The organism is Pseudomonas viridiflava (assembly GCF_001642795.1).
Classification (GTDB): domain Bacteria; phylum Pseudomonadota; class Gammaproteobacteria; order Pseudomonadales; family Pseudomonadaceae; genus Aquipseudomonas; species Aquipseudomonas viridiflava.
The window spans coordinates 33817-90321 of sequence record NZ_LKEH01000035.1 but is presented as its reverse complement, the minus strand read 5'-3'; the positions used below and the strand labels follow the sequence as shown (position 1 = coordinate 90321).

General features: G+C 61.0%; 57 protein-coding genes (1 of these 57 only partly in view). 31 read left to right on the top strand and 26 right to left on the bottom strand.

Features of this window, described 5'->3' with window-relative positions; all coding sequences use genetic code 11:
• The 19 genes from AO065_RS19895 to AO065_RS19805 form a co-directional block, all read left to right on the top strand.
• Positions 1–371, top strand: the final stretch of a protein-coding gene (locus AO065_RS19895; RefSeq protein WP_004885732.1) for a type II and III secretion system protein family protein. It extends 889 nt beyond the left edge of the window; only the last 371 of its 1260 coding nucleotides appear in the window; its start codon lies off the left edge, out of view; it ends in the stop codon at positions 369–371.
• Positions 368–1558 (top strand): CpaE/TadZ family protein, encoded by a 1191-nt coding sequence (locus tag AO065_RS19890; protein ID WP_004885734.1) that lies wholly within the window; start codon positions 368–370, stop codon positions 1556–1558. Before AO065_RS19895 ends, AO065_RS19890 begins: the two co-directional genes overlap by 4 nt.
• The gene (locus AO065_RS19885; RefSeq protein WP_004885736.1) at positions 1558–2814 is read left to right on the top strand and encodes a TadA family conjugal transfer-associated ATPase; all 1257 of its coding nucleotides are present in this window, start codon (positions 1558–1560) and stop codon (positions 2812–2814) included. The genes AO065_RS19890 and AO065_RS19885 overlap by 1 nt, the downstream gene beginning before the upstream one ends.
• Positions 2815–2832: 18 nt before the next feature.
• On the top strand, positions 2833–3717 hold the full coding sequence (locus AO065_RS19880) for a type II secretion system F family protein (RefSeq protein ID WP_004885738.1): 885 nt from the start codon (positions 2833–2835) through the stop codon (positions 3715–3717).
• A 2-nt stretch (positions 3718–3719) separates the two neighbouring features.
• A complete protein-coding gene (locus AO065_RS19875) occupies positions 3720–4604 on the top strand; it encodes a type II secretion system F family protein (RefSeq protein WP_004885742.1) in 885 nt (294 codons plus the stop codon).
• A gap of 28 nt (positions 4605–4632) precedes the next feature.
• On the top strand, positions 4633–5361 hold the full coding sequence (locus AO065_RS19870) for a tetratricopeptide repeat protein (protein ID WP_004885745.1): 729 nt from the start codon (positions 4633–4635) through the stop codon (positions 5359–5361).
• Positions 5358–5651: a DUF3613 domain-containing protein gene (locus tag AO065_RS19865; RefSeq protein ID WP_004885747.1), complete on the top strand. Its 294-nt coding sequence runs from the start codon at positions 5358–5360 to the stop codon at positions 5649–5651. The genes AO065_RS19870 and AO065_RS19865 overlap by 4 nt, the downstream gene beginning before the upstream one ends.
• Positions 5652–5763: 112 nt before the next feature.
• Complete coding sequence (locus AO065_RS19860) at positions 5764–7548, top strand: protein-disulfide reductase DsbD (protein WP_004885750.1); 1785 nt, start codon at positions 5764–5766, stop codon at positions 7546–7548.
• Between the two features lie 128 nt (positions 7549–7676).
• Complete coding sequence (gene aroQ / locus AO065_RS19855) at positions 7677–8129, top strand: type II 3-dehydroquinate dehydratase (RefSeq protein ID WP_004885752.1); 453 nt, start codon at positions 7677–7679, stop codon at positions 8127–8129.
• A gap of 79 nt (positions 8130–8208) precedes the next feature.
• The gene (gene accB, locus AO065_RS19850) at positions 8209–8667 is read left to right on the top strand and encodes an acetyl-CoA carboxylase biotin carboxyl carrier protein (protein ID WP_004885755.1); all 459 of its coding nucleotides are present in this window, start codon (positions 8209–8211) and stop codon (positions 8665–8667) included.
• A 17-nt stretch (positions 8668–8684) separates the two neighbouring features.
• Positions 8685–10028, top strand: a complete 1344-nt coding sequence (gene accC / locus AO065_RS19845) for an acetyl-CoA carboxylase biotin carboxylase subunit (RefSeq protein WP_004885758.1) — start codon at positions 8685–8687, stop codon at positions 10026–10028.
• 125 nt (positions 10029–10153) lie between these two features.
• On the top strand, positions 10154–11032 hold the full coding sequence (prmA, locus tag AO065_RS19840; protein ID WP_004885768.1) for a 50S ribosomal protein L11 methyltransferase: 879 nt from the start codon (positions 10154–10156) through the stop codon (positions 11030–11032).
• A gap of 24 nt (positions 11033–11056) precedes the next feature.
• Positions 11057–12418, top strand: coding sequence for a DUF3426 domain-containing protein (locus AO065_RS19835; RefSeq protein ID WP_004885770.1), 1362 nt, complete (start codon positions 11057–11059; stop codon positions 12416–12418).
• Positions 12419–12735: 317 nt separating this feature from the next.
• Positions 12736–13749, top strand: a complete 1014-nt coding sequence (gene dusB, locus AO065_RS19830) for a tRNA dihydrouridine synthase DusB (RefSeq protein WP_004885772.1) — start codon at positions 12736–12738, stop codon at positions 13747–13749.
• Positions 13746–14066: a DNA-binding transcriptional regulator Fis gene (fis, locus tag AO065_RS19825; RefSeq protein ID WP_002555375.1), complete on the top strand. Its 321-nt coding sequence runs from the start codon at positions 13746–13748 to the stop codon at positions 14064–14066. Before dusB ends, fis begins: the two co-directional genes overlap by 4 nt.
• An 81-nt stretch (positions 14067–14147) precedes the next feature.
• Positions 14148–15752, top strand: a complete 1605-nt coding sequence (gene purH, locus AO065_RS19820) for a bifunctional phosphoribosylaminoimidazolecarboxamide formyltransferase/IMP cyclohydrolase (protein ID WP_004885774.1) — start codon at positions 14148–14150, stop codon at positions 15750–15752.
• Between the two features lie 201 nt (positions 15753–15953).
• Positions 15954–17249: a phosphoribosylamine--glycine ligase gene (gene purD, locus AO065_RS19815; RefSeq protein ID WP_004885777.1), complete on the top strand. Its 1296-nt coding sequence runs from the start codon at positions 15954–15956 to the stop codon at positions 17247–17249.
• Between the two features lie 88 nt (positions 17250–17337).
• Complete coding sequence (gene retS, locus AO065_RS19810) at positions 17338–20127, top strand: hybrid sensor histidine kinase/response regulator RetS (RefSeq protein WP_032651962.1); 2790 nt, start codon at positions 17338–17340, stop codon at positions 20125–20127.
• A 72-nt stretch (positions 20128–20199) separates the two neighbouring features.
• Positions 20200–20796, top strand: a complete 597-nt coding sequence (locus AO065_RS19805) for a MarC family protein (protein WP_004885780.1) — start codon at positions 20200–20202, stop codon at positions 20794–20796.
• 6 nt (positions 20797–20802) lie between these two features.
• On the opposite strand, the gene AO065_RS19800 is transcribed toward AO065_RS19805, so the two are convergent.
• The 8 genes from AO065_RS19800 to cobG all read right to left on the bottom strand — a co-directional run bounded on the left by AO065_RS19800 (position 20803) and on the right by cobG (position 28450).
• The gene (locus tag AO065_RS19800) at positions 20803–21438 is read right to left on the bottom strand and encodes a hypothetical protein (RefSeq protein ID WP_004885782.1); all 636 of its coding nucleotides are present in this window, start codon (positions 21436–21438) and stop codon (positions 20803–20805) included.
• Positions 21439–21471: 33 nt separating this feature from the next.
• The gene (locus AO065_RS19795; RefSeq protein ID WP_004885785.1) at positions 21472–22107 is read right to left on the bottom strand and encodes a hypothetical protein; all 636 of its coding nucleotides are present in this window, start codon (positions 22105–22107) and stop codon (positions 21472–21474) included.
• Positions 22091–22726, bottom strand: a complete 636-nt coding sequence (locus AO065_RS19790) for a hypothetical protein (protein ID WP_134701581.1) — start codon at positions 22724–22726, stop codon at positions 22091–22093. Before AO065_RS19790 ends, AO065_RS19795 begins: the two co-directional genes overlap by 17 nt.
• A gap of 152 nt (positions 22727–22878) precedes the next feature.
• A complete protein-coding gene (locus AO065_RS19785; protein WP_004885790.1) occupies positions 22879–23709 on the bottom strand; it encodes a hypothetical protein in 831 nt (276 codons plus the stop codon).
• A gap of 344 nt (positions 23710–24053) precedes the next feature.
• Complete coding sequence (cobJ, locus tag AO065_RS19780) at positions 24054–25757, bottom strand: precorrin-3B C(17)-methyltransferase (RefSeq protein WP_004885794.1); 1704 nt, start codon at positions 25755–25757, stop codon at positions 24054–24056.
• The gene (locus AO065_RS19775) at positions 25757–26488 is read right to left on the bottom strand and encodes a precorrin-2 C(20)-methyltransferase (RefSeq protein WP_004885798.1); all 732 of its coding nucleotides are present in this window, start codon (positions 26486–26488) and stop codon (positions 25757–25759) included. Before AO065_RS19775 ends, cobJ begins: the two co-directional genes overlap by 1 nt.
• The gene (locus AO065_RS19770; RefSeq protein WP_004885801.1) at positions 26488–27114 is read right to left on the bottom strand and encodes a precorrin-8X methylmutase; all 627 of its coding nucleotides are present in this window, start codon (positions 27112–27114) and stop codon (positions 26488–26490) included. The genes AO065_RS19775 and AO065_RS19770 overlap by 1 nt, the downstream gene beginning before the upstream one ends.
• Complete coding sequence (gene cobG / locus AO065_RS19765; protein WP_004885808.1) at positions 27107–28450, bottom strand: precorrin-3B synthase; 1344 nt, start codon at positions 28448–28450, stop codon at positions 27107–27109. The genes AO065_RS19770 and cobG overlap by 8 nt, the downstream gene beginning before the upstream one ends.
• A gap of 135 nt (positions 28451–28585) precedes the next feature.
• On the opposite strand from cobG, the gene AO065_RS19760 reads away from it, so the two are divergent.
• The 5 genes from AO065_RS19760 to AO065_RS19740 all read left to right on the top strand — a co-directional run bounded on the left by AO065_RS19760 (position 28586) and on the right by AO065_RS19740 (position 33288).
• Positions 28586–29788 carry a bifunctional cobalt-precorrin-7 (C(5))-methyltransferase/cobalt-precorrin-6B (C(15))-methyltransferase gene (locus AO065_RS19760; RefSeq protein WP_004885812.1) on the top strand — a complete coding sequence of 401 codons (1203 nt, stop codon included), beginning with the start codon at positions 28586–28588 and terminating at the stop codon, positions 29786–29788.
• Positions 29788–30900 (top strand): cobalt-precorrin-5B (C(1))-methyltransferase, encoded by a 1113-nt coding sequence (locus tag AO065_RS19755; RefSeq protein ID WP_004885815.1) that lies wholly within the window; start codon positions 29788–29790, stop codon positions 30898–30900. The genes AO065_RS19760 and AO065_RS19755 overlap by 1 nt, the downstream gene beginning before the upstream one ends.
• Positions 30897–31610, top strand: coding sequence for a cobalt-precorrin-6A reductase (locus AO065_RS19750; RefSeq protein ID WP_004885821.1), 714 nt, complete (start codon positions 30897–30899; stop codon positions 31608–31610). Before AO065_RS19755 ends, AO065_RS19750 begins: the two co-directional genes overlap by 4 nt.
• A 110-nt stretch (positions 31611–31720) precedes the next feature.
• Positions 31721–31876 carry an alternative ribosome rescue factor ArfA gene (gene arfA / locus AO065_RS19745; RefSeq protein ID WP_004885826.1) on the top strand — a complete coding sequence of 52 codons (156 nt, stop codon included), beginning with the start codon at positions 31721–31723 and terminating at the stop codon, positions 31874–31876.
• 83 nt (positions 31877–31959) lie between these two features.
• Positions 31960–33288 (top strand): lytic murein transglycosylase, encoded by a 1329-nt coding sequence (locus AO065_RS19740; protein WP_004885829.1) that lies wholly within the window; start codon positions 31960–31962, stop codon positions 33286–33288.
• Between the two features lie 174 nt (positions 33289–33462).
• Here the strand turns inward: AO065_RS19740 and lipA are convergent, their stop codons facing one another.
• From lipA to AO065_RS19720, 4 genes are all read right to left on the bottom strand, one after another.
• The gene (gene lipA / locus AO065_RS19735) at positions 33463–34470 is read right to left on the bottom strand and encodes a lipoyl synthase (RefSeq protein WP_004885832.1); all 1008 of its coding nucleotides are present in this window, start codon (positions 34468–34470) and stop codon (positions 33463–33465) included.
• A complete protein-coding gene (gene lipB / locus AO065_RS19730; protein ID WP_004885835.1) occupies positions 34463–35119 on the bottom strand; it encodes a lipoyl(octanoyl) transferase LipB in 657 nt (218 codons plus the stop codon). The genes lipA and lipB overlap by 8 nt, the downstream gene beginning before the upstream one ends.
• Entirely contained in the window at positions 35119–35394 is a 276-nt protein-coding gene (locus tag AO065_RS19725) for a DUF493 domain-containing protein (RefSeq protein ID WP_004885838.1), read from the bottom strand. The genes lipB and AO065_RS19725 overlap by 1 nt, the downstream gene beginning before the upstream one ends.
• 94 nt (positions 35395–35488) lie before the next feature.
• Complete coding sequence (locus AO065_RS19720) at positions 35489–36649, bottom strand: D-alanyl-D-alanine carboxypeptidase family protein (protein WP_004885841.1); 1161 nt, start codon at positions 36647–36649, stop codon at positions 35489–35491.
• On the opposite strand from AO065_RS19720, the gene AO065_RS27485 reads away from it, so the two are divergent.
• On the top strand, positions 36642–36923 hold the full coding sequence (locus AO065_RS27485; protein WP_232916418.1) for a hypothetical protein: 282 nt from the start codon (positions 36642–36644) through the stop codon (positions 36921–36923). The genes AO065_RS19720 and AO065_RS27485 overlap by 8 nt on opposite strands.
• On the opposite strand, the gene AO065_RS19710 is transcribed toward AO065_RS27485, so the two are convergent.
• The 8 genes from AO065_RS19710 to AO065_RS19675 form a co-directional block, all read right to left on the bottom strand.
• Positions 36893–37918: a septal ring lytic transglycosylase RlpA family protein gene (locus tag AO065_RS19710; protein ID WP_004885844.1), complete on the bottom strand. Its 1026-nt coding sequence runs from the start codon at positions 37916–37918 to the stop codon at positions 36893–36895. The genes AO065_RS27485 and AO065_RS19710 overlap by 31 nt on opposite strands.
• Positions 37918–38937 carry a lytic murein transglycosylase B gene (gene mltB / locus AO065_RS19705; protein WP_371306678.1) on the bottom strand — a complete coding sequence of 340 codons (1020 nt, stop codon included), beginning with the start codon at positions 38935–38937 and terminating at the stop codon, positions 37918–37920. Before mltB ends, AO065_RS19710 begins: the two co-directional genes overlap by 1 nt.
• A 5-nt stretch (positions 38938–38942) precedes the next feature.
• Positions 38943–40046 (bottom strand): rod shape-determining protein RodA, encoded by a 1104-nt coding sequence (rodA, locus tag AO065_RS19700; RefSeq protein WP_050562194.1) that lies wholly within the window; start codon positions 40044–40046, stop codon positions 38943–38945.
• Positions 40047–40077: 31 nt separating this feature from the next.
• Positions 40078–41973, bottom strand: coding sequence for a penicillin-binding protein 2 (gene mrdA, locus AO065_RS19695; protein WP_004885854.1), 1896 nt, complete (start codon positions 41971–41973; stop codon positions 40078–40080).
• A 28-nt stretch (positions 41974–42001) separates the two neighbouring features.
• Positions 42002–42469 carry a 23S rRNA (pseudouridine(1915)-N(3))-methyltransferase RlmH gene (gene rlmH / locus AO065_RS19690; protein ID WP_003313894.1) on the bottom strand — a complete coding sequence of 156 codons (468 nt, stop codon included), beginning with the start codon at positions 42467–42469 and terminating at the stop codon, positions 42002–42004.
• 9 nt (positions 42470–42478) lie between these two features.
• A complete protein-coding gene (gene rsfS, locus AO065_RS19685) occupies positions 42479–42865 on the bottom strand; it encodes a ribosome silencing factor (RefSeq protein ID WP_004885856.1) in 387 nt (128 codons plus the stop codon).
• A 63-nt stretch (positions 42866–42928) separates the two neighbouring features.
• Positions 42929–43588: a nicotinate-nucleotide adenylyltransferase gene (gene nadD / locus AO065_RS19680; protein WP_161627631.1), complete on the bottom strand. Its 660-nt coding sequence runs from the start codon at positions 43586–43588 to the stop codon at positions 42929–42931.
• Between the two features lie 22 nt (positions 43589–43610).
• Complete coding sequence (locus AO065_RS19675) at positions 43611–44876, bottom strand: glutamate-5-semialdehyde dehydrogenase (RefSeq protein WP_004885860.1); 1266 nt, start codon at positions 44874–44876, stop codon at positions 43611–43613.
• A 271-nt stretch (positions 44877–45147) separates the two neighbouring features.
• Here AO065_RS19675 and AO065_RS19670 point away from each other — a divergent pair, with 271 nt between their 5' ends.
• On the top strand, positions 45148–45819 hold the full coding sequence (locus AO065_RS19670; RefSeq protein WP_004885865.1) for a DNA-3-methyladenine glycosylase: 672 nt from the start codon (positions 45148–45150) through the stop codon (positions 45817–45819).
• Between the two features lie 3 nt (positions 45820–45822).
• Positions 45823–47139 (top strand): bifunctional DedA family/phosphatase PAP2 family protein, encoded by a 1317-nt coding sequence (locus AO065_RS19665; RefSeq protein ID WP_004885867.1) that lies wholly within the window; start codon positions 45823–45825, stop codon positions 47137–47139.
• Between the two features lie 196 nt (positions 47140–47335).
• On the opposite strand, the gene AO065_RS19660 is transcribed toward AO065_RS19665, so the two are convergent.
• Genes AO065_RS19660 through AO065_RS19650 form a run of 3 tightly spaced genes read right to left on the bottom strand, consistent with a single transcriptional unit; the run spans position 47336 to position 49013 of the window.
• Positions 47336–47926 carry an LON peptidase substrate-binding domain-containing protein gene (locus AO065_RS19660; protein WP_004885870.1) on the bottom strand — a complete coding sequence of 197 codons (591 nt, stop codon included), beginning with the start codon at positions 47924–47926 and terminating at the stop codon, positions 47336–47338.
• Between the two features lie 11 nt (positions 47927–47937).
• Complete coding sequence (locus AO065_RS19655; protein ID WP_170968973.1) at positions 47938–48648, bottom strand: LrgB family protein; 711 nt, start codon at positions 48646–48648, stop codon at positions 47938–47940.
• A gap of 2 nt (positions 48649–48650) precedes the next feature.
• The gene (locus AO065_RS19650) at positions 48651–49013 is read right to left on the bottom strand and encodes a CidA/LrgA family protein (protein ID WP_004885874.1); all 363 of its coding nucleotides are present in this window, start codon (positions 49011–49013) and stop codon (positions 48651–48653) included.
• A gap of 204 nt (positions 49014–49217) precedes the next feature.
• Between AO065_RS19650 and AO065_RS19645 the strand changes: the two genes are divergently transcribed.
• The 3 genes from AO065_RS19645 to AO065_RS19635 all read left to right on the top strand — a co-directional run bounded on the left by AO065_RS19645 (position 49218) and on the right by AO065_RS19635 (position 52208).
• A complete protein-coding gene (locus AO065_RS19645; RefSeq protein WP_004885877.1) occupies positions 49218–49673 on the top strand; it encodes a MaoC family dehydratase in 456 nt (151 codons plus the stop codon).
• Positions 49674–49811: 138 nt separating this feature from the next.
• Positions 49812–51539: a C13 family peptidase gene (locus AO065_RS19640; protein ID WP_004885878.1), complete on the top strand. Its 1728-nt coding sequence runs from the start codon at positions 49812–49814 to the stop codon at positions 51537–51539.
• A 27-nt stretch (positions 51540–51566) separates the two neighbouring features.
• Positions 51567–52208 (top strand): oxidoreductase, encoded by a 642-nt coding sequence (locus tag AO065_RS19635; protein ID WP_004885879.1) that lies wholly within the window; start codon positions 51567–51569, stop codon positions 52206–52208.
• 158 nt (positions 52209–52366) lie between these two features.
• On the opposite strand, the gene AO065_RS19630 is transcribed toward AO065_RS19635, so the two are convergent.
• The 3 genes from AO065_RS19630 to mpl are packed head-to-tail and all read right to left on the bottom strand — an operon-like array spanning position 52367 to position 54619.
• Entirely contained in the window at positions 52367–52651 is a 285-nt protein-coding gene (locus AO065_RS19630; protein ID WP_004885881.1) for a YceK/YidQ family lipoprotein, read from the bottom strand.
• Positions 52644–53273, bottom strand: coding sequence for a flavin prenyltransferase UbiX (ubiX, locus tag AO065_RS19625; RefSeq protein WP_004885884.1), 630 nt, complete (start codon positions 53271–53273; stop codon positions 52644–52646). The genes AO065_RS19630 and ubiX overlap by 8 nt, the downstream gene beginning before the upstream one ends.
• Positions 53270–54619, bottom strand: a complete 1350-nt coding sequence (mpl, locus tag AO065_RS19620; protein ID WP_004885887.1) for a UDP-N-acetylmuramate:L-alanyl-gamma-D-glutamyl-meso-diaminopimelate ligase — start codon at positions 54617–54619, stop codon at positions 53270–53272. The genes ubiX and mpl overlap by 4 nt, the downstream gene beginning before the upstream one ends.
• A 226-nt stretch (positions 54620–54845) precedes the next feature.
• Between mpl and exaC the strand changes: the two genes are divergently transcribed.
• Entirely contained in the window at positions 54846–56366 is a 1521-nt protein-coding gene (gene exaC / locus AO065_RS19615; RefSeq protein ID WP_004885889.1) for an acetaldehyde dehydrogenase ExaC, read from the top strand.
• Positions 56367–56505: the final 139 nt, after the last annotated feature.

Here is a 56505-nt window from a genome sequence, read left to right as displayed (position 1 = left end):
GCATCACCATCGCAGGCACCACGGTTCCGGCCCTGAATATCCGGCGTACCGACACCAGCATCTCGCTGGCCGACGGCGAAAGCTTCGTGATCAGTGGGCTGATCAGCTCCAGCAACGTCTCGTCGGTGGACAAGTTTCCCGGCCTCGGCGACATCCCGATTCTGGGCGCGTTCTTTCGCAGCTCACAGATACAGCGCGATGAGCGCGAACTGCTGATGATCGTCACCCCGCACCTCGTCCAGCCCCTGGCCGCCAACGCGCAGCTGCCGTCGCTGCCTGGCGAAAGCCTGCGCAACTACGACCCCAGCTTTCTGCGCATGTACTTTCTGGAAAACGGCGACTTCGATCGTCAGGGCGGTTTGTCCCAATGAGTCAGAGCCTGAGCCAGACGTTTCTGGCAATCACCCGCAACACCACGGACCTTGAGTGGCTGCAAGGCGCGCTGGGCTCGCTGGGCCAAGTGGTCAGCGCGGGCACCGGAAGCCTGGATGACCTGTTGGCACTGGTGGATGTCACCTTCGCCAGCGTGGTGTTCGTGGGCCTGGACCGGGAACATCTGGTGAACCAGAGCGCGCTGATCGAGGGCGCACTGGAAGCCAAACCGATGCTGGCGATTGTTGCGCTGGGCGACGGCATGGATAACCAGTTGGTGCTCAACGCGATGCGGGCCGGGGCACGGGATTTCGTGGCCTACGGGTCACGCTCCAGTGAAGTGGCGGGGCTGGTCCGGCGCCTGAGCAAACGCCTGCCTGCCGTAGCGCCCAGCCTCAACATGAGCGGGCTGTCGATGCTGTATGGCGCGCAAAGCGATGGCGACGGTGCCTTGATCGCCTCGCATCTGGCCATGACGGTACAGAAAGCCGGACAGCGAACCCTGCTGTTGGACCTGGGTCTGCCGCGCGGTGACAGCCTGGCCATGCTCGGCCTGGAATCCTCGTTCAGCTTTGGCGATGCCCTGCGCCACTTGCGCAGGCTCGATGCGACACTGATCGACAGCGCTTTCACGACCCACCAAAGCGGCTTGCGGATCCTCGCCTACACCGAAGCCGACGACCACCTCGAGCAATCCAGCGCCGCGGAGCTGTACATGCTGCTCAGCGCCCTGCGCCAGCACTTTCAGCACGTGATCGTGAATCTGGTCGGCCAGCCGGACAGTGAGGCGTTGCGCACGCTGGTCAGTCACTGCGACCAGTTGCTCTGGTACACAGACCAGAGCGTGCTGGGCTGTCGACGCAATCTGAACGTGCTCAACCTGTGGCGCGAAAAAGGCATGAAGCTGCAACACGCAGGGCTGCTGGTCGATCGCTACCTGCGGTCGGTGGCGCCCAATTCGGACACCATCGGCAAGACATTCGGCCTGCCGGTACGCGCCGTGCTGCCCTACGCCCCGGAATTGCGCCTCAACGCCAAGAATCAGGGCGTGACGCTGTTCGAGCTGGCCTCGCGGGATTCGCTGTGTTCCGGGCTGCGCAAACTGGGCGAGCATCTGGCAAGCAACTCCGAAGCCCAGGACAAACCCGGACAAGGCTGGCTGGCCCGGCTATGGGGGAACAGGTAATGCCGGAAAAACTGTTTGGCGTCTCTTCGCGCTCGCAAAACAACGCCGATGACGGACAGGGTCTGAAACTGGTGCTGCACCGCTACATCATCGACGGCATCGAAGAAAGCGGCAAAAACCTGCTGGAAGGTTCACGGCCGGTGCTGGCGCAGTTTGTCATCGACAAGGTTGCCGAGTACGTCGCTCGCCTGCGACTGGCCATTTCACGCTACGAAATGGAGCGTCTGGCAGAAGAACTGGTCGACGAACTGACCGGTTTCGGCCCGTTGGAAGTCCTGCTGCGCGACGACTCGATAACAGAAATCCTCGTCAACGGACCGAGCAAGGTCTTTGTCGAGCGTGACGGAGTGCTGCATCACACCGACCTGCGTTTCATCGACTCGCATCACGTCGAGCGCGTCATGCAACGCATTCTTGCGCCGTTGGGGCGCCGACTCGACGAATCGTCCCCCATGGTTGATGCACGACTTCCCGATGGCAGCCGCGTCAACGCGATCATCCCGCCCATTGCCCTGGACGGGCCGTGCCTGTCGATCCGGAAATTCCGTCGCGAGATGTTCAAAAGCGCGGACCTGGTGGCGATGCAGACCATCGATCAGCCGATCTTCGACTTCTTTGCCGAGGCCGTAGGCAAGCGCTGCAACATACTGGTCAGCGGCGGGACCGGCACGGGCAAGACCACTATGCTCAACGTACTCAGCCAGCTGGTCGACATGCACCAGCGTCTTGTGACCATCGAGGACGTGGCCGAACTTCAGCTCAATCACCCACACGTTGTCCGTCTGGAAACCCGACCGCCCAACGCCGAAGGTCACGGTGAAGTCCGCGCCAGCGACCTGATCCGCAACTCGCTGCGGATGCGCCCGGACCGCATCATTCTCGGCGAGATCCGCGGCGTCGAGGTGCTGGACGTACTGACCGCCATGAACACCGGTCACGATGGTTCGATGAGCACGGTACACGCCAACAATGCCCAGGACGCCCTGCTGCGTCTGGAAACGCTGGTCGGTCTGACCGGGCGGCAGATTCCGGAAAAGACCCTCAGGCAGATGATCTGCGCGGCGCTGGACGTGATCATTCAGCTGACGCGCCTGCCCGACGGACGCCGGGCGGTCAGTGAAGTAGTGGAAGTCGTGGGCATCCGCGATGACATCTATGTCACCAACACCCTGTTCCGTCTGGATCGCCGCACCGGGTTCGGGTTCCAGCGCGAAGCAATGCATGCCGCCGGCGAAAAGCTGCGACCCGGATACTGAGGCGAAGGAGGCCCTGACATGAGCGCATCACTGTGGCTGGCAATTATCGCCGCGCTGTTGCTATGCGCTTCGGCCTGGCTGTTCCTGACGGCGTTGAGTCGGGCCGACAGCGAGCGGATCATGGAGCGCCTGATCGCAGGCCAGGTACAGCCAATCGTCGAAAGACCTGGCTGGGCCTATCTGGACCGGGCCTTCCTGCGCGCAGGTCTGGGCCACCCGACCGAGCGTTTTCGGCTACTACTGATGACATGGGCGGCCATGATCCTGATCGGCTATGCCATGTTCGGCTGGTTTGGCGCCGCAATCGGTCTGATCGGCATGCCATTGATGCTGCGGCTGTTCGTTTCGTGGCGCTATCACAAGCGAGTGCGACGCATGGTCGAGCAGTTGCCGCAGTTGCTCGATCACACAGTTCGCAGCCTCAAGTCCGGCAGAACGCTGGCGGACGCCGTTCTGCATGGCATAGAAGCCGCCGACCAGCCGCTGCGCGACGGCATGAGCCGCATCGAACGTAACGTGCAACTGGGCGTCGGCCTGCCGGATGCTGCACGGGACTTCGCCGAACTGTATGAACGTGACGAGTTTCACCTGTTTGCACTGGGCCTGCGCGTCAACCACCGCTACGGCGGCAACGCCAGCGAGCTGATGGAAAACCTGATCAGGTTGATTCGCGAGCGGGAACAGGCCAGTCGTCAATTGCGCGCCATGACCGGCGAGACGCGCATGACCTCTGTTGTACTGGCGCTGCTGCCAGTGGGCATGGCGGGCTACTTTCTGGCGGTGAACCCGACTTATCTCATCCACATGTGGAACGACAGCGGCGGCCGGATCATGCTGATGGCAGCCTTCATTCTGCAGGTAGTGGGCTGTCTGGCGCTGTGGCGCATGTTGCGGAGTATCTGAAAATGGCCATCGCACTGTGCGCAATGATGCTGGTGGCTGCCGCTCTGCTGGTGCTGTCCAGCATCGCCCGCCAGCGTCGCAGTGAACGATTGGTGACTCAGCGTCTGAAGGGCCAAACCGTGCGCGAAAGCCGCATCGGCAGTTGGCTGCGCCTGTTGGGTGACACGCGCCTGGGCCAGCGCACTGTCAGCCTGGACAGCGAAACGCAATTGCTGCTTAACCGGGTCGGCTGGCGGCGGGCCAGCAAGCGCTCGTTGTACGCGGCCTGCCAGATCGGCGTGCCGCTCGGGCTGGTTACCGTGGTCGTACTGGCTCAGATGCTGTTCTTCAAGGAGGTTTCACAGCCGCTGGTGGCGCCCATGTTCGCGCTGTGCATCGGTTACTTGCTGCCTAAAAGGGTTCTGGCCGCCTACGCCAAGGCGCGTCAGAAACAGGTCGTCGTCGAGATATCCACCTTCATCCCGTTGCTGCGCATTCTGTTCGAATCCGGCATGGCGGTGGAGCAGGCGTTGCGAGTACTCAGCAGTGAAGGCAAGGACCTGCTGCCGGTCCTGTCGGAAGAAATCCGCGTCATTCTTACCCGGGTCGACTCCGGTCTGGAGCTGGGTGAAGAGCTGCGCAAGGCCTCGATCCTGATGGATGTGGATGAATTCAGCGACACCTGCGTGATTCTCAACCAGTTGATCCATCAGGGCGGCGGTGCGTTGAAATCGCTGCTGACCCTCAAACAATTGATCGACGACCGCCGCCTGACGCGCCTGCAGGAGTACATCTCCAAGCTGTCGGCGAAGATGTCGGTGGTCATGATGCTGTTTCTGTTTCCCGCGCTGCTGATCGTGCTGGCAGGCCCCAGTTTTGTCGCCCTGAGCCGTGCTCTGGGCGGCTGAGGTTCAGGTTGTTCAAGGAAGAGATGCAATGAAGGCAATCATCACGTTACTCGGATTATTGATGCTGACCGGCTGCGCCAGCGACGGCAGCACCCTCTGGATCCAGTCATCCACTCAGGCTCAGAGCTGCCCCAAACTGACATCGGATCAGGAACTGGCCCTGAATCTGGCCCAGAACATGGCGGACGAAGGCCGCCTGCACGCCAGCCTCGCCCATCTGGAAGAACTGCCGGACAACCTGGGCGAAGTGCGCCTGCGCAAGGCCCGTGTGTTGCGGCTGCTGGGCAGTAACGAAGCGGAGCCGCTGTACCGCAGCCTGCTCGGCACCTGCCGCGCGGCTCAGGGTGAACATGGCCTGGGGCAACTGGCCGCCGCACGTGGCGACAACGTCCAGGCTCAACAGCATTTGCTCAGGGCCAGCAAACTGGAGCCGACCGATGAAAAAATCCGCAATGACCTGGGTGTGGTCTATCTGAATCAGTTGAAGCTTGAACAGGCGCGCTTTCAGTTTCTGACGGCCATGGAACTCAAGCAGTCCGATCCGCTGGCAGCGGTGAATCTGGTCACGCTGCTGATTTATCAGGACAACTGGAAGCAGGCAGCCGAACTGGCATCACGGGCCAACCTGACGCCCGAGCAGATCACCGACGCGACCGCGCGCGCTGAAAAGCTCAAGGTCACGGCCGCTCAGCCTGCGGCCCTGAAGACCCCGATCACCGCCAGGCTTGATCAGCCAGGCCAAGGAGCACGACCATGACCCGTACAACCCGGACGTTCTGCATCATGTGCGCTGCCGCAATCGTTTTTTCATCTGGCGCTAGGGCCATTGATGGCGGCACCTCGTCAAAAAGTCAGCCTGCAGGCCAGAGCCAGACCGAAACCTGGCTGAATGTGCAGGCCAAAGGGTCTGCCGCTTCTGCGATACCTCAGACCAGCACCTCTGCCGAGCGTGACCTCAGCCTGCAACGATGGCTTGACACCTACAAGCATGAGATACCGGCGTATTACGACCAGAAAGCCGGTGGCAGCGTTTCTTCCGGCAAGTAGGATCGACCCTTCGGAGTCCTCCTGAAACTGGCTCTTACACTCCTTGCCGCAGCACGCGACGAAGCACTCCGTTATCATGCGCCAACTTCGAGTTCCGAGATTCTGGACTGCCATGCGCCGCTTGCTATGCCTGATGCTGTTGATCCTGACCTTGCCCGCTTTCGGCGCAAGCCTGCTGGACGATCGTCCCGCCCCGACTCTGGGTGGCGCGGCCCTCGATAACAGCAAGCAATTCCTGCCGGTTCGTCAGGCCTTTCAACTGAGCCTGATTGAAACCACACCGCAATCGATCAAGCTGCGTTTCGTCGCCACCGAAGGCTACTACCTGTATCGCCATCGCTTTCAGTTCCGCACCGAGCCCGCCGACATTGGCCTGGGCGAAGCGCAACTGCCCAAAGGCGAGCAGAAACACGACGAGTACTTCGGCGATGTCGAGGTCTACCACGGCATTCTGGACATCGATCTACCGCGCAAACCCGGCGAAGAGCGACCTTTTACCCTTGCTGTGACCTATCAGGGCTGTGCCGACAAGGGCTTGTGCTATCCGCCCGAGACCGAGCGGCTGGACATTGGTGACGTGAAGGCCAGTCAGTCTGCTTCCACGTCAGCGTCCGTTGCAAAAACACCGTGGAGCTGGAAAGAGCTGGCACTGTTTTTCCTGGCAGGCGTGGGCCTGACCTTTACACCGTGCGTGCTGCCGATGCTGCCGATTCTGTCCGGCGTGGTACTGCGCGGACAGGTCGGTGGTCTGCGTGGTTTGAGCCTGTCACTGGCCTACGTGCTGCCGATGGCGATCTGTTTTGCATTGCTCGGTGCGCTGATGGGCATGTTCGGCGCGGGTCTCAATCTGCAGGCACGCCTGCAATCGGCCTGGGTGCTGGTGCCCTTCTCGGCCTTCTTCGTCATTTTCGCCATTGCCATGTTCGGCCTCTTCGAACTGCGCCTGCCGCAGGGCCTGAGCAATCGGCTTGATCGCATTGCGGGCAAGACCGAAGGCGGCTCGCTGTGGGGCGCTGCGGTGTTGGGCGTAGTTTCCAGCCTGCTGGTATCGCCCTGCGTTTCAGCACCTCTGGCGGGCGCGCTGCTGTATATCAGTGCCAGCGGCGATGCAGTGGGCGGCGCCTTGAAACTCTTCGCATTGGGCCTGGGCATGGGCGCCCCGCTGTTGCTGGTGGCTACCGGTGGCGCGGCCTGGCTGCCGAAAAGCGGACCATGGCTGGTCACGGTAAAAAACGCTATCGGCGTGTTGCTCCTGGCATTGGCCATCGGCTTGCTCAGTCGCGTTCTGCCCGGCCAGATCACCCTGTTGCTGGTCGGTTTGTTGAGTGCTGGCGTAGCGCTGTTCATGGGTACGCTGCAACTGACCGACAAAACGCCTCGCCAAAAGCTCGCCCAACTCATCGGCCTGCTGCTATTGGTCTACGCTCTGGCATGCTGGTACGGCGCATTGACGGGCCAGACCGATCCCACACGTCCGCTGGGCCGCGCGCAGACGACGGCCAGCAGCGGCGCGGTAGCGTTGGCAACCAACCCATGGCAAACCATCACCACCTCCGCAGAACTGGACCGCGTGCTCGACGAAGCGAAGCGCGACGGCAAACCCCTGATGCTGGACTGGTACGCCGACTGGTGTATCAGCTGCAAGGTCATCGAACATGAAGTGCTGCCCGATCCGGGCGTTGTTGCAGGATTGTCGGGCTATCGGCTGGTGAAGTTCGACATGACGGACAGCAACGCCGAGCAACGCGCACTGCTGGATCGCTACAAGCTGTTCGGCCCACCAGCGTTGCTGTTTTTCAGCAAAAGCGGCGAAGAACTGCAAAACGTTCGGGTCGTCGGCGAAATCGACGCTGCGGGGCTGATCGAGCGTCTGAATGGAGCAAATGACCAAATCTAGCGCCTGAGTCACAAACTTTGCGCGAATATCGCTCATCGTGCTGGCTACTGTTGTTAACTGGACAGTCCTTTGCCCTTCCGGCATAGTCGCCGGGCGTAAACGCTCGCAGACAATAAAAGGACTACACAATGGCGACCATTCTGGTTCTTCACGGACCTAACCTGAATCTGCTGGGCACTCGGGAACCGGGTGTCTACGGCACAGTCACCCTGCCCCAGATCAATCAGGACCTGGAACAGCGCGCCCGCGACGCTGGCCACCATCTGATGTACCTGCAAAGCAACGCCGAATACGAGCTGATCGACCGAATTCACGCCGCTCGCGACGAAGGTGTGGACTTTATTTTGATCAATCCGGCCGCTTTTACGCATACAAGTGTGGCAATACGTGACGCGCTGATGGGAGTGAGCATCCCATTCATCGAAGTGCATTTGTCAAACGTGCACAAACGCGAACCTTTCCGCCATCACTCCTACTTTTCAGATGTCGCTGTAGGAGTGATCTGCGGCCTTGGCGCCAGCGGTTACCGACTGGCCCTGGAGGCCGCCCTGGAACAATTGGCCGTTGGTTCCAGGCCATGAATGGTGCAGCCAGACGCTGACCTCATGGCTTGAACCGGCTGCCGAACTGACTTACAGACCCCTTGGGAGTTGATGATTGATGGATATTCGCAAAGTCAAGAAACTGATCGAATTGCTGGAAGAGTCCGGCATCGACGAACTGGAAATTCGTGAAGGCGAAGAGTCCGTACGAATCAGCCGTCACAGCAAGACCCCGGCGCAACCGTATTACGCACCGGCGCCAGCGCCTGTAGCTGCACCGGTTGCCGCACCTGCGCCAGCCGCCCCGGTTGCTGCTGAAGCGCCATCGGCACCTGCGCTGAACGGCCACGTCGTCAAATCGCCAATGGTCGGTACGTTCTACCGCACCCCTGCGCCGACTTCGCCTGCATTCGTTGAAGTGGGCAAGACCGTCAAGGTCGGCGACACCATCTGCATCGTTGAAGCGATGAAAATGATGAACCACATCACTGCCGAGAAAGCCGGTGTGGTCGAATCCATCCTGGTAGAAAACGGTCAGCCGGTTGAATTTGACCAGCCGCTGTTCACAATCGTTTGAACCGGGGAGAGCCTGCGATGTTGGAAAAAGTTCTGATCGCCAACCGCGGCGAAATTGCCTTGCGCATCTTGCGTGCCTGTAAGGAACTGGGCATCAAGACCGTCGCTGTACACTCCACGGCCGATCGCGAGTTGATGCACCTGGGCCTGGCAGACGAAACTGTCTGTATCGGTCCGGCGCCAGCCAACCTGTCCTATCTGCACATCCCTGCAATCATCGCGGCCGCCGAAGTCACCGGCGCCACGGCGATTCACCCGGGCTATGGCTTTCTCGCGGAAAACGCCGACTTTGCCGAGCAGGTCGAGAAATCGGGTTTTGCCTTCATCGGCCCCAAGGCCGACACCATTCGCCTGATGGGCGACAAGGTATCGGCGAAGGACGCCATGAAACGCGCCAACGTGCCTACCGTTCCAGGTTCCGACGGTCCGCTGCCTGAAGACGAAGCCACTGCGCTGCGTATCGGGCGTGAAGTCGGCTACCCGGTGATCATCAAGGCCGCCGGTGGCGGTGGTGGTCGCGGCATGCGCGTGGTTCACAAGGAAGAAGACCTGATCGAAGCTGCTGCCCAGACCCGCGCCGAAGCGGCTGCCTGGTTCAGCAACCCGATGGTCTATCTGGAAAAATACCTGACCAACCCGCGTCACGTGGAAATCCAGGTCATTTCCGACGGCCAGGGCAACGCGATTCACCTCGGTGATCGTGACTGCTCGCTGCAACGCCGCCACCAGAAAGTACTGGAAGAAGCACCGGCTCCGTTCATCGATGAGCAGGCGCGCAAAGACGTCTTCGCTGCCTGCGTCAAGGCATGCGTCGACATCGGCTACCGCGGCGCGGGCACGTTCGAGTTCCTGTACGAGAACGGCCGCTTCTACTTCATCGAAATGAACACGCGTGTTCAGGTGGAGCACCCGGTTTCGGAGATGGTCACCGGTATCGACATCGTCAAGGAGATGCTCAGCATCGCCGCCGGCAACAAGCTCTCGTTTACTCAGGATGACGTAGTCATCAAGGGTCATTCGCTGGAGTGCCGGATCAACGCTGAAGATCCGAAAACCTTCATCCCGAGCCCAGGCCTAGTCAAGCATTTCCATGCGCCGGGCGGTAACGGCGTTCGTGTCGACTCGCACCTGTACAGCGGTTACAAGGTGCCATCGAACTACGACTCGCTGATCGGCAAACTGATCACCTGGGGCGCGACCCGCGAAGAGGCCATGGCACGCATGCGCAACGCCCTGGACGAAATCGTGGTCGACGGGATCAAGACCAACATCCCGCTGCACCGTGATCTGACCCGTGATGAAGGCTTCTGCGAAGGCGGCGTCAACATTCACTACCTGGAGCACAAACTGGCCAATCAATAAGCCAGTGTGTTTCAAAACGACGAAGCCGCAGTGATGCGGCTTTGTTGTTTGCACCGCTTGGAAGTAAACTTGCCCGCTTCTCGCGGCCAAGCCCGCACTTATTTTTGAATCGAAGGTAATCCGCCATGCCTTGGCTGCAAGTCCGTCTCGCCATCAGCCCAGAACAAGCCGAAACCTACGAAGACGCTCTTCTCGAAGTCGGCGCCGTGTCCGTGACCTTCATGGACGCTGAAGACCAGCCGATTTTCGAACCCGAACTCAACACAACGCCGCTGTGGGCACACACCCACCTGCTGGCGCTGTTCGAAGCCGACACGGACGCCGATATGGCGCTGGCGCACCTGCGCCTGCTGACTGACGCCGAATTGCCCGAGCACACCGCCGAAGTCATTGAAGACCAGGACTGGGAACGCAGCTGGATGGACAACTTCCAACCAATGCGCTTTGGCCAGCGCCTGTGGATCGTCCCGAGCTGGCATGCCGCACCCGAGCCTGAGGCGGTGAATCTGCTGCTCGATCCAGGCCTGGCGTTCGGCACCGGCACGCACCCGACCACCGCACTGTGCCTGGAATGGCTCGACAGTCAGGACCTCAAGGGCTGCAACGTGCTGGATTTCGGCTGCGGATCGGGCATTCTGGCCATCGCCGCACTGTTGCTGGGCGCCGAACAGGCGGTCGGCACCGACATTGACGTGCAGGCCCTTGAAGCCTCCCGTGATAACGCCGGGCGCAACAACATCGCCGAACAACGCTTTGCGCTCTACCTGCCGGAAGACCTGCCCCGTGAACCCGCCGATGTACTGGTCGCCAATATTCTGGCCGGCCCGCTGGTGTCACTGGCCCCGCAACTGGCAGAACTGGTCAGGCCGGGCGGGCGTCTCGCGCTGTCCGGCATTCTGGCCGAACAGGGAGAAGACGTGGCTGCAGCCTATGCTGCTACATTCGATCTGGACCCGATCGCGAACCGTGATGGCTGGGTACGCATCACGGGCCGTCGCCGTTAACCGCCGCCTGAACCGGACCGCCGCATGACCGACAGTTTCGTCACCCAGTGCCCCCACTGCCAGACCAGTTTCCGAGTCAGCCACGCGCAACTGAGCGTGGCACGCGGCGTGGTGCGCTGCGGCGCCTGCCTGCAGGTCTTCAACGCCGCCCGACAATTGCTGGAGCAGCGAGCAAGCGACGAGGCCGGGAAACCGATGCAGACCGACGCGCCATTGATCGTCGAACCGCCGATTGCCGAGCCTCTTCAGCTCACTCTGCCCGTTGCGCAGGTGCCCACTGCAGAGCCTGCTGCGCCAGCCCGTATCGAGCCACCCAGAGTTCAGGACGAAGACGAGGATCTGTGGCAGGTCAGCGAAATGGATCTGGACAACCTGAACCTGGACGAAGAACTGGCGCGCCTCGAAAAGCGCGACAACCCGCGGTCAGACAGCTTTGCGCGCCACAACCGTAACGATGACAGCATGCTGACGGCGCAGCGTGACAACCCCAAAGCGGATGAATCCGCATGGGTCGACACGCTGCACAACGATGACGTCAGTCATCTACCTGAACTGCAGGCCGAAGTGGTCGACGAGCCTGCGCATCATGATGATGACGAGCACGGCCACCCGTCCGACAACGACCGCACCGAACCGTCGCTGTCCGCAGGCAACCACCTGGACGATGACGAGCCTATGGCGCCGCCGGTCAGTCTGCGCAAACAGCCTGCAACCGAAAAAGTCGAACGCTGGTCCGCAGTCGACGACGATGACATCGATGATCATGATGACGAATACGTCAACGACGAGCCGGAACCAGATCCGCGCAGCAAACGCACGCGCAATGAACCCGCCGTACGCGACAAGCCCCTGATCGACCTGACGGACGATCCTCTGCAACTGGACTGGCAGCCACCAAAGCCGCGATCGGGCCGTCGCCTTGCGTGGGCACTGCTGATCCTGCTGGCCCTCGTGGGACTTGCCGGGCAATACATCTGGTATCACTTCGATCAGTTGGCGCGCCAGGATCAATACCGTCCATGGTTCCAGCAATTGTGCCCGCAGATTGGCTGCAAGGTGCCGTCGAAAGTCGACATTTCCCTGCTCAAAAGCAGCAACCTGGTGGTGCGCAGTCATCCCGAGTTTCAGGGTGCCCTGATCGTGGATGCAATCATCTACAACCGCGCCTCGTTCTCCCAGCCGTTTCCGCTGCTGGAGCTGCGGTTTGCCGATACCAGCGGTCAACTCATTGCCAGTCGTCGGTTCAAACCGGGCGAATACCTGAGCGGCGAAATGGCGGGCAAGGAAGAGATGCCGCCGCAGACTCCTATCCATATTGCGCTGGATATCCTCGATCCGGGGGCGAAGGCCGTGAATTACAGCCTGAACTTCCGTTCGCCCGAATAGCGATCCTGCAGGGTGAAACCACCCTGCACAGACCTGCTTTATCTGTTGTTTTCCCCGAACAACCCAGCATTTTCGCCAGGCATTCCCTGACAATCGCTCTGGAATCCCGGCCTTGCCGAGATGGAAAAAGTTGTTCAGATTTTATCCAATTCAGCCTTTATCCAGTCATCGAGAGCGGGTATCATGCCCACCCTTTTTCAAACTCTCGGCTCGGTCTGACGGTTGCACAAGCAGCTGGCTGAACGACCCGTTGCAGACCGTGTGAAACGGTTGTTTACACGGCCTGCGGATGATTCGGCCCCACTATAGGTAAGGCTATGTCGGCGGTACGCATCGGCCCATATACATTGCAGAACGGCTTGATCCTCGCCCCGATGGCGGGCGTCACTGACCAGCCTTTCCGTCAGCTGTGCCGTCAACTCGGCGCAGGGCTGGTGGTCTCGGAAATGGTGACCAGCGACATGAGCCTGTGGAACAGCCGCAAATCGCGTCTGCGCATGATCCACGAAGGTGATCCCGAGCCCCGCTCGGTACAGATCGCCGGTGGCGACCCGCAGATGCTGGCGGACGCGGCACGTGCCAATGTCGAGCTGGGCGCCCAGATCATCGACATCAACATGGGCTGCCCGGCCAAGAAGGTATGCAACAAGGCAGCCGGTTCAGCGCTGTTGAAAGACGAACAACTGGTGACCGAGATCCTGCAGGCCGTGGTGGCTGCGGTCGATGTGCCGGTCACGCTGAAGATACGCACCGGCTGGGACCGGGAGAACAAAAACGGGCTTACCGTCGCAAGAATCGCCGAGCAGGCCGGCATTCAGGCCCTCGCGGTTCACGGGCGAACCCGTGCAGACCTTTACACCGGTGAAGCCGAGTACGACACGATTGCCGCCATCAAGCAGGCCGTGTCGATCCCTGTATTTGCAAACGGCGACATCGATTCACCTGAAAAAGCCCGGTATGTACTGCAGGCCACCGGAGCGGACGGGTTATTGATTGGCAGGGCAGCCCAAGGGCGGCCGTGGATTTTTCGCGAGATAGACCACTACCTGCGTACCGGCGAGAAACTCCCGGCGCTGCAGATCGGTGAGGTGGAGCGGATTCTGCTGGAGCATCTGGCAGCGCTTCATGTTTTCTATGGCGACGTGATGGGCGTGCGAATTGCACGCAAACATGTCGGCTGGTATCTCGCAACCTTGCCGGGCGCCAGGGAGTTTCGCGCCCGATTCAATCGATTGGAAGATACGGAAGCACAGTGCGCCAACGTTCGGGAGTTCTTCAGCCAAGGCTGCAAGGGCCCGGATAACCAGAACGATAAAGAGGTGGCCGCATGACGATGATGACCGAGACTTTAGTGAGTGGAACAACACCCGTGAGCGACAACGTCAATCTGAAACAACACCTGAACACGCCGAGCGAAGAGGGTCAGACCCTGCGCGGCAGTGTCGAGAAGGCGTTGCACAATTATTTCGCCCACCTCGAAGGCGCATCCGTCACTGACGTCTACAACCTGGTGTTGTCGGAAGTCGAGGCTCCGCTTCTGGAAAGCGTGATGAACTACGTCAAGGGCAACCAGACCAAGGCCTCCGAGCTGCTGGGCCTCAATCGCGGCACGCTGCGCAAGAAACTCAAACAGTACGATCTGCTTTAAGCATTCAAAACAGAAAAGGCGACCCACCTGACAGCGGTCGCCTTTTTTTGCTGACTTCTTTTGCTTTTGATGGAAATCGAGATGACCGACCAGACTACCCGCCTGCCGATCCGCCGCGCTTTGATCAGCGTATCCGACAAGACCGGAATCCTCGAATTCGCCCGCGAGCTTGAAGCGCTGGGCGTCGAGATTCTGTCCACTGGCGGCACGTTCAAGCTGCTCAGGGACAATGGCGTTGCGGCAGTGGAAGTGGCCGACTACACAGGCTTCGCCGAAATGATGGATGGCCGGGTCAAGACCCTGCACCCCAAGATCCACGGCGGCATCCTGGGTCGTCGCGGCATCGACGATGCAATCATGAACGAGCACGGTATCAATCCGATCGACCTGGTTGCCGTCAATCTCTATCCGTTCGAAGCCACCGTCTCCAAGCCGGGCTGCGACCTGCCGACCGCGATTGAAAACATCGACATCGGTGGCCCGACCATGGTCCGTTCCGCCGCCAAGAACCACAAGGACGTCGCCATCGTCGTCAACGCGAGCGACTACGGCCAGGTGCTGGAAAGCCTCAAGGCCGGCGGCCTGACCTATGCCCAGCGTTTCGACCTGATGCTCAAGGCGTTCGAACACACCGCCGCCTACGACGGCATGATCGCCAACTACCTGGGCAGCGTCGATCAGACGGCACAGACCCTGAGCACCGAAGGCCGCAGCCAGTTCCCCCGCACCTTCAACACCCAGTTCGTCAAGGCACAGGAAATGCGCTACGGCGAGAACCCGCACCAGAGCGCGGCGTTCTACGTTGAAGCCAAACCTGCCGAAGTCGGCATCGCGACCGCCACCCAGCTGCAAGGCAAGGAGCTATCGTTCAACAACGTGGCCGACACCGATGCCGCGCTGGAATGCGTGAAGAGCTTCGTCAAACCTGCCTGTGTGATCGTCAAGCACGCCAACCCGTGCGGCGTCTCGGTCTGCCCGGACGAGGAAGGCGGTATCCGTCAGGCCTACGAGCTGGCCTACGCGACTGACACCGAGTCGGCCTTTGGCGGCATCATTGCGTTCAACCGTGAGCTGGATGCCGAGACGGCCAAAGCCATCGTCGAGCGTCAGTTCGTCGAAGTGATCATTGCCCCGAGCGTCAGCGCCGAAGCGCAGGCCATCGTGGCCAGCAAAGCCAATGTGCGCCTGCTGACCTGCGGCCAGTGGAGCGAGCGCACCCCTGCGTGGGACTACAAGCGCGTCAACGGCGGTCTGCTGGTGCAGAGCCGTGACATCGGCATGATCACGGCCGACGACCTCAAGGTCGTTACCAAGCGCGCTCCGACCGAGCAGGAAATCCACGACCTGATCTTCGCCTGGAAAGTCGCCAAGTATGTGAAGTCCAACGCCATTGTCTACGCCAAGAACCGCCAGACCATCGGCGTCGGCGCAGGCCAGATGAGCCGCGTGAACTCGGCGCGCATCGCCGCCATCAAGGCCGAGCACGCCGGTTTGCAGGTTCAGGGCGCGGTCATGGCTTCTGACGCATTCTTCCCGTTCCGTGACGGCATCGACAATGCGGCCAAGGTCGGTATCACCGCCGTCATCCAGCCGGGTGGTTCGATGCGCGACAATGAAGTCATCGCCGCGGCAGACGAAGCCGGTATTGCGATGGTTTTCACCGGTATGCGCCACTTCCGCCACTAACTCAGGAAACGGCCGCACTGCCGCAGGCGTCTGCTGCGTTGGATGGGGCTCCGCTGATGCTCATTGCCAGGAGGCAACTCCGCTCAGCGAAGCCCCATCCGCCTTGCATACACCTACGTCATTGCGACCTCGTACCGCGGGGTCATCTGACGATGAACTGCCGCGCTACCTCCCAGAATCAGCGTCATCGAGGTTTTTGACATGAATGTTTTGATTATCGGCAGTGGCGGTCGTGAACACGCCCTGGCATGGAAAGTCGCGCAGGATCCACGCGTAGAAAAAGTGTTCGTTGCACCGGGCAACGCAGGCACGGCCATCGAGGCCAAGTGCGAAAACGTGGCGATCGACGTGCTGGCGCTGGAGCAACTGGCTGACTTCGCCGAGAAGAACGTGTCGCTGACCATCGTCGGTCCAGAAGTGCCGCTGGTGGCTGGTGTCGTGGACCTGTTCCGCAGCCGCGGTCTGGATTGCTTCGGTCCAACCGCCGGTGCAGCCCAGCTTGAAGGTTCCAAGGCATTCACCAAGGATTTCCTGGCACGCCACAAGATCCCGACCGCCGATTACCAGAACTTCACCGAAATCGAGCCGGCGCTGGCCTACCTGCGCGAAAAAGGCGCACCGATCGTCATCAAGGCCGACGGCCTGGCGGCCGGCAAGGGCGTCATCGTTGCAATGACCCTGACCGAAGCCGAAGACGCCGTACGCGACATGCTGGCCGGCAATGCCTTTGGCGACGCAGGCTCGCGCGTCGTAATTGAAGAGTTCCTCGATGGCGAGGAAGCCAGCTTCATCGTCATGGTCGACGGCAAGAACGTTCTGCCCATGGCCACCAGTCAGGATCACAAGCGTGTCGGCGATGGCGACAGCGGCCCGAACACCGGCGGCATGGGTGCCTACTCCCCTGCCCCGGTGGTGACCGCCGAGGTTCATCAGCGGGTCATGGACCTGGTTATCTGGCCGACCGTCCGGGGCATGGCAGAGGAAGGCAACGTTTACACGGGCTTCCTCTATGCTGGTCTGATGATCGACAAGGCTGGCAATCCCAAAGTGATCGAATTCAACTGCCGTTTCGGCGACCCGGAAACCCAGCCGGTCATGCTGCGACTGCAATCGAGTCTGGTCCTGCTGGTCGAGGCCGCCCTGGCACAGGCGCTGGACAAGATCGAAGCGCAATGGGATCCACGTCCGAGCCTGGGGATCGTTCTGGCAGCAGGCGGCTACCCTGCCGACTACGCCAAGGGCGATTTCATCAACGGGCTGGATGAAGCCGCTAAACTCAATGGCAAGGTTTTTCACGCGGGCACGGCTCTGCAGGATGGCCGTGTCGTGACCAGCGGTGGTCGTGTACTGTGTGCGACAGCCCTGGGCGACAGCGTGGGCAACGCTCAGCAGAACGCCTATGCCCTGGCGGCAAAAATTGATTGGGAAGGTTGCTTCTATCGCAAGGACATTGGCTACCGGGCCATTGCCCGTGAGCGTGGTGAGAGCCAGGAATAAAAGACCAGGCCAGCCTTTTTCGGAGGCTGGCCGGTGTTCCCGGCGCTGCGCAGTTTTACCAGATATTCACTCACGAAGGGATTTCATTGTGCGCTGGCTCAGGATTGCCATAGCCTCAACCGTCGGGTTGATGACCTTGCTCTTCATGCTCTCGGCTCAAGCCGAACATGGATCGGGCTGGTCAACGTTGCTCGACGAAAAGGCAAGCCTGGACCTGGAGGAAATCCGTTCGGCGCGCTATCAGAATCAGTTCAGCCCTGTCGAACTCGAACGCGTCACTGCAGCGGGCAGACACAGCGCTGTCTGGCTGCACTATCGACAGCATCCGACCCAGCACGAGCAACTGCTGCGCATCTTCGCACCTGACCTTGCCACCGCCGACATGTACGTCATGGACGGAGATCGTCTGGTCGATTACATGCGCACAGGCAATGAAGTGCCCAGGCAGGATCAGCGACTGCCATCCAACGACTTTCTGCTGACCGTACCGCAGAGCAGCGTCCCGCTGGACATCTACCTCAGGCTGGTTTCAACCCAGCAAATGCGCCCCAGCATCACGCTGGAGCCCGCCATCGAAAGCGCGGCCGACGAAACCGAGCCGTTTCTGTTCGGCCTGCTGTTCGGTGCACTGGCCATGCTCATTGTTCAGAACCTGACCCGCTACGGACACTCCCGCTCGCGCAGCAATCTGTGGCTGGCGGCCTGTGAGGCCTTGCTTGCACTGAGCGCCCTGCTGCTGCTCAACCTGCTCAGCCCGCTCGAGTCCTGGAACATTGCACAGACTCCCGGCGCCCATCTCGCCTTGCTGATGGCCGCCATTGCCGGATTGATCTACACCTACTGCTTCTTTGTGCATCGCAACGTGAAAGTGCTGGATCGTCTGCTGCTGGGCAATGCCGTGCTCATGGGCATCGGTGCGCTGCTTGTGATGCTCGACGACGACCTGCCCATCAACATCCTGACCTTCGTGCTGGTTTCCCTGACCACGCTGAGCATCCTCGCGGTCTCGGTATGGCACTGGCAGAAAGGCTACCGCTCGGCGCGTCTGTTCGTGCTGGGCATGATCACCTTCAACATCGGCTACATGATCGTGCTGCCCGGCCTGCTGTGGCTGAGTCTGGTGCCGCCACAGTGGCTGATCCTCGCCCTGCTGTGCGTGTTCTGCATCAGCGGGCTGTTGATGAGCATCGCCCTCAGCGAGCGCCAGCGCAGCATCACCGAAGACCGATTCAGCATCAGCCGCGATCAGGCCGCCAGCACGGCCGAAATCAACGCCAAGGCCGAATTCCTGGCCAAGATCAGTCATGAGATCCGCACTCCGATGAATGGCGTGCTAGGCATGACCGAACTGCTGCTGGGCACACCGTTGTCGGTCAAGCAACGCGATTACGTGCAGACCATTCACAGCGCAGGCAACGAACTGCTCACGCTGATCAACGAAATTCTCGACATCACCAAGCTTGAATCGGGGCAGATCGAACTGGACGACGTGCAGTTCGACATCAGCGCGCTGGTCGAAGACTGTCTGAACATCTTCCGCGCCAAGGCCGAGCAACAGCAGGTCGAACTCATCAGCCTGATTCAGCCCCAGGTGCCTCGCGTAATCGGCGGTGACCCGACCCGACTGCGCCAGACACTGTTGAGCCTGCTGGAAAACGCACTCAAGAAAACCGAAGAAGGCGAAATCCTGCTGGCCGTCGCGCTGGATACCGCGAAATCCGGCACGCCGCGCCTGCGCATCTCCGTGCAGGACACTGGCGAATCGCTGTCGGATGAAGAACGCGATGCACTGCTGCATGCGGAACTGCACAGCAAGAATTTCCTGGCCAGCAGCAAGCTGGGCGGCCACCTCGGGCTGGTGATTGCGCGGCAACTGATCGTGCTGATGGATGGCGAATTCGGCATCCAGAACAGCGGCACGCCGGGCAATACCCTGTGGCTGACGCTGCCGCTGGACGCCAAGCTGCTGGAACAGCCCACCATCGATCTGGACAGCCCGCTGAAGGATGCCCGCGTGCTGGTGGTCGACGACAATGACACCTGCCGCAAGGTGCTGGTGCAGCAATGCAGCGCCTGGGGCCTGAACGTGAGTGCCGTGGCCTCCGGCAAGGAAGCGCTGGCCCTGCTGCGCACCAAGGCGCACCTGCGGGATTATTTCGACGTAGTGCTGCTGGATCAGAACATGCCCGGCATGACCGGCATGCAACTGTCGGCCAAGATCAAGGAAGACCCAAGCCTCAACCACGACATTCTGCTGATCATGCTGACCGGCATCAGCAATGCGCCGAGCAAGATCATCGCCCGTAACGCGGGCATCAAACGCATTCTGGCCAAGCCTGTGGCGGGCTACACGCTCAAGACCACACTGGCCGACGAATTGACCCAGTTGAACAAGGGCGTCACACCGATCAATCCGGCACCGGTGCTGAACATGCCGGTTCGTGTGCCCAGTGACTTCCGCATTCTGGTGGCAGAGGACAACAACATCTCGACCAAGGTGATCCGCGGCATGCTGGGCAAGCTCAACCTGCACCCCGACACGGCCAGCAATGGCGAGGAAGCCCTCCGCGCCATGAAAGCGCAGCGCTACGACCTGGTGCTGATGGACTGCGAAATGCCGATCCTCGACGGCTTCTCGGCCACCGAGCAGTTACGCGCTTGGGAAGTCGGCAACCAGCGCGTACGCACGCCGGTAGTAGCCCTGACCGCGCACATCCTTACCGAACACAAGGATCGTGCACGTCAGGCTGGTATGGACGGCCACATGGCCAAGCCGATCGAACTGTCTCAGCTGCGTGAGCTGGTCGAGCACTGGGTGGCGCAACGCGACAAGGTTCGCGGCCTCACATCGGCTGGCGAACTCTACCAGCAGAACTGACAACGTCAGGTCAGGCAGCGCGCTGCCTGATAGACTGCTCTCGCCCGCCCTCTGCCGCCAAGAGCCCACGCCATGCTCCATGTGTTGTCCAGCGTTTACCTGAAGATGCTGGTGCTTTACAGCCCATTCTTCGTCCTGTCCTGCTTCATCAGCCTGACCCGAGGCCACTCGCGCAAGGAACAGAAGCGCCTGGCCTGGAAAGTAGCGCTGGCAACGCTGGTTTCAAGCGTCCTGCTGTACCTGTTCGGGCGGGTGATTTTCGATGTGTTCGGGATCACGGTCGATGCGTTCCGTATCGGCGCCGGCAGCGTGCTATTCATCTCGGCGCTGGGCATGGCTCAGGGCAAGTCCGCAGTCCAGACCGACAACATCCAGCAGGACGTGACTATCGTTCCGCTGACCATCCCGATCACCGTCGGCCCTGGCACCATCGGCGCCCTGCTGGTCATGGGCGTGAGCCAGCCACACTGGGATGACAAGCTCACCGCCATTCTGAGCATTGCGCTGGCCAGTCTCACAGTCGGTGTGGTGCTTCACCTCTCCAACCGTATCGAGCGGATCCTCGGCGATCAGGGCCTGCAGATCGTCAGTCGGCTGATGGGGCTTTTCGTCTGTGCGCTGGCCGCGCAGATTATCTTTACCGGCGTCCGGGGCTATCTGGTGCCGTGAGCTGGTTCAGATCTGAACCGAACGAATCAGACTTTTGCTTCTTCCAGCCAGATAACGGATGACATCCTCGCGATGCGCCATATAGGTCCGGCTATCGAAGGTGTAACTTCCACCTTTGAAAAAGAACACCAGCCTGCGCCCACCAGCCGAATAAGTGTCCGCCACCAGCTGCAGACCACAGAGCAGCATCAGGATCTGACCGTTACCTGTCTTCGCGCAGGGTACGATCTGAAAGCTGCCAAGGCGTGATCTTCCAGAGCCCGACTTAAAATAGGCACCTGCTGCCTGATAGATGCCCGCCGCCTCGAATGAACGGCGGACAAGATCCCCGAGCAACTGATGATCACCCACGCCCTTGATGGCAAATGTCGCGTTTCTCAAGTCCGCCACACTGCTGACCAGCAGCGAATCATCCACGACCAGACTCCGGGCATGTAAGCCACGAACGTTGAGCCTGCTGCGGTAGTAGTGCATCCAGCTGCTCCACTGCTTCTCGAAGTCCAGATGCGCTCCGGCGAACAGCTGGGCATCCAGCAGTACATCCTGAAGATCATGACGTTCCTGGACAGACAGACCCGGCAGAAACGTCACCAGACTCGGTATGTTGCCCAGATAGACAGCGTTGTTTTTGTCCGCACTCATTGTGATATTCCCCTCCGTGGGATGTGCTCCGGGCTATAGCTGGATGACCGCCTCCCTGGCACGACGGGCCAATTCATCCTGAATACGTAAGCGTGCAGGATCAAACAGCTCGCGGCTGAACAGGTACGCCGCTCCGGCACAATCAACCCTCATCTCGCCACTGAGTACCTGCCACGGGAAAAAACCTTTTCTGAACGCCATCGTGGTCATTTGCAGGCCGCACAGCATGATAGAGGCCTTACCCTCGCCACTCATGACACAGGGCACCACCTGAATGCTTTCGGAGCGCCCTGAACTGAACCATGAATTGAAGAAAGCCTTGGCTTGTCCGCTGTTCATGAGCGTATCGAATGAGTGACCGAACAGCTCACGAAGCTCGGCAGAAGGGAATCCATTCAGAAACGGTTCATGCCGCAAGTCGCGAAGGCGGCGAATCATGAACATCGAATCAGCGATGATTGCGGTACGTTGCGCTCCGGCATCATCCACGGCCCCCCGGTAAGCCTCCAACCATCCCCTCCAGTTGCGTTGCACCGACGTCTCGTCATCGGCGCGAAACTGCGCATGGAGCAGGCAGTCGAGAATGTCCTGCCGCAGGTCAGCGCTGAAACCTTCCCCGAACGACACCAGGTTGTTTCCACACAAAACGCTGTCATGGCTGAGCGACATGGCTCACCTCCTCGATCGACATGACCAGCACGGGATCCTGCTTCTGCCGGGCGCTATGGAACACGTCGCGAAACGGTGCATAGACCTGCTCCATCAGACTCATGGAATAAGCGCTCACCTCAATATTTCCAACGATCTGTCCGGGATCGATCTGCTCGAACAAAAATCCATCCGTAAGCGCCTGGCGAGTCTGGAAATGCACCAGCGCCATATCAAGGGTGCGATCAGCAGCGATGAACCCCAATTGAAATGCGAAGGTGCTCTTCCCTTCCCTGGCTTTGCCTGACTGATCGTTGCTGTCCGCCAGGAAGTCCTCGACGCGCAGGGCCTGACTTGCCAGCAGCTTTATCGCTGCCTGTGCAGCAGGTTGCGCGCTTGCCAGTCGCATGAACGTTTCAGTCGAGGTCAGTGCCGAGCCCGGAACGGATACGGACAAGCCTTGCGCGGCAAGGCTCCAGACCGTATTCGGCGCTCCCGCCGCCAGTGGCTCGCTTACGTGCTCACTCGCTTTCAGCGCCCAGCCAAAACGCAGAGCAGCTGCGAGCCATAAATCCTTCCAGCTCTCGAAATCACTGAATCGTTCGTGTTTTTTAGAGGCTGCCAATTGCAGGTACAACATTGAATTCAGGATATCGTTCTGCCGGTCAGCCTCCAGCGCTTCGGGAAAGAACAACAGACTGCCCGCGTTGACCACACATCCTTTAAATACCTGTTCCATTCTCAGTTCCTTCTGAAAAGTTGCGGAAGCACAGGGCTTCCGCAGGCAAAGAATCAGATATCAAACTCTTCCAATGCATTCCTGGCGTTTTCATCAAGCTTCTTCTGAACCACATCGCGAACGCTGGCATAGACGCGAGTATTGAACACCAGGCTGTTTTCACCCTTGTAAGTCTCGACATCCGAATTCTGCCATTCCCAGAACATCACATTGGTCACATTGATGTTGCTGCTGAAGGCAACCGCACCCATGGCCAGGCTGACATCGCCATCGGCAGACTCGGCGCAGGCAGCGATCCGGAAGTTACCGCCACGATGGGTTTTGGTCTGGCGCTCGAAAAGACGCAGTGGCTCTTTCCTGGCGCTCAGGGCGGTGACCGCATCCTTGGCCACCTTCAACATGGCGAGCGATGCAGGCCCTGGCAGTGTTGCGGCAGCAATCGCCGAGCCCAGAATCTCCAGACCGACTTCATCCATGGTGAAACGTTGCTGGGTAGCGCGATAACGAGCATAGCTCCACTTGGTCGAAAGCCAACCCAGCTTGGAAAGTACCGTATTGAACAGACCGTACCACTGGTCACTCTGGGATTCGGGATTGTATTTGACGTTGGCAGCCAGGGTGGCGTAGAGCAGGGAGTTCATCACGTCGTCTTTATTCTGACGCGATACACCCTCGGCGAACGCGATAAGCGTGCCGCCTGCTACAGCCGCACCTGCACCCTCTCCACTTTCCTGAGGATCCGACAACAGGCTTGCGGCCGTCGGGAGCGCAGCCTGCGCGTCAACCTGTTCGGCAAGCGAACGCGAGGCGTCAGCCAGCTCGTAATTTGCCAGACCTGCGTAGTCCATTTGATCGATGTTATTCATGGTTGCTTCGTGCTTCATTTCATTAGTCCTTTAATTCATGAAAGTCCTTGTGGACGCAATCGAGAATAACCAAACCAGTCTGGAACGTTTCCATGGCCTACTTTGCAACGCCCGCACATAGGCGCAAGCGTCCAGCCCGATAAAGGAAAATTTGAATATCAGCGAAGTTGATCACTCCCCAGAAGACATGGGGGTTCACGAACTTTCATAAGAAGCCGAGGGAAACCGGCTACAGCGCCCGCCGCTCTAACGGAATAAATTCATTCAGGCCAGAACTCAAAAACCTGTCGAGATCACCGCGCACGTGTGAATGAGCTTCGGCGTTTTCCCACCTCCGTTTGGAAGAACGCCGACCGTCAGTTTCATAACTTCTCAGGTTTGGCGCCATACCAGCGTGGCGTGTAGACCCACAGACCGCCCTCATTGCGAGGAAAGGTACAGGTCAGAGACGAGCCGATCAGCACCATCGTGCGCATGTCCACCTGCTCCGGCGTCAACTCGCCCAGCGTGATGATCCGCAGGGTCTGACCCGGACGGCCAATGTCACGGCCCAGTGTGACCGGCGTCTCTGGCGTGCGGTGCTGACGCACGATCTCCAGTGCCCGGCCCAGTTGCCAGGGCCGCGAGCGGGAAATCGGGTTGTAGAACGCCAGCGCCAGATCAGCCTGACAGGCGAGGTCCAGACGCTTTTCGATAACGTCCCACGGCTTGAGGTTGTCCGAAAGCGAGAGCACGCAGAAGTCATGCCCCAGCGGCGCACCGGCCTGAGCGGCGGTTGCCAGCGAGGCCGAGACGCCGGGCAGGATTTCCAGTTCGACGGCGTGCCACTGCGGATTGTCCGACTCGTGCAGCGCTTCGAGTACGGCCGAGGCCATGGCGAACACACCGGGATCGCCCGACGACACCACCACCACAGAGCGACCTTGTGCTGCCAGCTCGAACGCATGGCGTGCCCGCATCATCTCCTCGCGATTATCGGTGCAGTGCAACACCTGATCCGCGCGAAACGGCCCGGCCATGCGCACGTAGGTTTCGTAACCCAGTACGTCATTGGCCCGCGCCAGTTCGGCCTTGACTGCGGGCACCATCAGGTCTGCCGCGCCCGGCCCCAGGCCGATCACAGCAAGACGCCCACGGCCACGACCGATGAGGCTCACGTCCAGCGGCTGAGCCGCGACCGAGATAGCCAGGCCCGAACTGCTCACAGGTGGCAGTAATTGCGGGACCGCACTCATCGCCATCTCATTGGGCGAGCCCGCAGCGGCAAAACGCACCGGCACGTCCAGCTCTGCGGCAGCCTGATGCAGCAGCGCATTGGCCATGTGGTGCTCACCCGCCAGCAGGCAGGCCAGAGACTGTTCGGCAATGCGGGCATCACGCAGGGCCTGACGAACCCGAGACGTCAGTTCAGGCGAGCAATCGTCCACCGCCACCAGCACGTTGCGCGGATAGATCAGCAGTTCGTTGGCCGACGGTTCACGCAGACCGGAGCCAATGTGGATCGACAGTTCTGCCTGCGGATCTTCAGGCAGTTGCGCCTGAGCCAGCCAGGGCGCGTCACCTTCGATACGTACCTGCTCGCCGGACAGCAGATCGGACACGAAGCGCTTGCCCAGCTCCAGATCGCCCAGCGCATAGCCACTCGGCGGATTGAGCAGACACGTGCCGAATCGCAGTTCACCACTGGTGGTGATCGCCGGATTGACCGCAAGGCCTGCGGCAATTGTGCGGGCCATGACGTTGACGCCGCCCAGCCCGCCGAGCAGCGGCACCACCGCGCTGCCATCTTCAGCCACGGCCAGCACCGGCGGCTCGACGCCCTTCTCCAGCAACAGCGAGGCCAGGGTGCGTATCACGATGCCCGCCGCGCACAGCGCAATGATCGGGGTGTTCTGCTGATAGAGCTGACGCACGGTGGCGCCGAATTCGGTGTAGGTGCTATCAGCGCCCTGTACTCGTTCAGCCAGACCGTGAATCACTGCATCGGGATACAGACGCTGGATACGCCGTGCGGTCGCAAGGCTGCCGTTGCCGAGAATGACGATGGCGGGAATGTTGTGCGTCATCAGCCTTGCCACCTGTCGCCGGGAACAATGATCAACGAGAAATAGGGCGAGGACATCGGGTCGACCTGATCCAGCGGCACGATCTTCTGATTGGCCATGGTGGCCCGCTCGACGTAAAGCGCACGTTCGTGCATGCCCAGTTCGGTCAGCACTTCTCGCACCTTATGGAAGTTGCGACCCAGCTTCATGATCACCGCCGCGTCGGCATCGGCGAGCTTGCGTTTCAGGTCTTCATGGGAGAGCACGCCAGACAGCACCGACAGGCTCTGATTGCGATACACCAGTGGCGCACCCAGCACCGAAGCGCCGCCCAGCATCGAGCAGACGCCCGGAATCACCTCAGCTTCGTAACGCTCGGCCAGACGGTCGTGCAGGTACATGTAGGAGCCGTAGAAGAACGGGTCGCCTTCGCAGATCACCGCCACGTCCCGGCCGGCATCCAGATGCGCGGCGACCTGTTGGCTCGACTCGTCATAGAAATCACTGATGACTTTTTCGTACGACAACGGCGCAGGCAGCGCTTCGGTGGTGACCGGGTAGACCAGCGGCATCAGCGTCTGCACCTCCTGAAGGTGCGCCTCAATAATGCCGAACGCGTTGCCTTTCTTGCCCTTGGCCACGAAATACGCGACCACCGGCGACTCTCGCAGCAGGCGTAGCGCCTTCACGGTAATCAGTTCCGGGTCGCCGGGGCCGACACCCAGGCCAATCAATCGACCGCGTGCCTGCATCATTCGATCTCCGTGGCCAGTGCGTTGACGGCGGCCACAGCCATGGCGCTGCCGCCACGACGGCCCTGCATGATCACGAACGGCACGCCACGGCTGTCAGCGGCGAGCATGGCCTTGGATTCGGCGGCGCCGACGAAGCCAACCGGGAAACCGAGGATCAGCGCAGGCTTGGGCGCACCGGCATCGAGCATTTCCAGCAGATAGAACAGCGCCGTCGGCGCGTTGCCGATCACCACCACACTGCCTTCCAGGTGCGGACGCCACAGTTCCAGCGCCACGGCGGAACGGGTGTTGCCCAATTCCAGCGCCATCTCGCGTACGCCTTCGTCGTGCAGCGTGCAGATGATTTCGTTATTGGCCGGCAGACGCGTGCGGGTGATGCCCTCGGACACCATGCGCGCATCACACAGGATCGGTGCGCCCGCCGCCAGCGCATCACGCCCGGCCTTGCCTGCACCCGGCGAGAAGCGCAGGTCTTCGATGACTTCGACCATTCCGCAGGCGTGGATCACGCGCACGGCGAGTTTTTCCAGGTCGGCAGGGATCGTGTCCAGGCGCGCTTCAGCGCGAATGATCGAGAAGGAGTTGCGATAAATCTCCTGACCATCGCGGATGTAATCAATCATGCATGTTGCTCCGTGAGTCGGCGTTCAACAACGCACCGACTGCTTCAATAGTGAGGTCACGCGCGCGCAGCACACCGAAACCGGCATGGGCTGCGTCGCGAAAATAAAGGTCATAGCGGCCGGGCGAGACGGCCAGCAGGGTCACGGGCGCCACATGCGCCGCCGCGCAGGAACGTCGGCAACCCGTGAGGTGCACCGCCTGGCTTTCATGCAAGCTGGCGGCCAGCAATCGGGCGTCAGACTTGGTGTCGGCCAGTCCTTTGGCACACCCGGCAGAACCGGTGCAGGCAGCAATGTGCGCCAGCGGCTCCTCGACCGAGCCGATCAGGCCGGCAGCCTGCAACGCATTGAGCACATCCGGTCCTCGTTCGACCGGAACGTTGGGCAGCATCAGGCTTTGCCAGGGCGCCAGGCGCAAAGAGCCGTCGCCCTGCTCCGTGGCCAGTTGCGCGACAGCCGAGAGCATCCCGGCATCCAGACGTCCCAGCGGTACGGCAGCGCCCACCGCGACCAAGCCTGCATCGGCCTGTGGATAAATCCCGATATGGCGATCTGGCTGGATGGCAGGACGTTGCCAATCTGTAATCCCGGGCTCGACGCGCAAGGCGACGTTCAAGCGCGCTGAAAGCCGGCTGAGGATTTCGTCGGTCGATACCTCGGCCAGCAGATGGCGCATGCGGGTGTGCTCCGGGCGCGCCAGATCGAGAAACAGCTCCAGCAACCCCACGACCAGTGCCTGTCCGTAGACCAGAGGCACCGCGCCCAAAGGCTTGTCACGAGCCGGACAGCCTGCCAGACCGAACGCCAGCATCATCTGGTCGCCATGCTTCAGCGCCGAAAGCCACAGGTCATGAGGATGCTCCAGCATCACCAGCGCTTCGCCAGCGTCCAGCGAAATCGCGAACTTGGGCGACAGCTCGTGGAAGCGCGGATGCGTTTCCAGCGCCGCGAGAATCTGCGCTGCCAGCGGCCGGGCATCGAACAGGCTCTGCGCATCCAGGCCGGCCACCGGGCTGAGCATCAGGTTGCGCACATCGTCGCTGTCGGGATTGTCCGGGCCGAGACCTGCGTCCATCAGGACACGGATCAGCCCATCGTGGTCATCGCCTACGCCGCGAATCTGCAGGTTGGAGCGGTTGGTGGCTTCGATCACGCCCTGTGCATAAGTCCGCGCCGCGTGAGCCACAGCCTGCGCCTGCGCGGCCAGCAGCACCCCGCCGGGCAGTTTGATCCGGCAGATGCCACCGTCCAGCGCCGGGACGATACGCAGCAACCCCGGACAGGCCGAGGGGCGTAGCGTTGCGCTGGATGTGCGAGCGTACTTCTGCTCGTTCAAGGGATCACCTGGCAGGAACCGGCTGGAGCCGTACGTGGATTAGAGCACTTGTACCCCGTCGGGCGCGGTATTATGCCTGCTTTGTCCGCAGGCATGAAAAGGCGCTCTGTCGGAAGTTCGGATTGAGGGGTGTGCATGTCGCCTTGGCTGACAGTCGTGGGAATCGGAGAAGACGGTTACAAAGGCCTGGGCAGGAACGCCCGGCATGCTCTGCTGCACGCCGATCAGGTGTTCGGCGGGCCGCGCCAGCTGGCCTTGCTGCCGCCTTGCATCCGCGCGGAACGTCGTACATGGCCGAGTCCTTTTTCGCTCAATACCGTTCTGGAACAGCGCGGCGCCGAAGTCTGCGTGCTGGCCAGCGGTGATCCGATGCTGTTCGGCGTTGGCGCCAGCCTGAGTCGTGTCGTCGCCATCGATGAGATGCGCGTCCTGCCAGCCCCCTCTTCCTATTCACTGGCCGCAGCGCGGCTGGGCTGGCCGTTGCAGGAGGTCGTCACGCTGTCGGTGGTTGCCCGTCCGGTCGCCGCGCTCAATGCCCATATTCATCACGGCGTGCGCCTGCTGGTACTGAGCAACGACGGCAGCAGTCCGGCGATCATTGCCGGGCTGTTGCGTGAGCGCGGTTTCGGCCCCAGTTACATGACCGTGCTGGAGCACCTGGGCGGCGACGCCGAACGACGTGTCGACGGACTGGCCGGCGAATGGGGCAACCCTGACATTGCGGCGTTGAATCTAGTCGCCATCGACTGCCGCGCCGATGCCAATGCCACACGCCTGACGACGCTGGCAGGCTTGCCGGACAGCGCGTTCGAGCATGACGGCCAGTTGACCAAGCGTGACGTCAGGGCAATCACACTGGCCCGCCTGGCCCCGGTGCCGGGCGAGTTGCTGTGGGATGTCGGTGCCGGTTGCGGCTCCATCGGCATCGAGTGGATGCGTGCCCACCCGACCTGTCGCACGCTGGCCATCGAGGCTGACGAAGGACGCCAGCAACTGATCGAATTCAATCGCGATGCACTCGGCGTGCCTGGCCTGCAGCTGGTGCGCGGCACGGCACCTCAGGCCCTGAGCGGTCTTGAACGGCCGGACGCAATCTTCATCGGCGGAGGCGTGACCCGTACTGGCGTGCTGGACGCCTGCTGGGAGCAGTTGCGTTCTGGTGGCAGGCTGGTCGCCAATGCGGTCACGCTGCAAAGCGAAACAGCACTGATGGCCTGGCGCGAGCGTTACGGCGGCGAACTGACCCGCATCCACGTCGCCCACGCGCAGCCGTTGGGCGAGTTCGACACCTGGCGTCAGGCCCTGCCGATCACCCTGCTGGATGTGGTCAAGCCCTGATGCGTGACGAGACCGCCGAACAACCCGCCCCGCTGCGCAGCGGCCTGACCACGGGGAGCTGCGCGACCGCGACCAGCCTCGCTGCGGCCAGGTTGCTGCTCAGCGGGCAGGTGAACGATGCGGTGGAGATCGTGCTGCCCAAGGGCAAACAGGTGCAGATGCGTCTGGAATTCTGCCGCTGTGTGGATGATTACGCCGAAGCGGGCACGCTGAAGGATGCAGGCGACGATCCCGACGTGACCCACGGTGCGCTGGTCTTCGCCCGTGTCAGGCTCGAATCCGAGCCCGGCGTGCGCTTCATCGCGGGAGCAGGCGTGGGCACGGTAACCCGCCCCGGTCTGGTGCTGGGCGTTGGTGAGCCCGCCATCAATCCTGTGCCACGTCGCATGATGACCGAGCATCTGATGCATCTGGCCGAATCGCTGAGCTATGAAGGGGGATTCGAGGTCACGATCGGGGTCGAGGGTGGTGAAGCACTGGCGCTCAAAACCATGAACCCGCGCCTGGGGATTCTCGGCGGGTTGTCGATTCTGGGCACCAGCGGCATTGTCCGGCCATTTTCCTGCGCGGCCTATATCGCCTCGATTCATCAAGGCATCGATGTCGCATTCACCAACGGCTACGTGCACATCGCCGCCTGCACCGGCAACGCCAGCGAAGACACCATGCGCCGGGTCTACAACATTCCAGACATCGCCCTGATCGAAATGGGCGACTTCGTCGGCGCAGTACTCAAGCATCTGCGCAAGGTGCCTGTCACCCGACTCAGCCTGTGCGGCGGCTTCGGCAAGATCAGCAAACTCGCCGCCGGGCACATGGACCTGCACAGCCGTCATTCCAGCATCGACCTGCCACAGCTTGCACTTTGGGCGGCCGATATCGGGGCCGATGCTGCGTTGCAACAGCAGATACGCGACGCCAACACCAGTCAACAGGCCCTGGCGATGAGTGCTGCGGTCGGTGTGCCGCTGGGTGACGCCGTCTGCCAGCACGCCCTGAATTTCGCCCGCAGCATGGTGCCCGCCAGCGTGCAGGTCGAGGTGTTTGCCATTGACCGCCAGGGCGGGATCGTCGGGCAGGCGGGCGTTGCGTCACGTGGAGAAACCGTATGAAACGCATTCTGTTGTTGGGTGGCATCACCGAAGCCCTGGCCATCGCCCGAACGCTGGGGCCAGAGCATATTTACAGTCTGGCGGGCGTCGGCCGGGTGCCGACCGATCTGAAGTGCCAACTGAAAGTCGGTGGTTATGGCGGCGCCGAAGGCATGGCGCAGTACATTCGCGAGCAGAACGTCGACCTTTTGCTGGACGCCACACACCCTTACGCAGCACAAATCAGCCACAACGCTGCGCTCGCGGCGAAAAGCGCAGGCATTCCCTGCTGGGCCTTGCGCCGCACCGCCTGGACAGCAGGCCCCGGCGATGACTGGCGGGAAGTGACTGACTGGCCGGAACTGGTCGCGGCGCTGGCGCCGTTCGAGCGCCCCTTCTTCACCCTGGGTCGCGAGCCGCTGCAGCATCTGGAGGAAATCCCCGAGCATCAGTTCTGGACCCTTCGCGCACTGGACAGCTACCCCGGCAACGAACGCTGCGACGTCATCGGCGCGCGCGGCCCCTTCCATCTGGAGGACGAACGACAGCTGTTCGAGCAACGCCGCATCGACGTACTGATCAGCAAGAACAGCGGCAGCGGCTCCACCGAGCCCAAGCTCGACATCGCGCGCGAACGCGGCGTGCCGGTGCTGATCCTGAAACGGCCCGAATTGCCAGCAGCGGATCGGGTGCTGTGGAGTGTGGACGAGGTGTTGCAAGCGCTCGTGTAATGACGGGGGCTGCGCCAATTCGGCTATAGCAGACTTCTATTGGACACACGCCCTACCCTGTCCGATCATTCCCGGCACATCGCAACACCCTTCCCAAGGAGCACCCTGCCATGAGCAAGCCAAAACGGCCGAACAAGGCCAAATCCATCATCGCCCAACCATTGTTCCGCAGCCGACAGGAACAACCCGCCAAGGGCAAAGGCAGCTACCGCCGCGAAGCCTTCCAGTCTAAAAGCTGGGAGGCTTCTTCCGTTATAGCGGCCTGATATCAAGCAACATCTCCGGGGCGCTTTTGGATGCTTGGCCGTGTTATGGTCTGCACCTAACGGTAATACCCTTGGACTCAAGCATGCCTTCTTGTTTTACCCATCGCCCGCAGTTGCGCCAACTCATCGCCGCCTCCAGCCTTATCGCATTGGTAGCTTGCGCAGAAAAACCCACTGCAGCCGATGCCACGCCTCTCCAAGCCGCCAAAGCCCAGACCGCCGCTCCGGCCGTTGCGCCAACACCCGCACTGGTTGTCGATGACTCGCTGACCATTCAGCCCGCCGTCAGCTTCGCCGAATGGCAGGCAGGTTTTCGCGCTCAGGCCCTGAAAGCCGGGATCCGCGCCGACGTCTTCGATCAGGCTTTTGCCGGGGTCACGCCGGACATGAGTGTCGTCAAGGCCGATCGCAGCCAGCCCGAGTTCAGCCGCCCGGTGTGGGAATATCTGGACGGTGCGATTTCCGCCGCTCGTGTGCGTAAAGGTCAGGCACTGCTCTCGCAATACGCTGATGATCTGCAGAAGATCGAACAGCAGTACGGCGTGGACCGTCAGGCGCTGGTCGCGGTGTGGGGCATGGAGAGTAACTTCGGACAGTTCCAGGGTTCGCAGTCGGTCATCCGCTCGCTGGCAACGCTGGCCTACGAAGGCCGCCGTCCGGGCTTTGCGCAGAGCCAATTGCTCGCCGCACTGGAAATCCTTCAGCATGGCGACATCACGCCAGACAGAATGCTGGGCTCCTGGGCTGGCGCGATGGGCCAGACCCAGTTCATTCCGACGACCTACAACACCCACGCCGTTGACTTCGATGGCGACGGCCGCCGCGACATCTGGAACACGCCAGCCGATGCCCTCGCCTCCACTGCGCATTACCTGCAAAGCTCCGGCTGGCAGCGCGGTCAGCCGTGGGGCTTTGAGGTCGTTCTGAGTTCAGGTTTCGACTATGCACTGGCCGACTCGACGACTCGCAAAAGCCTGGCCGAATGGCAGCAACTGGGTCTGAAACAGCCAGACGGTTCAGCGATTCCGGTCGCGGCCAGTCAGCAACAGGCAGCGCTGCTGTTGCCAGCCGGTTATCGCGGCCCGGCGTTCCTGGTGCTGGATAACTTCCGCGCGATCCTCAAGTACAACAACTCGACGTCCTACGCGCTGGCGATCAGTCTGCTTTCCGATCGATTCAAGGGCGCAGGCTATGTCGTGGGCAGTTGGCCACGCGGAGACGTGCCGCTGAGCCGCTCTGAGCGCATCGAGCTGCAAACCCTGCTCTCTGCCCGTCAATATGACGCAGGCGCGCCAGACGGCATCATCGGCGCCAATACGCGCAAGGCCATCCGCAGCGCACAACAATCATTCGGCTGGCCCGCCGATGGCTACCCGACGCATGAACTGCTGAACAACCTGCGCAAGCCTTGAGAAGGTGACGCAGAGTGTGGGCACGATCAACATCACAATCTGATCGTTCCCATGCTGCGCGTGGGAATGCCTCTCAGGACGCTCCGCGTCCGGGATCGCAGGCCAGCGCAATAATCCAGAGATAAAAAAAGGCCAGGTATCACTACCTGGCCCTTTTTGTCTTGCGGCGTAACGTCAGAGCATCGCCTTGGCGATCTTGGCCTGCTCATCGGCGTGGTACGAAGAACGAACCAGCGGGCCCGATGCGACGTTCTTGAAGCCCATCTTGTAGCCTTCTTCGGCAAACCAGGCGAACACGTCCGGGTGAACGAAGCGCTGCACCGGCAGGTGGTTACGCGAAGGCTGCAGGTACTGACCCAGGGTCAGCATGTCGATGTCATGCTCGCGCATGCGCTGCATGACTTCGATGACTTCCTCGTCGGTCTCGCCCAGACCCAGCATCAGGCCGGACTTGGTCGGTACGTGCGGGACCATCTGCTTGAAGCGTTGCAGCAGGGTCAGCGACCACTGGTAGTCCGAACCCGGACGCGCAGCCTTGTACAGGCGCGGCACGGTTTCCAGGTTGTGGTTGAACACATCCGGTGGCTCGGCGGCAGTGATTTCCAGCGCCACGTCCATACGACCGCGGTAGTCCGGTACCAGCGTTTCGAGCTGTACGCCCGGCGAAAGCTTGCGGATTTCGCGGATGCAGTCGGCGAAGTGCTGGGCACCGCCGTCACGCAGGTCATCACGGTCAACCGAGGTGATCACGACATACTTCAAACGCAAGTCGGCAATCGCGACGGCCAGGTTCATCGGCTCATCGGTATCCAGCGCCTTGGGACGACCATGGCCGACGTCGCAGAACGGGCAGCGACGAGTGCAGATGTCGCCCATGATCATGAAGGTCGCGGTGCCGCCGGAGAAGCACTCGCCCAGGTTCGGGCAGGACGCCTCTTCGCAGACGCTGTGCAGCTTGTGCTTGCGCAGCAGTTGCTTGATGCGGTCGACTTCCGGGGAAACCGGAATACGTACACGGATCCAGTCAGGCTTTTTCGGCAGATCGACCGTTGGAATGATCTTCACCGGAATGCGCGCAACCTTCTCCGCGCCGCGCAGCTTGACGCCGGCTTCGACTTTCGGACGGGCCACACGCTCGGATACGTCGAGCGCCGGGATCAGGGTTTGCACGGTGTCAGTCATATTCGTTTATTCCGCCCGTTAGGGTCGCCTGCTCAGCGTAGTCGAGGTGTCTGACGAGCTGCGCGCGCAGTCGGGCACTTACCTCGGAAAATTCTATCTGCTCTGCGTGATCGCTCAGCTGGGTCATTGCCAGCCCGGCGTAGCCACAGGGGTTGATCCGGCGGAACGGCTCAAGGTCCATGTCGACGTTCAGCGCCAGACCATGAAACGAGCAACCGTTGCGAATGCGCAAACCCAGCGATGCGATCTTTGCGCCATTCACGTATACGCCCGGTGCATCCGCCTTGGCGGCTGCCGTCACCCCATAACTGTCCAGCAGGGCGATGAGCGTGTTTTCGATCCGGGTGACCAGATCGCGCACGCCGAAACCGAGGCGCCTGACATCCAGCATCAGGTACGCCACCAGTTGACCGGGGCCATGATAAGTCACTTGGCCGCCACGATCGACCTGTACGACAGGAATATTGCCCGGCAACAACAAATGCTCCGCCTTGCCGGACTGTCCCTGGGTAAAAACAGGAGGATGCTGCACCAGCCAGACTTCGTCCGCCGCGTCTTTGCCGCGGCCATCGGTGAAGCGCTGCATGGCGTGCCAGGCGGTTTCGTAATCGATAAGACCCAGATCACGAAAGCCCAGAGCGTCACCCATCAGAGCACCATGTGCACGACACCCGTAGCGCGCAGAGCACTATTGATATCGCGCAACTGGTCTTCGCCCGTGGCGACGATATGCAGTTGTACGGTGGTGTACTTGCCGTTGCTGCTCTGACGCTCGGCGAGCGTCTTGATGTCGATCTTGGCGTGTCGGCTCAAGACCTCGATCACGGCATCGGTGAAGCCGACGCTGGTGTCGCCGATCACCTTGATCGGGTAGTCAGCGCAGGGGAATTCGATTTTGTGCGACTTGACGTCGGTATCGGTCATGGCAGTAAAGGTCTCACAAGCCGTGACGACGGACACGCGGCCCGCTCAGATCATGAGCAGGCCGCGAGAAGGTCGGCATTGATTACTAATAAGGTCAGTTGAACAAGCCGTAGAAGAACAGGCGGATGCTATCCCACACGCGGCGGAAAATGCCACCTTCCTCGACAGGTTCCAGCGCAATCAGATTAGCGGTGTGAACCACCTTGTCTTCCATCTTCACTTCAACCTTGCCGATCACGTCGCCCTTGGCGATTGGCGCAACCAGTTGCGGGTTCATGGTCATGCTGGCAGACAGTTTCTTCATGTCGCCTTTTGGCATGGTCATGCTCAGGTCTTCAGCCAGACCGGCCTTGACCTGACGAGCCGTACCTTTCCAGACCGGAGCCTGGGCCAGTTCGGTGCCCTTCTGGTAGAAGTTCTGGGTTTCGAAGAAGCGGAAACCGTAGGTCAGCAGCTTCTGGGTCTCGGCTGCACGAGCCTGTTCGCTGTTGGTACCGAATACCACGGCAATCAGACGCATGCCGTCACGAACGGCGGAAGACACCATGCAGTAGCCGGCCTCTTCGGTGTGGCCGGTTTTCAGACCGTCAACGGTCTTGTCGCGCCACAGCAGCAGGTTGCGGTTAGGCTGCTTGATGCCGTTCCAGAAGAACTCTTTCTGCGAGTAGATCGCGTAGTGAGCCGGATCTTCGTGAATGATCGCACGGGCCAGCTTGGCCATGTCGTGAGCCGACGAGTAGTGATCAGGGTTCGGCAGACCGGTCGGGTTCATGAAGTGGCTGTTGGTCATGCCCAGGTCGCCAGCCGTCTTGTTCATCATGTCGGCGAACGCGTCTTCGCTACCGGCGATGTGCTCGGAGATCGCAACGCTGGCGTCGTTACCCGACTGGATGATGATGCCGTGCAGCAGATCGCTGACGGTCACCTGGCTGCCCACCTTGATGAACATCCGCGAACCGCCTGTGCGCCAGGCGTTTTCACTGATGGTCACCGGATCGTTTTCACCGATCTGGCCACGACGGATTTCCAGGGTCGCGATGTACGCGGTCATCAGCTTGGTCAGGCTCGCAGGCGCCAGACGCTGATCACCGTTGTTCTCGACCAGAACGTTGCCACTGGTGGCATCCATCAGCACATAGGCCTTGGCGGCCAGCTGCGGCGCGGCCGGAGTCATCTGTTCTGCGGCCCAGGCAGCCGGAGTGATTATCAGGGGTACAAGCAGGCACAAACGTTTTGCAAAGGTGGTGATGTTCATCCGTCTCTCGAAAATGCTAATGGGCAAACATGCCCTTGCGGGCAAAGCTGAACAGACCGGCGAAGCGAAAACACTTCGGTACGGCTCGTGGCGCCAGGCTGTAACCCTGGCTGACAAAGTCGTCTGTTCGACACACGACCTCGTGGGCAGTTGCCTGCATCGCCTGCTCGAAGGCAAAAGCGCGAAGCCTGCAACTGCAGCTCGCCCTCCACTACTGCCGGAGGGCGACTGTCATAAAATCCGTTACTGGTCCGATGTCACCACGCTCGGCTGACCGAGGTTGGCCGACCGAACGCTGTCCTGCAACTGCTGGGCTTCACCCGGCGTGCCTACGGGTCCCATCCTCACGCGATAAAGCGTCTGCTGATTGCGTGCTATCGAACTCACGAAAACCGGCGCTCGAACCATCCCGCTCAGCTTCGACCTCAGGAGCTCCGCAGCGTCCGGATTCGCGAAGGCTCCGACCTGGAGAAATAGCCCAGCGGCTTGTCCTGAATCGTTTTTTTTTGCGTCAACCTGTACAGGCACGACGGGAGCAGCGTGTTGCTGAGGTGGCGGGGTGTACTGTTCGACCGTTCCGGTGGAGGTACTCAACGCAGGCGGTGTCGCCTGTGCCACCACTTGCGGCTGATTGAGCATCAGCGGCGCAGGGCGGCCGCGCTGTGCCCACCACTCCTGCGGATCGATACCTTCGACCTTGACCCGCGCGGTACCGCTTTCGGCGTAACCCAGCTTCTTCGCAGCAGCGTAGGACAGGTCGATGATGCGATCCGAATAGAACGGACCACGGTCGTTGACCCGCAGAATCACCGTGCGGTTGTTGTCCAGGTTGGTCACTTTGACGTAACTGGGCAGTGGCAGCGTCTTGTGCGCCGCGCTCATGCCGTAAAGGTCGTAGACCTCGCCGTTGGCGGTGTTCTGGCCATGAAACTTGGTGCCGTACCAGGACGCCGTGCCCGAAGCGACATAGCGCTTGGACTCGCTCATCGGGAAGTAGGTCTTGCCCAGCACGGTATAAGGGTTGGCCTTGTAGGGACCGGTGTGCAGGGTCGGCGTCGCGTCCGGGATGCGTGAAACATCCACGTCCCACCACGGCGCGCCGTCCTTGTGGGCACGGTTGATGTCCAGGCCCGGCATCGAGCGCACCACCGCGCCGCCCTTGGGCGACTGCTGCGTGGTACGCGATGGAGACGAGCAACTGGCGACCAGCAGGGCCAACCCTGAGAACGCCAGTAATTTCAATGATGTACGAATCGGCAATGCCCGCATTACTTGACGCCTCGAGCTTGAACCAACGATTCAGACAGCTGATACACGGCCATGGCGTACATCACACTGCGGTTATAACGGGTGATTGCATAAAAATTGTTCAAACCCATCCAGTATTCGGGACCCTTGTCGCCGTCGAGGCGAAACGCTGTCACCGGCATGTCGTCGCGCAGCGCATCATGACTCGCCCAGCCCAGCCCTCGCAACTCCCCGACCGACATGACCGGATCAAGACCAGGGCTCAATCCCTCGTCAACGCGGTCGCCACGGGCATCGGCGCGGCTGACGACCTGCTGTCCGCCCACCCAGCCGTGGCGCTTGAAGTAGCTGGCCACACTGCCAATGGCATCATCAGGATCGGTCCAGATATTGATATGGCCGTCGCCGTCGAAATCCACGGCGTAGGCGCGAAAGCTGCTCGGCATGAATTGCGGCAGCCCCATGGCACCGGCGTAGGACCCCTTCAGCGTCAACGGATCGACCTGTTGCTCACGCGCCAGCAGCAGAAACTCTCTCAGTTCCTTGCGAAAGAACGGCGCGCGGGGCGGATAGTCGAAACCCAGCGTCGACAGTGCATCGATCACGCGGTAATTGCCGGTGTTGCGACCGAAGAAGGTTTCAACGCCAATGATCGACACGATGATCTGCGCCGGAACGCCGTATTCCTGCTCGGCACGCGCCAGGGCGGCCTCATGCTGACGCCAGAAATCGACGCCGCGGGCAATGCGCGTGTCGGTGATGAACATCGGGCGGTAGTCTTTCCACTGTTTCACGCGCTCGGCAGGACGGGAAATGGCATCGAGGATGGCCTGCTTGCGCTCGACCTCCCGGAACAACCCCATCAACTGCTCGCCGGCAAAACCGTGGTCACGGGTCATCTCGCCGACGAATTCGGCCACTTGAGGCGAGCCATCGTAATCCCCGGCAATGCTCTCCTGCACCGATCCAAGGATGCCCACCAGGCCGACCACCGGAGCATATCGAGCCCAGTTACGCATTGCTTGCATTGAGTTGTTCACCTTAATCAAACCTGAGCGATCCATTTACGATGCGTATGGATCGACATCAAAACCCCAAACGCTGACAGTAGGGTCACGAGCGAAGTTCCGCCGTAACTAATGAAGGGCAGCGGGACACCTACAACCGGCAGCAGGCCACTGACCATACCGATGTTGACGAAAACGTAAACAAAAAACGTCATGGTCAGCGCCCCTGCGAGCAACTTTCCGAATAATGTCTGCGCCTGGGCGGTAATCACCAGCCCGCGACCGATCAGCAGCATATAGATGATCAGCAACGCGCAGATGCCCACCAGACCGAACTCCTCGCCCAGTACCGCGATGATGAAGTCGGTGTGGCTTTCCGGCAGAAAGTCCAGGTGCGACTGGGTGCCCAGCAGCCAGCCCTTGCCGAAGACGCCGCCCGAACCGATGGCCGCCTTGGACTGGATGATGTTCCAGCCCGTGCCCAGCGGGTCGCTTTCCGGGTCAAGGAAGGTCAGGACGCGCTGCTTCTGATAGTCGTGCATGAAGAAAAACCACATCGCCACGGCCGCCGGCACAGCTGCCGCCAGTACGCTAATGATCCAGCGCCAGCGCAGACCGGCCATGAACAGCACGAAGGCACCCGATGCCAGAATGAGCAACGAAGTCCCGAGGTCCGGTTGGCGCACAATCAGAATGAACGGCACCCCGACCAGCGCCAGGCTCACCACCACATGCTTGAGGTGCGGCGGCAATGTCCGCTTGGACAAGTACCAGGCGATGGTCGCCGGCATGATGATTTTGAGGAATTCGGAAGGCTGGAAACGGATGACACCCGGAATGTTGATCCAGCGCGTCGCGCCCATGGCGTTGTGCCCCATGACGTCCACCACCACCAGCAACAGCACGCCAATCACGTACAGGACCGGCACCCAGCGGGCCATGAACCTGGGTTCCAGTTGGGCGATGATGACCATGGCCACCAGACCGATGCCGAACGAGCTGGCCTGCTTGATCAGCAGGTCCCAGTTCTTGCCGCTCGCCGAATACAGAACGAACAGGCTGCCCGCCGCCAGCGTCAGCAGCAGAATCAGCAACGGACCGTCGATGTGAATGCGCTGCAAAAAAGTGGCGCGGCGGCGCATCACATCTTCGCTGGACAGGATGCGGTCGAAATTACTCTTCACGGGCCGCAGCCTCCAGATTCATGGAATCGGCGTACTCAGGCTTGAGCTGGCCGTTCTCGTCGAGCAGCCAGGCATCCATTACCTGACGAACAACAGGTGCCGCCACGCCGGAGCCGGACTCGCCGTTCTCCACCATCACTGCGACGACGATTTTCGGATTGTCGGCGGGCGCAAAGCCGACGAACAGGGCGTGGTCACGATGCCGCTCCTGAACCTTGGTGCGGTCGTACTTCTCGCCCTGCTTGATCGCCACGACCTGTGCCGTACCGCTCTTGCCGGCGATACGGTATTGCGCACCGATGGCTGCCTTGCGCGCCGTGCCGCGCGCACCGTGCATCACTTCCTGCATGCCGTGGTTGACCCTGGCCCAGTTGGCCGGGTCGCGCAGAATGATATTCGGCATCGGGTTCTCGTCCACGGGCGGCTTGCCTTCGATGGTTCTGGCCAGATGCGGCCGGTTCCACACGCCCTTGTTGGCCACCAGCGCAGTGGCCTGGGCCAGTTGCAGCGGCGTGGCCTGCATGTAGCCCTGGCCGATACCGAGAATCAGGGTCTCGCCGGGGAACCAGGCCTGACGGCGAGTGGCTCGTTTCCAGTCACGGGACGGCATCAGGCCTGGGGATTCTTCGAACATGTCCAGGGAGACTTTCTGGCCGATGCCGAACTTGTTCATGTACGTGGAAAGCCGATCGATGCCCAGCTTGTGAGCCAGGTCGTAAAAATAGGTGTCGTTGGAGCGCATGATCGCGGTGTCCAGATCGACCCAGCCGTCACCGGTACGGTTCCAGTTACGGTATTTGTGGTCGTAATTGGGCAGTTGATAGAAACCCGGATCGAACACCCGCGATCCCGGTGTCACGACACCTGCATCAAGACCGGCAATGGCGACCGCAGGCTTGATGGTCGAACCCGGTGGATAGAGCCCGCGCAGAATCCGGTTGAACAGCGGCCGGTCGATGGAATCACGCAGCTCGGCGTACGCCTTGAAGCTGATACCGGTCACGAACAGGTTCGGGTCGAAGCTGGGTGCGCTGACCATCGCCAACACTTCACCGGTTTTCGGGTCCAGCGCCACGACGGCGCCGCGACGCCCGCCCAGCGCAGCCTCCGCTGCTTCCTGCAGATTGATGTCCAGGCTCAGGACAATGTCCTTGCCGGGGATCGGATCGGTACGCTTGAGCACCCGCAATACGCGGCCGCGAGCGTTGGTTTCGACTTCCTCGTAACCGACCTGACCGTGAAGTTCGGGCTCGTAGAAACGCTCGATGCCGGTCTTGCCTATATGGTGGGTGCCGCTGTAATTGACCGGGTCGAGGCTTTTAAGCTCTTTCTCGTTGATGCGGCCCATGTAGCCGACCGAATGCGCGAAATGCGGCCCCTGCGGATAATGCCGGACCAGTTGCGCCACGACCTCGACGCCCGGCAGGCGGAACTGATTGACCGCAATCAGGGCAATCTGCTCTTCCGTCAGCTCGAACAGAATGGGAACGGGCTCAAATGGACGCCGCCCCTGCTTCATGCGTTTTTCGAAAATGATCCGGTCGTCAGGCGTGAGCTGCAGTATCTCGACGATGGTGTCCAGCACTGCGGACCAGTCGCCGGAACGCTCACGCGTAACCGAAAGACTGAAACTGGGCCGGTTGTCCGCCACCACGACGCCGTTGCGGTCATAGATCAGGCCCCGGCTGGGCGGGATCGGCTGAACGTGAACACGGTTGTTTTCCGAGAGTGTCGAGTGGTAGTCGTACTGAATGACCTGCAGAAAATACAGGCGAGCGATCAGCACGCACACCAGCAACACGACCGCCACAGCACCGAACACGACCCTGCCGCGCACCAGGCGTGCGTCTTTCTCATGGTCTTTGAGGCGGATCGGTTGAGACATTTAGGCCGTATTCACAGTAAAAACGATGCTACTTGTGATAAGGGTGCCCGGACAGAACTGTCCAGGCGCGATACATCTGCTCACCGATCAGGATACGCACCAGCGGATGCGGCAAGGTCAGCGGCGACAGCGACCAGCGTTGCTCGCTGCGGGCACAGACTTCCGGCGCAAGCCCCTCGGGGCCGCCCACCATCAGATTGACCGTGCGTGCATCCAGGCGCCAGCGATCAAGTTCGACCGCCAGCTGTTCGGTGCTCCACGGTTTGCCCTGCACTTCCAGCGTGACAATGCGCTCGCCCGGCTGCACCTTCGCCAGCATCGCTTCGCCTTCCTGACGGATAAAGCGCGCGACGTCGGCGTTCTTGCCACGGGTATTGAGCGGAATTTCCACCAGTTCAAGCGCAAGCTCGGACGGCATCCGCTTGGCGTACTCATGCCAACCTTCTTCCACCCACTTGGGCATGCGCGAACCAACGGCAATCAGACGCAAACGCACGATAATGCCTTATTCGTTACCCGGAGTATGGTGCGCAGCGCTGGCAGCGCGGCTTTGCTCGGCACCCTGCCACAGGCGTTCCAGGTCATAGAACTGGCGTGCAGCGGCAGTCATCACGTGAACGATAACGTCGCCCAGGTCCAAGAGGACCCAGTCGCTGTCGCCCTTGCCTTCTTCGCTCAGCGGCATGAGGCCGGCAGCCTTGACCTTCTCGCGAACGCTGTCGACCAGTGCATTCAGCTGGCGATTGGACGTACCGGTGCAGATCAGCATGTAGTCGGCGATGCTGGTCTTGTCACGGACATCGATGGACAGAATGTCTGCGCCCTTGACGTCTTCCAGTGCGGCGGTTGCCACGGCGACGACTTCTTCACTGCTCATTTTTTGCTTTGTCATATAAAACTCATTCAGCTCGTATGTGTGGGAGCGCCCAAACGCTTATCTGTAAAAAAAGCAGTTTCAGGGCGACCCATCAGTGTTCGGCGCACGGTAAAGCCCGTGCGCATCGATATAGGCCAGTACCGCGTCTGGCACCAGAAAACGTACCGACTTACCGCTGGCCAGCAGTTGACGGATCTGGGTGGCAGACACCGATAAAGGCGTCTGCCAGACGAATGTAATGTTGCCGCCCGGCCCTTTCAGGGCTTTGGGATCGCTGACTGCGCGTGCCGCCAGCAGGTTGCGCATGGCATCCGGCGACTCGCTGTCCGCGTCCGGGCGTTGCAGCACCACGATATGGCAGTGCTCCAGCAATTCTTCCCACCGATGCCAGGAGGGCAGCCCGCAAAAGGCATCCCAACCCAGCAACAGAAACAACTGGTCCTGAGGCGCGAGTTCGGCGCGCATCGATTCCAGGGTGTCGAGGGTATACGACGGTTTGTCCCGCTTCAGTTCACGGTCATCCACCGTCAGGGGTGACACGCCTTGCACTGCACTGCGGACCATCGCCAGACGATCCTCGGCCGTGACACTCGGCATGTCGCGATGCGGGGGCCTGGCGCTGGGCGTCAGGCGCAACTCATCGAGTTCCAGCAGTTCGGCCACTTCCAGCGCACCGCGCAAATGGCCGATATGAACCGGATCGAACGTGCCCCCAAGCATGCCGATACGTCTGGGCAGCGTTGTCATGGGCTCGCTCAAGTCAGGCTTGTCCGCGCAGCTGACCGTCACCGATCACGATGTACTTCTCGCAGGTCAGCCCCTCCAGGCCGACCGGTCCGCGGGCGTGCAGCTTATCAGTAGAAATGCCGATCTCGGCACCCAGCCCGTATTCGAAGCCGTCGGCAAAGCAGGTCGGCGCGTTGACCATCACCGAACTCGAGTCGACTTCCGCCATGAACCGGCGCGTCTGACCCTGGTGATCGGACACGATGGCATCGCTGTGATGCGAACCATAATGGTTGATGTGCTCAATGGCTTCATCCAGACCAGTAACGACACGAATCGACAGAATCGCCGCCAGGTACTCGGTGTGCCAGTCCTCTTCGGTTGCCGCAACGACGTCGATCAGCTCACGGGTGCGTTCGCAACCACGCAGCTCGACGCCCTTCTCACGGAACTGCGCAGCCATGGGCGGCAGAAACTCGGCGGCAACGGTCTGATCGACCAGCAGGGTCTCCATCGCGCCGCAGATACCGTAGCGATAGGTCTTGGCGTTGAACGCGATCTTCTGCGCCTTCGCCAGATCGGCATGGGCACTCACGTAAACGTGACAGATGCCGTCCAGATGCTTGATGACGGGTACACGGGCGTCACGACTGACGCGCTCGATCAGGCCCTTGCCGCCACGCGGGACGATGACGTCCACGTACTCGGGCATGGTGATCAGCGCACCCACGGCAGCGCGGTCAGTGGTTTCGACCACTTGCACCACGGCAGCAGGCAGCCCGGCGTCGGCAAGACCACGCTCGATGCAGGCGGCAATCGCGCGATTGGAATGAATGGCTTCTGATCCGCCACGCAGGATGGTCGCGTTACCCGACTTCAGGCACAGACTGGCGGCATCAATGGTCACGTTCGGACGCGACTCATAGATGATGCCTACAACACCCAGCGGCACGCGCATCTTGCCAACCTGAATACCCGACGGCCGATAACTCATGTCGCGAATCGCGCCGACCGGGTCCGGCAGACTGGCGACCTGACGCAACCCGACGATCATGCCGTCGATGCGTGCGGGGGTCAGGGCCAGACGCTCCAGCATGGCCGGCTCAAGACCGTTGGCCTGACCGTTGGCCAGGTCCAGCGCATTGGCGGCGGACAGCTCGGCACGGGCTTCGTCCAGAGCGGCGGCAGTGGCCAGCAGCGCGCGGTTTTTCTGCGCAGTGCTGGCACGGCCGATCACTCGCGAAGCTTCACGGGCGGCGCGACCCAGGCGGGTCATGTAGTCAAGAACGGACTCAGTCATGGTCTCAGTGGTCTTGGCAAAGAGGAAAGCGGCCGATTATAGCTGTCGTGCCGCTCGAACGACAGCGCAGACAGGCGGATGGTCGATAACAGTGCGCACTTTTCTGCAACTGTCGCCATTCGCAACGGTCGAGATGCCGCCATGACACGCATCAGGCGTGCCTGAGCCCAGTCACTTTCAGAAACAACAAAGTCTGCCGACACGACACATTCAGCTGCAATTCAAGCAGCGCTTGTTATTATCGGCAGCCTCCTATTTCAGTTGCCAGCCTATGCCGACCGCACTTCCCGACAGCTTCTTTCATCGCGACGCCCAGACCCTGGCGCGCGAGCTGCTGGGCAAGGTTATCCGGCACAAGGTCGGCGAGCTGTGGCTGGCGGCGCGCATCATCGAGACCGAAGCCTACTACTGCGCCGAGAAAGGCAGCCACGCCTCGCTGGGCTACACCGAGAAGCGCAAGGCGCTGTTTCTCGAAGGCGGGCACATTTATATGTATTACGCCCGGGGCGGCGACTCGCTGAATTTCAGCGCCGAAGGGCCGGGCAATGCGGTGCTGATCAAGTCGGCGTACCCATGGACCGACTCGGTCAGCGATGAAAACGCGCTGGCACAGATGCAGTTGAACAACCCTGAAGCCAGCGGTGCCATCCGCCCTCCACAGCGACTGTGTGCGGGTCAGACGCTGCTGTGCAAGGCGCTGGGCCTTAAAGTGCCGATGTGGGACGCAAAGCGTTTCGATCCACAGAAGCTTCTGGTCGAGGATGTCGGCCAGCACCCGACCCGTATCATCCAGACCACACGACTGGGCATTCCCACCGGGCGCGATGAGCACCTGATGTATCGCTTCGTCGATGCCGATTACGCCCGCTTCTGTACTCGAAATCCTCTCAGACGCGGCCAGGTCGAAGGCCGCGACTACTTACTTCTCGATCAAGGAAACTGACCCATGGGCGAACTGCTCAATGGCATGACTGGCTGGCTGACGGCAAACCCTTCGTGGGTCGCCGTCGCGATCTTTGTGGTGGCGTTCATAGAATGCGTCGCGATTGTCGGGATCGTCGTGCCGGGCACTGTCATCATGTTTGCCATTGCCGCACTGGCCGGCAGCGGCATCCTGCCGTTGAGCGAGGTGTTGCTGCTGGGTTTTCTTGGCGGATTGCTGGGCGACGCAGTGTCGTACTTCATCGGCCGTCGCTTCCATCAGCGAATCCGCCAGTTACCGGGGCTGCGCACCCATCCGGAATGGATGACGGGCGCGGAATCCTATTTCCACAAATACGGCATCGCCAGCCTGCTGGTCGGGCGCTTCATCGGCCCGCTGCGGCCAATGCTGCCCATGATCGCAGGCATGTGCGACATGCCGTTCCCGCGCTTTGCGGCGGTGAGCGTAGTGGCCGCCGCCGGCTGGTCGATTGCCTACCTGATGCCGGGCTGGGCCGCCGGTGCGGCCATCCGGTTGCCGCTGCCGGACGGCTTCTGGCCAGAGGCCGCTGTAGTCGGCGCAGGTCTGGCACTGCTGATCGGGCTCAGCATTCAAAGCAGCATTCGCCAGAAGCGTTATGCAACCAAAGTGATCTCGCTGACCAGCCTGCTGCTGGTCGCCTCGCTGTTCGTGGGCTGGCCGTACCTGAAGGATTTCGATAATGGACTCATGACGCTGGTGCAGGAGCACCGCAGCGAAACGGCTCAACACATTGTGGTGCTGGTCACTGGACTGGGCGACTTCAGGACTCAGCTGTTTGCTGCCGCGTTGCTGATCATTGTGCTGCTGATCGCCAGACAATGGCGTCATGCAGCGTTCGCGCTGGCGACCACACTGGGCACCGCTATTGCCAATGGCACGTTGAAAGCATTCTTTGCGCGGGCTCGCCCGGAAGTGCTGCTCGATCCGCTCACCACTTACAGCATGCCGAGCGGGCACAGCTCGGCGGCATTCGCGCTGTTCATGACCGTCGCGGTGCTGGCCGGACGTGGCCAGCCGGTGCGGCTGCGGCTGACGTGGTTGCTGGTCTTCGGGATTCCGGCACTGGCGATTGCCCTGTCGCGGGTATATCTGGGCGTGCATTGGCCGACGGATATCCTGGCAGGCATGCTGTTGGCGTTCTGCATCTGCGCCGCGAGTCTTGCGATCATCCAGCGCAACGAGTCGCTGCCAGCCATGTCACCCAAAGTCTGGTGGCTGATTATCCCGGCCCTGACCGCCCTGCTCGGCTCGTTTGCCGTGCACGCCCTGTCGCACGGGGTGCTGCGTTATCAGTATTGAGGACTGACGCTGATCGTTCCGACGCAGAGCGTGGGCACGATCATTCATACGACTTCAGGCCCTAACGCTGATCGTTCCTTCATCCAGCGTGGGAATGCATCTCGGGACGCTCCGCGTCCAAGGGGTCACACCGAAACATCTGCGTGACCGGACGTAATGGAGTGCGGAGCCTCCCGGGCGGAATGCCAACGCAGGCTCAGGCCTGCAGATCGCCCTGCATCTCATCCAGCAATTCCTGAATGGCATCCAGGCGCTCTTCCGGATCGTCGATTTCCAGCAGTTCGATCTTGTCTTCTTCAGTAAACGGCAGCAGATACGCCAGCTGATTGGACAGCGACTGCTGACCCGTGGCACTGACGCCCATGTTCAGCGACGCAACCATCGGGTGTTCGGCCAGCGCTTCGAGCAGCGCAACCAGATCGGCATCCTCTTCCTGCAAAGGGCGCTCTTCGGGCTCGTCCAGCCACTCCACGTCTGCCACCAGCAACTGATCGCGCTGCACCTCTGCGGCCACCACGCGGAAGCGTCGTCCGCCGACCACGCGAATACCCAGCAGGCCATTGTCCTGCTGCTGAAAATCCTGAACCAGCGCCTCGCAGCCGATCAGCGAGTAGCCGCCGGGAGCAGAGCCCGTTTCACTCCCCTGAGTGATACACACCACACCGAACCCTGCGCCCTGCTTCATGCAGCGGCCGATCATGTCCAGATAGCGTGCCTCGAACAGTTGCAGGTCAAGCACGCAACCCGGAAACAGCACAGCGTTCAATGGAAACAAAGGCAACGTCATAAAAAGCCCCTTTAAACGACCAACGACATCGCCAACGGCAGAAACACTGCCGTCGCAACCCCCATCAGGCTCATCGCCAGTGCAGCGAAAGCCCCTGATTCTTCTCCTTCCTGCAGCGCGACGGAAGTCCCGACCGCATGCGCTGTCAGACCTAGGGCCATGCCCCGTGCAGCCTGATTCTCGACACCCGCCAGCGACAGCAGACCGGGGCCGAAAATGGCACCGAACACGCCGGTAATCAATACGAATACCGCCGCCAGCGCTGCGACGCCACCCATCTGCTCCGCTACCAGCATGGCGATGGGCGAGGTCACCGACTTGGGCGCCATGGTCATCAGAATCATGTGATCAGCGCCGAACAACAGGCCCAGTCCCACGCAAAGACCTGTGGCAAAAACGCCGCCAATCACCAGCGTAGTCAAGGTCGGCCACAACAACTGCCGAATGCGGCGCAGATTCAGATAAAGCGGCACCGCCAGCGCGACGGTGGCCGGCCCGAGCAGAACCCCGAGTATTTCAGTGCTTTTACGGTATTCGGCGTAGTCCAGACCACACGTCAGCAGAATACCGATCACCACCAGCATCGAGACCAGCACCGGCTGCAGAAACAGCCAGCGGGTTTTCTCGTAGGCCGCCATGGCCAGTTGATAGGCGCCCAGCGTGATGGCAATGCCGAATAGCGGATGATGGATCACCGAGACCCACGCGCCGTGCCAGTCCAGACTCATGACGGCTCCCGACGGCGGGCCTGACGCTCGATGAGCTTCTGCATCAGCCAGCCGGCGAACGTCAGGGAAATCATCAGCGACAACGACAAAGTGCCGAAAATGGCCCAGAAATCCTGAGCAATGGCGCCCGCGTAGACCATCACGCCCACTGCGGGCGGCACCAGCAACAACGGCAGGTAACGCAGCAGACTGCTCGCGGCCACGCTGACGTGCTCGCTGACCTCACCGCGCATCATCAGAAACGCCATGAGCAGCACCAGACCGATGATCGGCCCTGGCAGTATTGATAGAAACAAATGGTTGAGCGCTGTCCCCAGTAATTGGAACAGCACCAGCCAGGTCAAACCCCTTAGCAACATGAGCACTCCAGCACACTAGACAGATCCGGCGAATTCTCGGCCGCATTATAAACATGACGCGCCAGTGCCTATGTGCAGGTATTCGCCTGCATGACGTTCCTTGACCAACCTGCAACCCTCTGCTGATCTAGTGGTTCGCCCGCAGGCAATGTCCTACGCGGGCAGCGGCGTCACGCTACAACATCACATGACAAGGAGAGTGAAATGCCTTTTGTACCGGTTACAGAGCTCAAGAACTACATCGGCAAGGAACTGGGATGTTCCGACTGGCTGACCATCGATCAGGAACGCATCAACCTGTTCGCCGAGGCGACAGGGGATTTTCAGTTCATCCACGTCGATCCAGTCAAGGCTGCAAACACCCCGTTCGGCGCAACCATCGCTCACGGTTTTCTCACGCTGTCGCTCATCCCCAAACTGATGGGTGATCTGTTGGTACTGCCCGAAGGCATGAAGATGGTGATCAACTACGGACTGGATACCGTGCGCTTCGTTCAGCCGGTGCTGGTCAATTCCCGTGTGCGCCTGAAGGTCGAACTGACCGATGCTACCGAGAAGAAGCCCGGCCAGTGGCTGCTCAAGGCGACCACCACCATGGAGATCGAGGGACAGGAAAAACCGGCTTTTGTCGCCGAGCCGCTGTCGATGTGCTTCGTGTAACCTGTCTGAAAAACGAAACAGTCGTAACAGACTGTTTCGTACCCGTTACTCACTGCGGCATACTCGCCGACGGTTGAGACATAACATCTGCAAAAGCAGAGCCACGCTCAATCCTGAATCACTCTTCCGGGATCTCACATGCGCGCGCTCGCCCCACTGGCTTTGACACTCTTGATCGCAGGCTGCGGTGATGGCGAATCACTGCTGCCTCCAGACGGCCGTCTCGCGGATGGCGGGCGCTACCGTGGCGATCTGGTCGACGGCGTGCTGCAGGGTCAGGGCCGGATCGATTACCCCAACGGCAGTTGGTACGAAGGCCAGTTTGATCGCGGCCAGAGGCAAGGCATCGGCGAGTTGCATGCAAGCAACGGCGACATTTACAAGGGCGGCTTCGAACAGGGCCTGTTCAACGGCCAGGGCAAGCTCACCACCAGCAGCGGCGCCAGCTATGTCGGCGGCTTCAGGCTGGGTCGCCGCGAAGGCGAAGGCACCCAGAAGGACAAGGGCCTGTTGTACCGCGGCCAGTTCAAGGACGGCCTGTATGACGGCCCGGGCCGCCTGGAACTGGAGGACGGCAGCCAGTACCAAGGCCTGTTCGCCAACGGCAAGCCCAACGGCGAAGGCATACGCAGTGACGCCAGCGGCAATCAGTACAGCGGCATGTTCGTCGATGGCCAGTTGCAGGGCAACGGCAGTTTCACCAGCGCGGACGGCGACCAGTACGTTGGCCGCTTTCGCAACAGTCAGCTCGACGGCCAGGGTCGCTATGAAAACAGTGACGGCGACGTCTGGAGCGGCGAATTCAAGGAAGGCGCACTGACCGGCAAGGGCGAACTGCTCGGTTCCGACGGCAGCCGCTATCAGGGCAGCTTCGATAACTGGCGCTTCGCAGGCGAGGGAAAGCTGCACCTGCCGGACGGCAGCACCTATGTCGGTGAGTTTGCCGATGACACCTATCAAGGCAAAGGCGTGCTGACCGCGGCCGACGGCACGGTGCAGAGCGGCATCTGGGCCAACGGTCAACGTATCCGCGACGCCAGGGGCAAGCTGTTGCCCGACGCGCTGGAAACAGGTCTGCTTGCGCAGGGTTCGCTGCTGGAAAAGGCGCTGGCTGCCGTGCCCGCCTCCACCGCTGCACCCGAACTGTACAGCCTGGTGGTGGGCGGCGACGGCAAGCAAAGCGTGTTCATGCGCGAAGCGGATTACGTGAGCAACCTGCTGGCCACGCGTTTTGGCGCAGTCGGGCAGATCAGCCTGGTCAATCATCGCGACCATATGGACGACCGGCCGATGGCGACCCGCGAGACCATCACCCGTGCCGTGCAGACGCTGGCACAGCGCACCGGCCCAGAAGACCTGATCTTCATTTACCTGACCAGTCACGGCACGCAGGACCACGAACTGGTGCTTGACCAGCCGCGCCTGTCACTGGCCGACCTGCCTGCCGACGCACTGGCTGCAGCGCTGGCTCCGCTGAAAAACCGCGACAAAGTCGTGGTGATCTCGGCCTGCTATTCAGGCGGCTTCATCCCGGACCTTAAAGACGAGCGAACGGTGATCATGACCGCGTCCCGCGCTGACCGTGTTTCCTTCGGCTGTTCGGAAGAGGCCGACTTCACCTATTTTGGTGATGCACTATTCGGCAGGGCGCTGGTCGAAACCGATGACCTGCAGCAGGCTTTCAATGACGCCAAAGCCTACGTGTCCCGACGCGAAACCGAAGACAACTTCGAAGCGTCAGAGCCGCAGATCTGGGCACCCAAGGGCGTTATTGCCCGCTGGCAACTGCTGCGCAGGAATCAGGCAGAACGCGCGCTGAATACGGCGTTGAATCGCAAGGAAGCGAAGACCTCGAGTAGCCGCTAGGCTTATCAGTATCAAGGGAGAAACATTATGTACTTGACGCCGCAACACATCCTGCTCGCAGGGGCCACTGGCCTGACCGGCGAACATCTGCTGGACCGCCTGCTCAACGAACCTACCGTCAGCCGCGTTCTGGCCCCCACACGCCGGGCGCTGGCAGAGCATCCTCACCTTGAAAACCCGGTGGGCGACCTGAACACGTTACTGCCGTCGCTGGGTGGCCGCGTGGACATCGCGTTCTGCTGCCTGGGAACGACCATCAAACAGGCTGGCTCGCAAGACGCCTTCAAGGCCGTTGACCTGGATCTGGTTGTGGCCTTCGCCAAACGGGCACGTGAGCTGGGTGCCCGACACCTGCTTGTCATCAGCGCCGTCAATGCAGATGCCAGATCCAGCGTGTTCTACAGCCGCATCAAAGGCGAGATGGAACAGGCGCTCAGAGCACAGGACTGGCCGCAACTGACCATCGCCCGCCCGTCTCTATTGGTCGGCAATCGCCCGGAAACCCGCTGGGCCGAGCAACTGGCCGCGCCCATCGCCAAGCTGATCCCCGGCAAATACGGCGCGATCGAAGCCTGCCAACTGGCCCGCGCCCTGTGGCGACTGGCGCTGGAAGAACAGGACGGCGAACGCATTGTCGAGTCGGATGAGCTGCGCAAGCTGGGGAAATAAAGAAGTCCCTGATCGTTACTACGCTCCAGCGTGGCAACGCCTCCCGTGACGCTCCGCGCCACAAAGCGGACGCAGAGCGCTGGGCACGATCAGTGTTGAGGCGGATGTGTGTATCACGATGAGCGCAGAGCATCGGCACGATCAATATTCAACGAGCGTCAAAGCCCGCCTGTAGCCTGAACACCGAAACCCAGTGCTGTCAGCAGTGACAACGGCAGCAATAACGTGTCGAGGACGGCGCTGCCCGGCATGTCCAGTGCCGGATAGCTCGGCGCTTCAGCCCCGAAACGGTCGGTCGCACAGCAACCGCCCTCCAGCGAATACATATTGAGCCGCGTACCGGCGTAAACCACCGGCGCGCCGGGCTTGGCGGCGTTAAGCGTGCGAGCGGTGGCGCAGCCGGTCATGACCAGCGCCAGCGCAATCACCAGCAGCTTATTCATCGCCACCGACATGGTGCTCGCCCCAGCGCGGCAACATGTCTTGCGGCACATTCAGCAGATTGAGAATTCGCGCGACCACGAAATCCACCAGGTCATCAATGGTCTGCGGCTGATGGTAGAAGCCGGGCGATGCGGGAAGGATCACCGCGCCCATGTTCGACAGCTTGAGCATGTTCTCCAGGTGAATACTGGAGAACGGCGCCTCGCGTGGTACCAGAATCAACTGACGACGCTCTTTCAGCGTCACGTCGGCCGCTCGCTCGATCAGGTTGTTGCAGGCGCCGGTCGCAATCGCCGACAGCGTGCCGGTCGAACAGGGCACCACCACCATCGCGCTTGGCGAGCCCGACCCCGAGGCCACTGGCGACATCCAGTCATCGCGGCCATAGACCCGAATCTGCCCCGCCGCCGCACCGGTGTACTCGGTGAGGAACGCCTGCATCATCATCGCCTTGGGTGGCAGGCGCACATCGGTTTCGGTCGCCATGACCAGTTGCGCCGCCTTGGAGATCAGGAAGTGTACTTCCCGGTCTTCACGCACCAGACAGTCCAGCAGACGCAGGCCGTATTGCGCGCCCGAGGCGCCGGTCATGGCGACGGTAATGCGCTCTGGTCCGCTCATTTCAAGGCCTCGGCCAGTTTGCCATGCAGGCCGCCAAAGCCGCCGTTGCTCATGATCACGATATGCGTGCCCGGTTGAGCCTGGCTCTTGACCCGCGCAATGATCGCTTCAAGCGAATCACAGACCACCGCAGGCACCGAACACTCGGCCGCTGTGGCGCCCAGATCCCAGCCCAGATTGGCAGGCGCATACCAGACCACCTGATCGGCCTGCTGTACGCTTTCCGGCAGACCGTCGCGGTGTGCGCCGAGCTTCATGGAGTTGGAGCGCGGCTCGATCACGGCAATGATCGAGGCGTCGCCGACCTTCTTGCGCAGACCGTCCAGCGTCGTGGCAATCGCTGTCGGATGGTGGGCGAAGTCGTCATAGATCGTGATGCCATGAACCTCGGCAACCTTCTCCATGCGTCGCTTGACGCTCTTGAACGCACTGAGCGCTTCGACGCCCTGCGCAGGCACCATGCCCACATGACGCGCTGCCGCCAGGGTCGCCAGGGCATTGGCTACGTTGTGCTGTCCCGTCATGTCCCACTCGACCGTGCCCTGCACCTGGCCTTCAAAGATCACCTCAAAACGCGAGCCGTCTTCGCTCAACAGACGGGCCTGCCACTGGCCGCCCTGCCCGGTGGTCTGTACGGGTGTCCAGCAACCCATCTCGATGACCCGCGACAACGCGGGTTCTGTAGTCGGATGAATCACCAGACCTTCGCTCGGAATGGTGCGCACCAGATGATGGAACTGGCGCTCGATGGCGGGCAGATCCGGGAAGATGTCCGCGTGATCGAACTCAAGGTTGTTGAGAATTGCGGTGCGCGGGCGGTAGTGGACGAACTTGGAGCGCTTGTCGAAGAACGCACTGTCGTACTCGTCAGCCTCGACCACAAAGAACGGTGTTTCACCCAGACGCGCCGACACTGCGAAATTCTGCGGGACACCGCCAATCAGGAAGCCGGGGCTCATGCCTGCGTGTTCGAGCACCCAGGCCAGCATGCTGCTGGTGGTGGTCTTGCCGTGCGTACCCGCCACGGCGAGAACCCAGCGACCTTGCAGCACATGGTCCGCCAGCCACTGCGGGCCGGACACATAAGGCAAACCTTTATTCAGGACATACTCGACCGCAGGGTTACCACGCGACAGGGCGTTACCGATCACGATCAAGTCCGGCGCAGGATCGAGCTGCGCAGGGTCGTAACCCTGGGTCAGTTCGATGCCCTGGGCTTCGAGCTGCGTACTCATGGGTGGATAGACGTTGGCGTCGGAGCCCGTGACCCGATGGCCCGACTCTTTGGCGAGCACCGCCAGCGAGCCCATGAACGTGCCGCAGATACCAAGGATATGAATGTGCATGACCAACCTCTCAGAACATCCCGGCAGGTTAACGTAGGGACGGTGAAATGGCACCCAGAGTTTGTCCGCGGTCACGTCGCTCAGGGTCTGGTCGAGCGCACAGACATGAGGCTAAAGTTCAGGTCCCGAAGGCGAGGCAAATAGCCTACTCTTGATAACCTGCTGCCAGATGTTTGAAAGCTGAATCGATACAGACTTCCTCACAACAAGAACCAGGAGACATACCATGCGTTACGCTCATCCCGGTACCGAAGGCGCCATCGTCAATTTCAAGGAACGCTACGGTAACTACATCGGCGGCGAGTTTGTCGCTCCGGTCAAAGGTCAGTATTTCACCAACACCTCGCCCGTTACCGGCAAGGCCATCGCCGAATTCCCCCGCTCCACCGCCGAAGACATCGACAAGGCGCTCGACGCCGCCCACGCAGCCGCAGAAGCCTGGGGCTCGACCTCGGTGCAGGCCCGCTCGCTGGTCCTGTTGAAAATCGCAGACCGCATCGAAGCCAATCTGGAAATCCTGGCCATCACCGAAACCTGGGACAACGGCAAGGCGATTCGCGAAACCCTGAACGCCGACATCCCGCTGGCCGCCGACCACTTCCGCTACTTCGCGGGCGTACTGCGCGCGCAGGAAGGCAGCGCTGCCGAGATCGACGGCAACACCGTGGCCTATCATATCCATGAACCGCTGGGCGTGGTCGGGCAGATCATTCCCTGGAACTTCCCGATCCTGATGGCCGCATGGAAGCTTGCTCCGGCGCTGGCAGCCGGCAACTGCATTGTGCTCAAGCCTGCCGAGCAGACGCCATTGGGCATCAGCGTGCTGATCGAACTGATCGGCGATCTGCTGCCACCGGGCGTGCTGAACATTGTGCAGGGTTATGGCCGTGAAGCAGGCGAAGCGTTGGCCAGCAGCAAGCGCATCGCCAAGATTGCCTTCACCGGCTCGACCCCGGTCGGCTCGCATATCATGAAGCTGGCGGCGGACAACATCATTCCGTCCACCGTGGAGCTGGGCGGCAAGTCACCGAACATTTTCTTCGAAGACATCATGAGCGCCGAACCGGAGTTCATCGAGAAAGCCGCCGAAGGTCTGGTGCTGGCGTTCTTCAACCAGGGCGAAGTCTGCACCTGCCCGTCCCGCGCGCTGGTGCAGGAGTCGATTTATCCCCAGTTCATGGAAGCGGTGATGCGCAAAGTCGAGAAGATCAAGCGCGGCGATCCATTGGACACCGACACCATGGTCGGCGCGCAGGCGTCCGAGCAGCAGTTCGACAAGATTCTTTCCTACCTCGATATCGCCAAGGGCGAAGGAGCCGAGCTGTTGACCGGCGGCAAGGTCGAGAAGCTGGAAGGTGATCTGTCGAGCGGCTATTACATCCAGCCGACGTTGCTCAAGGGCAACAACAAGATGCGCGTGTTCCAGGAAGAGATCTTCGGCCCGGTGGTCAGCGTCACGACCTTCAAGGACGAGGCCGAAGCGGTGGCCATCGCCAACGACACCGAGTTCGGTCTGGGCGCAGGTCTGTGGACCCGCGACATCAACCGCGCCTACCGCGTGGGCCGCGCTATCAAGGCCGGTCGTGTCTGGACCAACTGCTATCACCTCTACCCCGCGCATGCGGCGTTCGGTGGCTACAAGAAATCCGGCGTCGGCCGCGAAACCCACAAGATCGCGCTCGAGCACTATCAGCAGACCAAAAACCTGCTGGTGAGCTACGACACCCATCCGCTGGGGTTCTTCTGATCCACTGACGGGATGATCATGCCCATCGCTCAGCGTTGGGCATGCGCCTCGTGACGCTAAGCGTGACAGTCGAGAGCGGACGCGGAGCGTCCTGGGCGGCGTTACCACGCAAAGCGCTCATCGTTATACACAAGTCTGG

Excerpts from the sequence above, each read along its gene's own strand:
- AO065_RS19890 (WP_004885734.1), top strand. The coding sequence starts at position 368 with ATGAGTCAGAGCCTGAGCCAGACGTTTCTGGCAATCACCCGCAACACC.
- AO065_RS19885 (WP_004885736.1), top strand. The coding sequence starts at position 1,558 with ATGCCGGAAAAACTGTTTGGCGTCTCTTCGCGCTCGCAAAACAACGCC.
- AO065_RS19880 (WP_004885738.1), top strand. The coding sequence starts at position 2,833 with ATGAGCGCATCACTGTGGCTGGCAATTATCGCCGCGCTGTTGCTATGC.
- AO065_RS19875 (WP_004885742.1), top strand. The coding sequence starts at position 3,720 with ATGGCCATCGCACTGTGCGCAATGATGCTGGTGGCTGCCGCTCTGCTG.
- AO065_RS19870 (WP_004885745.1), top strand. The coding sequence starts at position 4,633 with ATGAAGGCAATCATCACGTTACTCGGATTATTGATGCTGACCGGCTGC.
- AO065_RS19865 (WP_004885747.1), top strand. The coding sequence starts at position 5,358 with ATGACCCGTACAACCCGGACGTTCTGCATCATGTGCGCTGCCGCAATC.
- AO065_RS19860 (WP_004885750.1), top strand. The coding sequence starts at position 5,764 with ATGCGCCGCTTGCTATGCCTGATGCTGTTGATCCTGACCTTGCCCGCT.
- aroQ (WP_004885752.1), top strand. The coding sequence starts at position 7,677 with ATGGCGACCATTCTGGTTCTTCACGGACCTAACCTGAATCTGCTGGGC.
- accB (WP_004885755.1), top strand. The coding sequence starts at position 8,209 with ATGGATATTCGCAAAGTCAAGAAACTGATCGAATTGCTGGAAGAGTCC.
- accC (WP_004885758.1), top strand. The coding sequence starts at position 8,685 with ATGTTGGAAAAAGTTCTGATCGCCAACCGCGGCGAAATTGCCTTGCGC.
- prmA (WP_004885768.1), top strand. The coding sequence starts at position 10,154 with ATGCCTTGGCTGCAAGTCCGTCTCGCCATCAGCCCAGAACAAGCCGAA.
- AO065_RS19835 (WP_004885770.1), top strand. The coding sequence starts at position 11,057 with ATGACCGACAGTTTCGTCACCCAGTGCCCCCACTGCCAGACCAGTTTC.
- dusB (WP_004885772.1), top strand. The coding sequence starts at position 12,736 with ATGTCGGCGGTACGCATCGGCCCATATACATTGCAGAACGGCTTGATC.
- fis (WP_002555375.1), top strand. The coding sequence starts at position 13,746 with ATGACGATGATGACCGAGACTTTAGTGAGTGGAACAACACCCGTGAGC.
- purH (WP_004885774.1), top strand. The coding sequence starts at position 14,148 with ATGACCGACCAGACTACCCGCCTGCCGATCCGCCGCGCTTTGATCAGC.
- purD (WP_004885777.1), top strand. The coding sequence starts at position 15,954 with ATGAATGTTTTGATTATCGGCAGTGGCGGTCGTGAACACGCCCTGGCA.
- AO065_RS19805 (WP_004885780.1), top strand. The coding sequence starts at position 20,200 with ATGCTCCATGTGTTGTCCAGCGTTTACCTGAAGATGCTGGTGCTTTAC.
- AO065_RS19800 (WP_004885782.1), bottom strand. The coding sequence starts at position 21,438 with ATGAGTGCGGACAAAAACAACGCTGTCTATCTGGGCAACATACCGAGT.
- AO065_RS19795 (WP_004885785.1), bottom strand. The coding sequence starts at position 22,107 with ATGTCGCTCAGCCATGACAGCGTTTTGTGTGGAAACAACCTGGTGTCG.
- AO065_RS19790 (WP_134701581.1), bottom strand. The coding sequence starts at position 22,726 with ATGTTGTACCTGCAATTGGCAGCCTCTAAAAAACACGAACGATTCAGT.
- AO065_RS19785 (WP_004885790.1), bottom strand. The coding sequence starts at position 23,709 with ATGAAGCACGAAGCAACCATGAATAACATCGATCAAATGGACTACGCA.
- cobJ (WP_004885794.1), bottom strand. The coding sequence starts at position 25,757 with ATGACGCACAACATTCCCGCCATCGTCATTCTCGGCAACGGCAGCCTT.
- AO065_RS19775 (WP_004885798.1), bottom strand. The coding sequence starts at position 26,488 with ATGCAGGCACGCGGTCGATTGATTGGCCTGGGTGTCGGCCCCGGCGAC.
- AO065_RS19770 (WP_004885801.1), bottom strand. The coding sequence starts at position 27,114 with ATGATTGATTACATCCGCGATGGTCAGGAGATTTATCGCAACTCCTTC.
- AO065_RS19760 (WP_004885812.1), top strand. The coding sequence starts at position 28,586 with ATGTCGCCTTGGCTGACAGTCGTGGGAATCGGAGAAGACGGTTACAAA.
- AO065_RS19755 (WP_004885815.1), top strand. The coding sequence starts at position 29,788 with ATGCGTGACGAGACCGCCGAACAACCCGCCCCGCTGCGCAGCGGCCTG.
- AO065_RS19750 (WP_004885821.1), top strand. The coding sequence starts at position 30,897 with ATGAAACGCATTCTGTTGTTGGGTGGCATCACCGAAGCCCTGGCCATC.
- arfA (WP_004885826.1), top strand. The coding sequence starts at position 31,721 with ATGAGCAAGCCAAAACGGCCGAACAAGGCCAAATCCATCATCGCCCAA.
- AO065_RS19740 (WP_004885829.1), top strand. The coding sequence starts at position 31,960 with ATGCCTTCTTGTTTTACCCATCGCCCGCAGTTGCGCCAACTCATCGCC.
- lipA (WP_004885832.1), bottom strand. The coding sequence starts at position 34,470 with ATGACTGACACCGTGCAAACCCTGATCCCGGCGCTCGACGTATCCGAG.
- lipB (WP_004885835.1), bottom strand. The coding sequence starts at position 35,119 with ATGGGTGACGCTCTGGGCTTTCGTGATCTGGGTCTTATCGATTACGAA.
- AO065_RS19725 (WP_004885838.1), bottom strand. The coding sequence starts at position 35,394 with ATGACCGATACCGACGTCAAGTCGCACAAAATCGAATTCCCCTGCGCT.
- AO065_RS27485 (WP_232916418.1), top strand. The coding sequence starts at position 36,642 with ATGTTCATCCGTCTCTCGAAAATGCTAATGGGCAAACATGCCCTTGCG.
- AO065_RS19720 (WP_004885841.1), bottom strand. The coding sequence starts at position 36,649 with ATGAACATCACCACCTTTGCAAAACGTTTGTGCCTGCTTGTACCCCTG.
- AO065_RS19710 (WP_004885844.1), bottom strand. The coding sequence starts at position 37,918 with ATGCGGGCATTGCCGATTCGTACATCATTGAAATTACTGGCGTTCTCA.
- rodA (WP_050562194.1), bottom strand. The coding sequence starts at position 40,046 with ATGCGCCGCCGCGCCACTTTTTTGCAGCGCATTCACATCGACGGTCCG.
- mrdA (WP_004885854.1), bottom strand. The coding sequence starts at position 41,973 with ATGTCTCAACCGATCCGCCTCAAAGACCATGAGAAAGACGCACGCCTG.
- rsfS (WP_004885856.1), bottom strand. The coding sequence starts at position 42,865 with ATGACAAAGCAAAAAATGAGCAGTGAAGAAGTCGTCGCCGTGGCAACC.
- AO065_RS19675 (WP_004885860.1), bottom strand. The coding sequence starts at position 44,876 with ATGACTGAGTCCGTTCTTGACTACATGACCCGCCTGGGTCGCGCCGCC.
- AO065_RS19670 (WP_004885865.1), top strand. The coding sequence starts at position 45,148 with ATGCCGACCGCACTTCCCGACAGCTTCTTTCATCGCGACGCCCAGACC.
- AO065_RS19665 (WP_004885867.1), top strand. The coding sequence starts at position 45,823 with ATGGGCGAACTGCTCAATGGCATGACTGGCTGGCTGACGGCAAACCCT.
- AO065_RS19660 (WP_004885870.1), bottom strand. The coding sequence starts at position 47,926 with ATGACGTTGCCTTTGTTTCCATTGAACGCTGTGCTGTTTCCGGGTTGC.
- AO065_RS19650 (WP_004885874.1), bottom strand. The coding sequence starts at position 49,013 with ATGTTGCTAAGGGGTTTGACCTGGCTGGTGCTGTTCCAATTACTGGGG.
- AO065_RS19645 (WP_004885877.1), top strand. The coding sequence starts at position 49,218 with ATGCCTTTTGTACCGGTTACAGAGCTCAAGAACTACATCGGCAAGGAA.
- AO065_RS19640 (WP_004885878.1), top strand. The coding sequence starts at position 49,812 with ATGCGCGCGCTCGCCCCACTGGCTTTGACACTCTTGATCGCAGGCTGC.
- AO065_RS19635 (WP_004885879.1), top strand. The coding sequence starts at position 51,567 with ATGTACTTGACGCCGCAACACATCCTGCTCGCAGGGGCCACTGGCCTG.
- AO065_RS19630 (WP_004885881.1), bottom strand. The coding sequence starts at position 52,651 with ATGAATAAGCTGCTGGTGATTGCGCTGGCGCTGGTCATGACCGGCTGC.
- ubiX (WP_004885884.1), bottom strand. The coding sequence starts at position 53,273 with ATGAGCGGACCAGAGCGCATTACCGTCGCCATGACCGGCGCCTCGGGC.
- mpl (WP_004885887.1), bottom strand. The coding sequence starts at position 54,619 with ATGCACATTCATATCCTTGGTATCTGCGGCACGTTCATGGGCTCGCTG.
- exaC (WP_004885889.1), top strand. The coding sequence starts at position 54,846 with ATGCGTTACGCTCATCCCGGTACCGAAGGCGCCATCGTCAATTTCAAG.